This is a genomic window from Lactobacillus jensenii DSM 20557 (assembly GCF_001436455.1).
Taxonomy (GTDB): Bacteria; Bacillota; Bacilli; order Lactobacillales; family Lactobacillaceae; genus Lactobacillus; species Lactobacillus jensenii.
This window is the reverse complement of sequence record NZ_AYYU01000012.1, coordinates 1-49,371: the sequence shown is the minus strand read 5'-3', so window position 1 is coordinate 49,371 and position 49,371 is coordinate 1. Positions and strand designations below refer to the sequence as shown.

General features: G+C 34.6%; 50 protein-coding genes, 1 pseudogene and 1 riboswitch. Of the genes and pseudogenes, 38 read left to right on the top strand and 13 right to left on the bottom strand.

From position 1 onward, the window contains the following. Nucleotides 1–31: 31 nt before the first annotated feature. Nucleotides 32–1,405, bottom strand: a complete 1,374-nt coding sequence (locus tag FC45_RS04615; RefSeq protein WP_006587820.1) for an HD domain-containing protein — start codon at nucleotides 1,403–1,405, stop codon at nucleotides 32–34. A 115-nt stretch (nucleotides 1,406–1,520) separates the two neighbouring features. Here FC45_RS04615 and FC45_RS04610 point away from each other — a divergent pair, with 115 nt between their 5' ends. From FC45_RS04610 to FC45_RS04595, 4 genes are all read left to right on the top strand, one after another. Beyond that, the gene (locus FC45_RS04610; protein ID WP_006587819.1) at nucleotides 1,521–1,928 is read left to right on the top strand and encodes a DUF1934 family protein; all 408 of its coding nucleotides are present in this window, start codon (nucleotides 1,521–1,523) and stop codon (nucleotides 1,926–1,928) included. A 47-nt stretch (nucleotides 1,929–1,975) separates the two neighbouring features. Beyond that, nucleotides 1,976–2,524, top strand: a complete 549-nt coding sequence (gene rpoE, locus FC45_RS04605) for a DNA-directed RNA polymerase subunit delta (RefSeq protein WP_006585258.1) — start codon at nucleotides 1,976–1,978, stop codon at nucleotides 2,522–2,524. A 142-nt stretch (nucleotides 2,525–2,666) separates the two neighbouring features. Further along, entirely contained in the window at nucleotides 2,667–4,286 is a 1,620-nt protein-coding gene (locus FC45_RS04600; RefSeq protein WP_006587818.1) for a CTP synthase, read from the top strand. A 120-nt stretch (nucleotides 4,287–4,406) separates the two neighbouring features. Continuing rightward, nucleotides 4,407–5,672 (top strand): UDP-N-acetylglucosamine 1-carboxyvinyltransferase, encoded by a 1,266-nt coding sequence (locus FC45_RS04595; protein ID WP_006585257.1) that lies wholly within the window; start codon nucleotides 4,407–4,409, stop codon nucleotides 5,670–5,672. A 344-nt stretch (nucleotides 5,673–6,016) separates the two neighbouring features. On the opposite strand, the gene FC45_RS04590 is transcribed toward FC45_RS04595, so the two are convergent. Together FC45_RS04590 and FC45_RS04580 are read right to left on the bottom strand one after the other, a co-directional pair. Continuing rightward, nucleotides 6,017–7,333: a class III lanthionine synthetase LanKC N-terminal domain-containing protein gene (locus tag FC45_RS04590; RefSeq protein ID WP_006585256.1), complete on the bottom strand. Its 1,317-nt coding sequence runs from the start codon at nucleotides 7,331–7,333 to the stop codon at nucleotides 6,017–6,019. A gap of 311 nt (nucleotides 7,334–7,644) precedes the next feature. Then, a complete protein-coding gene (locus FC45_RS04580; protein ID WP_006585254.1) occupies nucleotides 7,645–7,896 on the bottom strand; it encodes a hypothetical protein in 252 nt (83 codons plus the stop codon). A gap of 96 nt (nucleotides 7,897–7,992) precedes the next feature. Here FC45_RS04580 and FC45_RS04575 point away from each other — a divergent pair, with 96 nt between their 5' ends. The 3 genes from FC45_RS04575 to FC45_RS04565 are packed head-to-tail and all read left to right on the top strand — an operon-like array spanning nucleotide 7,993 to nucleotide 10,121. Continuing rightward, a complete protein-coding gene (locus FC45_RS04575; protein WP_006585253.1) occupies nucleotides 7,993–8,694 on the top strand; it encodes a metal ABC transporter ATP-binding protein in 702 nt (233 codons plus the stop codon). Next, on the top strand, nucleotides 8,695–9,495 hold the full coding sequence (locus FC45_RS04570; RefSeq protein ID WP_006585252.1) for an ABC transporter permease: 801 nt from the start codon (nucleotides 8,695–8,697) through the stop codon (nucleotides 9,493–9,495). Between the two features lie 5 nt (nucleotides 9,496–9,500). After that, nucleotides 9,501–10,121, top strand: a complete 621-nt coding sequence (locus tag FC45_RS04565) for an alpha/beta hydrolase (RefSeq protein WP_006588691.1) — start codon at nucleotides 9,501–9,503, stop codon at nucleotides 10,119–10,121. A gap of 116 nt (nucleotides 10,122–10,237) precedes the next feature. Here the strand turns inward: FC45_RS04565 and FC45_RS04560 are convergent, their stop codons facing one another. The 3 genes from FC45_RS04560 to FC45_RS04550 all read right to left on the bottom strand — a co-directional run bounded on the left by FC45_RS04560 (nucleotide 10,238) and on the right by FC45_RS04550 (nucleotide 13,631). Further along, the gene (locus FC45_RS04560) at nucleotides 10,238–11,662 is read right to left on the bottom strand and encodes a C69 family dipeptidase (RefSeq protein ID WP_006588692.1); all 1,425 of its coding nucleotides are present in this window, start codon (nucleotides 11,660–11,662) and stop codon (nucleotides 10,238–10,240) included. A 107-nt stretch (nucleotides 11,663–11,769) separates the two neighbouring features. Beyond that, the gene (locus FC45_RS04555) at nucleotides 11,770–13,053 is read right to left on the bottom strand and encodes a nucleobase:cation symporter-2 family protein (protein ID WP_057706422.1); all 1,284 of its coding nucleotides are present in this window, start codon (nucleotides 13,051–13,053) and stop codon (nucleotides 11,770–11,772) included. Continuing rightward, nucleotides 13,053–13,631, bottom strand: coding sequence for a xanthine phosphoribosyltransferase (locus tag FC45_RS04550; RefSeq protein WP_006587814.1), 579 nt, complete (start codon nucleotides 13,629–13,631; stop codon nucleotides 13,053–13,055). The genes FC45_RS04555 and FC45_RS04550 overlap by 1 nt, the downstream gene beginning before the upstream one ends. 69 nt (nucleotides 13,632–13,700) lie before the next feature. Then, nucleotides 13,701–13,798: riboswitch (purine riboswitch) on the bottom strand. A gap of 180 nt (nucleotides 13,799–13,978) precedes the next feature. Between FC45_RS04550 and guaA the strand changes: the two genes are divergently transcribed. The 4 genes from guaA to FC45_RS04530 all read left to right on the top strand — a co-directional run bounded on the left by guaA (nucleotide 13,979) and on the right by FC45_RS04530 (nucleotide 17,331). Continuing rightward, the gene (gene guaA / locus FC45_RS04545; RefSeq protein ID WP_006585248.1) at nucleotides 13,979–15,529 is read left to right on the top strand and encodes a glutamine-hydrolyzing GMP synthase; all 1,551 of its coding nucleotides are present in this window, start codon (nucleotides 13,979–13,981) and stop codon (nucleotides 15,527–15,529) included. Nucleotides 15,530–15,645: 116 nt separating this feature from the next. Then, nucleotides 15,646–16,401 (top strand): DUF4931 domain-containing protein, encoded by a 756-nt coding sequence (locus FC45_RS04540; protein WP_006585247.1) that lies wholly within the window; start codon nucleotides 15,646–15,648, stop codon nucleotides 16,399–16,401. A 38-nt stretch (nucleotides 16,402–16,439) separates the two neighbouring features. After that, nucleotides 16,440–17,069, top strand: a complete 630-nt coding sequence (locus tag FC45_RS04535) for a L,D-transpeptidase (RefSeq protein WP_006585246.1) — start codon at nucleotides 16,440–16,442, stop codon at nucleotides 17,067–17,069. A 19-nt stretch (nucleotides 17,070–17,088) separates the two neighbouring features. Beyond that, nucleotides 17,089–17,331: a hypothetical protein gene (locus FC45_RS04530; RefSeq protein ID WP_006587812.1), complete on the top strand. Its 243-nt coding sequence runs from the start codon at nucleotides 17,089–17,091 to the stop codon at nucleotides 17,329–17,331. Nucleotides 17,332–17,384: 53 nt separating this feature from the next. Here the strand turns inward: FC45_RS04530 and FC45_RS04525 are convergent, their stop codons facing one another. Next, nucleotides 17,385–17,954 carry a DUF4811 domain-containing protein gene (locus tag FC45_RS04525; RefSeq protein ID WP_006585244.1) on the bottom strand — a complete coding sequence of 190 codons (570 nt, stop codon included), beginning with the start codon at nucleotides 17,952–17,954 and terminating at the stop codon, nucleotides 17,385–17,387. Continuing rightward, nucleotides 17,954–19,429, bottom strand: coding sequence for an MDR family MFS transporter (locus FC45_RS04520; RefSeq protein ID WP_006587811.1), 1,476 nt, complete (start codon nucleotides 19,427–19,429; stop codon nucleotides 17,954–17,956). The genes FC45_RS04525 and FC45_RS04520 overlap by 1 nt, the downstream gene beginning before the upstream one ends. Nucleotides 19,430–19,616: 187 nt before the next feature. Between FC45_RS04520 and FC45_RS04515 the strand changes: the two genes are divergently transcribed. Beyond that, nucleotides 19,617–20,048 carry a MerR family transcriptional regulator gene (locus tag FC45_RS04515; protein ID WP_006587810.1) on the top strand — a complete coding sequence of 144 codons (432 nt, stop codon included), beginning with the start codon at nucleotides 19,617–19,619 and terminating at the stop codon, nucleotides 20,046–20,048. Nucleotides 20,049–20,098: 50 nt separating this feature from the next. Here FC45_RS04515 and FC45_RS04510 read toward each other — a convergent pair whose 3' ends face one another. Next, nucleotides 20,099–21,049, bottom strand: a complete 951-nt coding sequence (locus tag FC45_RS04510; protein WP_006585243.1) for a nucleoside hydrolase — start codon at nucleotides 21,047–21,049, stop codon at nucleotides 20,099–20,101. A 163-nt stretch (nucleotides 21,050–21,212) separates the two neighbouring features. On the opposite strand from FC45_RS04510, the gene FC45_RS07955 reads away from it, so the two are divergent. Together FC45_RS07955 and FC45_RS07830 are read left to right on the top strand one after the other, a co-directional pair. Further along, nucleotides 21,213–21,407 (top strand): LPXTG cell wall anchor domain-containing protein, encoded by a 195-nt coding sequence (locus FC45_RS07955; protein WP_080543094.1) that lies wholly within the window; start codon nucleotides 21,213–21,215, stop codon nucleotides 21,405–21,407. Between the two features lie 87 nt (nucleotides 21,408–21,494). Beyond that, nucleotides 21,495–21,638: a hypothetical protein gene (locus FC45_RS07830; RefSeq protein ID WP_006587809.1), complete on the top strand. Its 144-nt coding sequence runs from the start codon at nucleotides 21,495–21,497 to the stop codon at nucleotides 21,636–21,638. Nucleotides 21,639–22,074: 436 nt separating this feature from the next. Here FC45_RS07830 and FC45_RS04505 read toward each other — a convergent pair whose 3' ends face one another. Continuing rightward, nucleotides 22,075–23,184, bottom strand: a complete 1,110-nt coding sequence (locus FC45_RS04505) for an endonuclease/exonuclease/phosphatase family protein (RefSeq protein WP_021351342.1) — start codon at nucleotides 23,182–23,184, stop codon at nucleotides 22,075–22,077. 147 nt (nucleotides 23,185–23,331) lie between these two features. Here FC45_RS04505 and FC45_RS04500 point away from each other — a divergent pair, with 147 nt between their 5' ends. The 9 genes and pseudogenes from FC45_RS04500 (at nucleotide 23,332) to alr (ending at nucleotide 31,318) form a co-directional block, all read left to right on the top strand. Further along, complete coding sequence (locus tag FC45_RS04500; protein ID WP_006587806.1) at nucleotides 23,332–24,237, top strand: ABC transporter ATP-binding protein; 906 nt, start codon at nucleotides 23,332–23,334, stop codon at nucleotides 24,235–24,237. Beyond that, nucleotides 24,234–25,469 carry an ABC transporter permease gene (locus tag FC45_RS04495; protein WP_006585240.1) on the top strand — a complete coding sequence of 412 codons (1,236 nt, stop codon included), beginning with the start codon at nucleotides 24,234–24,236 and terminating at the stop codon, nucleotides 25,467–25,469. The genes FC45_RS04500 and FC45_RS04495 overlap by 4 nt, the downstream gene beginning before the upstream one ends. A gap of 76 nt (nucleotides 25,470–25,545) precedes the next feature. Continuing rightward, entirely contained in the window at nucleotides 25,546–25,995 is a 450-nt protein-coding gene (locus FC45_RS04490) for an 8-oxo-dGTP diphosphatase (RefSeq protein ID WP_006587805.1), read from the top strand. Beyond that, nucleotides 25,988–26,482, top strand: a complete 495-nt coding sequence (locus FC45_RS04485; protein WP_006585239.1) for a DUF4145 domain-containing protein — start codon at nucleotides 25,988–25,990, stop codon at nucleotides 26,480–26,482. The genes FC45_RS04490 and FC45_RS04485 overlap by 8 nt, the downstream gene beginning before the upstream one ends. Before the next feature lie 100 nt (nucleotides 26,483–26,582). Then, a complete protein-coding gene (locus FC45_RS04480) occupies nucleotides 26,583–26,840 on the top strand; it encodes a type B 50S ribosomal protein L31 (protein ID WP_006585238.1) in 258 nt (85 codons plus the stop codon). Between the two features lie 97 nt (nucleotides 26,841–26,937). After that, the gene (locus FC45_RS04475; RefSeq protein ID WP_006585237.1) at nucleotides 26,938–28,305 is read left to right on the top strand and encodes a UDP-N-acetylmuramoyl-tripeptide--D-alanyl-D-alanine ligase; all 1,368 of its coding nucleotides are present in this window, start codon (nucleotides 26,938–26,940) and stop codon (nucleotides 28,303–28,305) included. A 10-nt stretch (nucleotides 28,306–28,315) separates the two neighbouring features. Further along, the gene (gene cshA / locus FC45_RS04470; protein WP_006585236.1) at nucleotides 28,316–29,770 is read left to right on the top strand and encodes a degradosome RNA helicase CshA; all 1,455 of its coding nucleotides are present in this window, start codon (nucleotides 28,316–28,318) and stop codon (nucleotides 29,768–29,770) included. A gap of 70 nt (nucleotides 29,771–29,840) precedes the next feature. Next, nucleotides 29,841–30,185 (top strand): annotated as a pseudogene (gene acpS, locus FC45_RS04465) (holo-ACP synthase); the annotation flags it as partial. 5 nt (nucleotides 30,186–30,190) lie between these two features. Then, complete coding sequence (gene alr, locus FC45_RS04460; RefSeq protein ID WP_006585234.1) at nucleotides 30,191–31,318, top strand: alanine racemase; 1,128 nt, start codon at nucleotides 30,191–30,193, stop codon at nucleotides 31,316–31,318. A 46-nt stretch (nucleotides 31,319–31,364) separates the two neighbouring features. Here the strand turns inward: alr and cbpA are convergent, their stop codons facing one another. After that, a complete protein-coding gene (gene cbpA, locus FC45_RS04455) occupies nucleotides 31,365–32,051 on the bottom strand; it encodes a cyclic di-AMP binding protein CbpA (RefSeq protein ID WP_006588016.1) in 687 nt (228 codons plus the stop codon). A gap of 169 nt (nucleotides 32,052–32,220) precedes the next feature. Here cbpA and pth point away from each other — a divergent pair, with 169 nt between their 5' ends. From pth to lysS, 10 genes are all read left to right on the top strand, one after another. Then, on the top strand, nucleotides 32,221–32,778 hold the full coding sequence (gene pth / locus FC45_RS04450; protein WP_006585232.1) for an aminoacyl-tRNA hydrolase: 558 nt from the start codon (nucleotides 32,221–32,223) through the stop codon (nucleotides 32,776–32,778). Nucleotides 32,779–32,780: 2 nt separating this feature from the next. After that, nucleotides 32,781–36,266 (top strand): transcription-repair coupling factor, encoded by a 3,486-nt coding sequence (gene mfd / locus FC45_RS04445; RefSeq protein WP_006588698.1) that lies wholly within the window; start codon nucleotides 32,781–32,783, stop codon nucleotides 36,264–36,266. Nucleotides 36,267–36,277: 11 nt separating this feature from the next. Continuing rightward, the gene (locus tag FC45_RS04440) at nucleotides 36,278–36,520 is read left to right on the top strand and encodes an RNA-binding S4 domain-containing protein (RefSeq protein WP_057706420.1); all 243 of its coding nucleotides are present in this window, start codon (nucleotides 36,278–36,280) and stop codon (nucleotides 36,518–36,520) included. 66 nt (nucleotides 36,521–36,586) lie between these two features. Continuing rightward, the gene (locus tag FC45_RS04435) at nucleotides 36,587–36,958 is read left to right on the top strand and encodes an FtsB family cell division protein (RefSeq protein WP_057706418.1); all 372 of its coding nucleotides are present in this window, start codon (nucleotides 36,587–36,589) and stop codon (nucleotides 36,956–36,958) included. Next, a complete protein-coding gene (locus tag FC45_RS04430; RefSeq protein ID WP_006588700.1) occupies nucleotides 36,955–37,305 on the top strand; it encodes a S1 RNA-binding domain-containing protein in 351 nt (116 codons plus the stop codon). The genes FC45_RS04435 and FC45_RS04430 overlap by 4 nt, the downstream gene beginning before the upstream one ends. A gap of 19 nt (nucleotides 37,306–37,324) precedes the next feature. After that, nucleotides 37,325–38,563, top strand: coding sequence for a tRNA lysidine(34) synthetase TilS (tilS, locus tag FC45_RS04425; RefSeq protein ID WP_006588018.1), 1,239 nt, complete (start codon nucleotides 37,325–37,327; stop codon nucleotides 38,561–38,563). Nucleotides 38,564–38,646: 83 nt separating this feature from the next. Continuing rightward, nucleotides 38,647–40,773 carry an ATP-dependent zinc metalloprotease FtsH gene (gene ftsH / locus FC45_RS04420; protein ID WP_057706416.1) on the top strand — a complete coding sequence of 709 codons (2,127 nt, stop codon included), beginning with the start codon at nucleotides 38,647–38,649 and terminating at the stop codon, nucleotides 40,771–40,773. A 40-nt stretch (nucleotides 40,774–40,813) separates the two neighbouring features. Further along, nucleotides 40,814–41,695 carry an Hsp33 family molecular chaperone HslO gene (gene hslO / locus FC45_RS04415; protein ID WP_006585227.1) on the top strand — a complete coding sequence of 294 codons (882 nt, stop codon included), beginning with the start codon at nucleotides 40,814–40,816 and terminating at the stop codon, nucleotides 41,693–41,695. 87 nt (nucleotides 41,696–41,782) lie between these two features. Further along, a complete protein-coding gene (gene dusB / locus FC45_RS04410) occupies nucleotides 41,783–42,811 on the top strand; it encodes a tRNA dihydrouridine synthase DusB (protein ID WP_006585226.1) in 1,029 nt (342 codons plus the stop codon). A gap of 21 nt (nucleotides 42,812–42,832) precedes the next feature. After that, nucleotides 42,833–44,356 carry a lysine--tRNA ligase gene (gene lysS, locus FC45_RS04405; protein WP_006585225.1) on the top strand — a complete coding sequence of 508 codons (1,524 nt, stop codon included), beginning with the start codon at nucleotides 42,833–42,835 and terminating at the stop codon, nucleotides 44,354–44,356. Between the two features lie 26 nt (nucleotides 44,357–44,382). Here the strand turns inward: lysS and FC45_RS04400 are convergent, their stop codons facing one another. Further along, a complete protein-coding gene (locus tag FC45_RS04400) occupies nucleotides 44,383–45,084 on the bottom strand; it encodes a DUF2785 domain-containing protein (protein WP_006585224.1) in 702 nt (233 codons plus the stop codon). Between the two features lie 83 nt (nucleotides 45,085–45,167). Then, nucleotides 45,168–46,031, bottom strand: a complete 864-nt coding sequence (locus tag FC45_RS04395) for a helix-turn-helix domain-containing protein (RefSeq protein WP_006588019.1) — start codon at nucleotides 46,029–46,031, stop codon at nucleotides 45,168–45,170. A gap of 125 nt (nucleotides 46,032–46,156) precedes the next feature. On the opposite strand from FC45_RS04395, the gene FC45_RS04390 reads away from it, so the two are divergent. From FC45_RS04390 to FC45_RS04370, 5 genes are read left to right on the top strand one after another with little or no spacing between them, the layout of a single operon-like run. Further along, on the top strand, nucleotides 46,157–46,573 hold the full coding sequence (locus FC45_RS04390; RefSeq protein WP_006588020.1) for a hypothetical protein: 417 nt from the start codon (nucleotides 46,157–46,159) through the stop codon (nucleotides 46,571–46,573). A 60-nt stretch (nucleotides 46,574–46,633) separates the two neighbouring features. After that, on the top strand, nucleotides 46,634–47,449 hold the full coding sequence (locus tag FC45_RS04385) for a hypothetical protein (protein WP_006585221.1): 816 nt from the start codon (nucleotides 46,634–46,636) through the stop codon (nucleotides 47,447–47,449). Beyond that, entirely contained in the window at nucleotides 47,449–48,048 is a 600-nt protein-coding gene (locus FC45_RS04380; RefSeq protein WP_006588021.1) for a hypothetical protein, read from the top strand. Before FC45_RS04385 ends, FC45_RS04380 begins: the two co-directional genes overlap by 1 nt. Before the next feature lie 12 nt (nucleotides 48,049–48,060). Then, on the top strand, nucleotides 48,061–48,660 hold the full coding sequence (locus FC45_RS04375) for an ABC transporter ATP-binding protein (protein ID WP_057706414.1): 600 nt from the start codon (nucleotides 48,061–48,063) through the stop codon (nucleotides 48,658–48,660). Beyond that, the gene (locus FC45_RS04370) at nucleotides 48,653–49,147 is read left to right on the top strand and encodes a hypothetical protein (RefSeq protein WP_006585218.1); all 495 of its coding nucleotides are present in this window, start codon (nucleotides 48,653–48,655) and stop codon (nucleotides 49,145–49,147) included. Before FC45_RS04375 ends, FC45_RS04370 begins: the two co-directional genes overlap by 8 nt. Nucleotides 49,148–49,371: the final 224 nt, after the last annotated feature.

The following is a 49,371-nucleotide window of genomic DNA, read 5'->3' as shown; positions in this document are numbered from 1 at the left end:
CTCTTTATCAACAGGATTTGACAAAGAGCCTTTAATTATTGGAATTATTCTTTTTAGTTGGTTTTCTCTGATATCGAAGGGCACCATTTTTTACGTATTTTTGAAATTCTTGGTAAAGCGGATCAAAAATTTGCGGTTCATCATTTTGGGATAGCATAACTTTCGGGAAAAAGAAATTTTCGCTTCCCTGGATAGTTCCGTTGAGTGCTTTTACTAATGGACTTAACTCAGATAATTCAATTAACGACCCATCATCTTGCATAATTTCAATTTGACTATTTGCATTTTTGCCAGTTGGCTTATATGCATCATATGGTTCATCAAAAGCACTAGTTAGAGCTGTATAGTAATTAGGATCAAAGCCAGCTTCTTTAATATAATTTTTGAGCTTAGGTACTAAATTGCGAGTTTCTTGATTAACACTACAACTAGCGAAAGGTTTTCTAAATAAATATCTGCTTGCTAAATCTGCTAAAATTTCGTCGCCTGATTCACGCCAAATAGAAAAATTGGTTTCCATTACGCCATCATCAAGATTCAAATAATCTTTTAAAGTCCAACTTCCATCCAAAAATTTTTGTAAACTTGGTGTAACTAATAAAGTGTTTGACTTATAAACATATCTTGCTCTTTCAAGTAATTTGTTTAAGACGACTTCTAATGAGCGATTTATACGATGAAAATATACTTGTTGATACATTTGATAACGACTAACAATGTAATCTTCAACTGCATGCATTCCATTATTAGTAAAGCAAATTCCATCGGAATAAGGGCGAATTACGCGTAATAAGCGTTCAATATCAAAGCTGCCATATGTTACACCTGTAAAGTAGGCGTCCCTTTGTAGATAATCCATTCTATCTGCATCTGCTTGGCTTGAAATCATTTTAACCACTTGTGGATTAGGGTAGGTCTTTGCTATGACGCTGGCAACTGCTTCAGGAAAAGCTGGAGCAACCTTTGATAAAATTTGATTAATTTCAGTAGATTTGTCAGTAATAATTTGTGTGCCTATTTTTTCGTGGTTAGTTCCAAATAGATGCTCAAAAGTATGAGAATATGGACCATGTCCAATGTCATGTAATAATGCGGCACATTCGGCTACTATATTTTCTTTTTCATTCCAAAGGCCATCATTTGGTTTGATAGATGGATATTGTTTGCTAAATATTTCGCAAATTCGTCTAGTTAATTCATAAACACCTAAGTTATGTTCAAACCGTGTATGAGTTGCACCGGGAAAAACATAGCTAGTTGGTCCAAGTTGTTTAATTCGGCGTAAGCGTTGAAATTCTTTAGAATTAATTAAATCTAAAATAACTTTATCTTCGATATGAATGTAACCATGAACAGGATCACGTAATTCTACGGGGTGGGGTAATTTTTCACTTTGAAAAAACATAATTCTTCCCTTCATTTTATTTAATTTTTGAAGAAAAATTCGGTAAAATGTATACAGTTAAAATTATAACAAAGAAAACGTTTAAGATGTGAATTATCATAGATTGAGGGGTATTTTGAAAGAAGTAGATTTAAAATTTAAAAGTACAATTACTCAAGAACAAGATTCAGAAAGCTTTCAAAAGAGTGCAAAAGCACAAGTTGAAGAGCTAGAAGATGGTTGGCGTTTAAAATATTTAGAGGATGACCAAATTCCTGTTAAGATTTTACTAAAAAAACAAAAACAAACGCTTATAATTAATCGAGGAGTAGTTCCAAGTGATTATTCATTAATCAAGTTGGAACTAGGAGAAAAACGTGGCTGCAAGTATGTAGTTAATAACCGCCAAATGGACTTAATTAGTGAAACTAAATTCCTAAAAGTTACTAAATATGGCGGTAGAGTCAAAGTTCAAGTTGAATATGACCTATTTAGTGGGCTATACTTAATAGGTAACTATGCAGTCACATTGATTTTTTCTTAAGAGATGCGTAAAATAGAAAAGATGCTATAAAGAGAGGACGTTTAACTGTGGGTTTAGCTGATTTTGAAGGTAAGAAACGCGAAGAACTTTCATTAATTGAAGTAGCACGTGCTATTTTAGAAGACCACGGCAAGCGCATGGCTTTTGCCGATATTGTAAATGCCGTTCAAGAATACTTAGGTACTAGTGACGAAGAAATTCGTGAACGTTTACCACAATTTTATACTGATATGAATACTGATGGTGAATTTATCTCAATGGGTGATAATGTATGGGCCCTTCGTTCATGGTTCCCATATGAATCTGTTGACGAAGAAGTTAACCACCCTGAAGACGAAGATGATGAACCACGTAAAAAGCATCATAGAAAGGTTAATGCATTTATTGCAAGTAGTGATGATGATGACATTATCGACTACGATTCTGATGATCCAGAAGATGATGATTTGGATACTGATGAAGATGAAAATACAGATGACTTTGATGCTGCAGATGATGACGATTTTGATGATCCAGATGACGATGATGAATTACCAGATGGTATTGAAGGTCAATTATCAGAATTAGATGATGATGAAGACGAAGATGATGAGTAATTAGACTTGACTCTTTGTCAGTAAGTCTATATTATTTTATCTGGGCCCCTTATTGGGCACTTACTAATGATATTTATTAGCCCCCTTCTTTGAAGGGAGCTTTTTTGTTTTTTACTTAAATTTTTATAAGGAGAGCTACTTGATGACTAAATATGTATTCGTAACCGGTGGTGTTGTTTCTTCATTAGGTAAGGGTATTGTCGCTTCGTCTTTAGGACGTCTATTGAAAAATCGTGGCTTGAAAGTCACGATGCAAAAATTTGATCCATATATCAACATTGACCCAGGTACGATGAATCCATATCAACACGGTGAAGTATTTGTAACTGATGATGGTACTGAAGCTGACCTTGACCTAGGTCACTATGAAAGATTTGTTGATGTGCGTACTAGTAAGTATTCTAATGTAACTACTGGTAAGATTTATTCCGAAGTTTTGAAAAAGGAACGTCGTGGAGATTACCAAGGTGCTACTGTTCAAGTAATACCTCACATCACAAACATGATTAAAGAAAAAATTATGCGTGCAGGCCAAACTACTGATTCTGATGTAGTTATTTCAGAAATTGGTGGGACTGTTGGTGATATTGAATCTACTCCATTTATGGAAGCTATTCGTCAAATGAAGCGCGAAGTTGGTGCTGATAATGTGATGTATATTCACGTAACTTTAGTGCCTTACCTTCATGCAGCTCATGAAATGAAGACTAAGCCAACTCAACACTCAGTTGCTACTTTAAGAAGCATTGGAATTCAGCCTAATATGCTTGTTTTACGTGCAGAAAAAGAAGTGGGCCAAGAACTTAAAAATAAGATTGCTAACTTTACTGATGTTCCAGTTGAAGCAATTATGGAATCAATTGATGCTCCTTCATTATTTGAAATTCCTTTGAATTTCCAAAAGCAAGGTATGGATCAATTAGTATGTGATCACTTCAACTTAACTTCTCCTAAGAGTAAAGCTGATATGGAAGAATGGGTTAAGCTAGAAAAGCGTTCTACTAGCCTTAAATACAAGACTAAGATTACTTTGGTTGGTAAATATGTAGAACTAGAAGATGCTTATATTTCAGTTACCGAAGCCTTAAAGCATGCTGGCTATCTTTACAATAGTGAAATTGAGATTAACAAAGTTCAAGCAGAAGATATTACAGAAGATAATATTGCTGACTTTATGAAAGATTCTGATGGCTTAATTGTCCCTGGTGGTTTTGGTTTGCGTGGCCTTGAAGGAATGATAACGGCTATCAAATACGCTCGAGAAAATGATATTCCATTCCTTGGTATTTGTCTTGGTATGCAAATGGCAACAGTAGAATTTGCTCGGGATGTTTTAGGCTATAAAGATGCTAATACAACTGAAGCAGATCCTGAAACCAAGAATAATATTATTGACTTGATGGCTGATCAAGAAGGCCAAGATACAATTGGCGGTACTTTGCGTTTAGGTCTATATCCTGCTCGCCTCAAGAAGGGTACTAAGACTTATAAGGCATATGATGAACAAGAAGTAATTCAAGAACGTCACCGTCACCGTTATGAATTTAATAATAAGTACCGTGAAGAATTTGAAAAGCATGGTATGATTTTTAGTGGAGTTTCTCCAGATAATCATTTAGTTGAAATTGTTGAAATTCCAACTAAAAAGTTCTTCATTGCAGCACAATACCATCCAGAATTTTTATCTCGTCCTCATAAACCAGAGGGCTTGTTTAAGGCATTTATTGGTGCTGCTAGTGGCTTAGAAGAAGATAAGTTTTAATTGTAAAATACAAAATTCTTAAAAAACAAGAGGTTTAGCACATTCCTCTTGTTTTTTAATCTGATTTCTTATAACATTTACAATGACACATTGACAAAAAGAAAAGGATTGTTTTCCCCGATGAAGCAGATGATTATTCATGGCGGAAAACCACTAACTGGTGAAGTTTGGATTGGTGGAGCTAAGAATTCAACTGTAGCCCTCATTCCAGCCGCAATCTTGTCACATACTCCAGTAACTCTAGAATGTGTACCACGCATTGCAGATGTAGATAACTTGATGGATTTGTTGAAAGAAATGGATGTTAAGTGTGATTTCAAAGAGACCACTTTACACATTGATCCAACAGAAATTAAGATGAGTCCACTTCCTGCAGGTAAAATTAAGAGTTTAAGAGCATCATATTACTTTATGGGTGCTTTACTTGGTAGATTTGGCAAGGCCGTAGTAGGTTTTCCAGGTGGCGATGACATTGGTCCACGCCCAATTGATCAACATATTAAAGGCTTTGAAGCTTTAGGTGCTATTGTAAAAAATGAAAATGACCAAATTATCATTAAAGCACCAGAAGAAGGACTTCATGGTAATCAAATAGACTTAGCGATGCCATCAGTGGGCGCTACGATGAATATCATTATGGCCAGTGTAACTGCACAAGGTCAGACTATAATTAATAATGCAGCGAAAGAGCCAGAAATTATTGATTTAGCAACTTTTTTAAATAATATGGGTGCTGTTATTCGTGGTGCAGGTACTGAAACGATTAGAATTGACGGCGTTAGTCGTATTGAAGCTAAGATACCTCATACAATAATTCCAGATAGAATTGAAGCAGGTACTTATATTTCACTAGCTGCATGTATTGGAAATGGCATTCGAATTCATAATATTATTGAAGAACACCTAGATTCATATTTAGCCAAAGTAGAAGAAATGGGTGTAGTCATTGATGCAGATGAGGATTCACTTTACGTATATCCAGCAGGCGATTTAAAGATGATTCAGGTCAAAACTGATCCATATCCTGGTTTTGCCACAGATTTGCAACAACCTATTACGCCCCTTCTTTTGACTGCAAAAACAGGCGAAGGTGTAGTTATAGATAATATTTATCCTAAGAGAACTAGACACATTCCTGAATTGCAGAAGATGGGTGCTAATATCAAGGTTGAAGATAATATTATTTTGGTTCATCCAACTAGTGAATTACATGGAGCATGCGTTCACGCAGATGAGATTCGAGCAGGAGCATCATTAATGATTGCTGGTTTAATGGCTGATGGTGAAACTGTAATTGATAATGCAGATAATATTTTAAGAGGATATGATCGTGTTGAGGAAAAGTTACGTAAGTTAGGCGCTGACGTAACTATTCAAGATGCATAATATTTAGAAAGCTTACCTAGTTTACGGGTAAGCTTTCTTTTATTTGATATAGGGGTATAAGTTTGAAAAAAGATGCAATTAAAGCGGTCTTTATCAATTGAATAATTGGCAATATTCTTCGCTAGAAGTAGTAGTTAAGCTTAGTTTTACTGATTGGGGGATTGTATTTCTTGAAAAGCTTAAACTTGTATTCCTTAATATCAAAAAGATAATAAAAAAACGTTGATAAACCAAAGTTTATAGAACTTTGATTATCAACGTTTTTGTATAACAAGAGTTATTTCTCTTATTTATTAATCTGGCAACTTAAAAAATGAATCTAAACATATAGCAACCCTCCTTTCTTATAAATTAAGCTTATCGATATATTTTCCATGAATTAATTTGGAGTATGTATTCAATAAATCTTTAGGAAGCTTCTTTTTTTGTGCTTTTTTTAAATAAGATACTATTTCTGAATAGCTAGTATCTATATCAATGTTTTTCATAAAAGAAATATAAGTATCAGGATAAACTAAAAAATAAAGAAACTGAGCAAGACTAAATCTATCAGGAAATTCTACAATAGACTGCTCATAAGGATTATAAAAACCATAAGTACCAGCAGGATTAATACTATTTTTGGCAAAACAAGATATACCAGATTTAGATATTGCATAATTAAAATCTATTATTTTGGCCTGTTTATCTTGAGATAAAATAACATTACTAAAGGATAAATCTCTAAAACTAATCTCTAATTTATTTAGTTTATTAATTAAAAATAGTATCTGATTGAATATATTCAACCTTTCTTTCAGAGACAAAGTGCTAAGTTTATTGGACATAGCTAATTCATCAAGTGATTCACCTTCTATAAATTCAGTCACAATTACAACAGAATTATCAAGATAGAAGGTATCAATAATATTTTCAAAGCCGGAATCTTTTAAAATCTCGTTTGTATTTAGAATATTACTGGAACTTAATAACCTATCAGCTTCATCTATGTTACTACTTTCAATATTGAAATATTTGCATGCATAACGAATAATAACTTTTTTCATAAATTTAACATCAAGTCCTAGAAAAACTCCAGAGGGACCAAGATGCTTTAATACTTTTAATATTAAATATCTAGATGGTAATTTATGATAATGTTGTAAATCATAATCTGGTATTTTTTGTGCATCTTTAAAAGGATGCAATGTCTTATCTCTATGATCTATATTTTTTATATCACTAAGTAGGGTACCAAATCGATAGTAAATGTTAGAATTCAACTTGTAGGATTTATCAGAACCTACAGCTATACCTATTTCATTATGAAAGTAATAGTGTAGTATTTCTAAAGTTTCTAATACATTTTGTGGTTTAGGATAAATCGTTATAAATTTACCTACTTGGCTATTACCATAATAACCAAGATTTAATCGTTCTAATTCAGATATTGAAGCAATTATTTTAAAATCCCAGCATTTTTTCCTGTTTAAGTTAAAAAAACGTTGAGCAATATCAATTGCATTTGTTAAAACGGCACTAATATGTATTTTCCAACCATAGTTATTTACTATTTGATGAGGGAAATTGGGATATGCCCAAATATCACTACTATTCAATCTGCAGATATTATTTTGTTTTAGTAACAAGTCGTATTCTTTTGATAAGCTTAATTTTTTCATGGAATAAATCCTTGTTCTTTTTTATTTGAGTGAGCTAAAAGATATAAACCATCAATATATCTAGTTATTAAATAGGAAATAGTCTCATCAGGAATTTTAGCATTGCGAAGTACTTTAGCTAGTTCAGATATACTATATCTTTTTGAGTGTTCCAATTTGTACGACTTTATGATAAAGTCATTAAACAAATCATAAGATTCACTACGAATATGCAATTCACAATTAGATTGAAATTTAGATATAAATATTTTTAATAATTGAACTAACGTTTTATCAACATCTCTGTATAATTCCGTAGCAAACATAATCCTTTATTCAAAAGTCGTTGTTGTTCTATTACTACTGCAACGTTGACTATGTGCACCTGATAGTGCGCCTGCTGCTTGGGTTGTAGTTAATCCTAAATCATTTAATGCTGCAACATCACGAGAAAGAAGGGCAGCTTTTTCTTCTTTTGAAATATCAAGCTTTTCTAAAAATGACCTTGGATTAGCTAGAAAATCGCCAATAAATTTTGGATCACTTTGTAATCGGTCGATTAAAATTTTAAATTCTTTTGACATAATAATGTCCTCCTTTTTTTAATTTGACATAATATTATCACCAGGATACAATTAAATTAATATTAAAATTAATAAAAAATAAAAAGGGAAGATTAAATGATTATTGCAAACAAACTAAGAATCGGCTACAAAACAACTACAGTAGTTAATGATTTAAATTTTAAATTAGAAGAAGGTAAATTTATTGCTTTAATTGGAGCAAATGGTGCCGGAAAATCCACTTTAATTAATACAATGATTGGAATTGTTAAGCCTTTAGCTGGAAGAATTAACTGGCAAGTTGAAACTGACAAAAAGAATCCGTTTAATGCTGTAGGTTTTAGTCCACAAAGTCAATTAATTGATTGGTATACTAATGTTTTTGATAATGTAATTCAGGGACCACTTTTAGCTGGTTATAAGATGAGTGTAGCAAAGAAACAAGCAGAGTTTGCCTTAGAATTACTTGATATTGTTGATTTGAAAGATAAGCCAGTAGACCATATTTCTGGTGGACAACAACAACGGGTACAAATAGCCCGGGAAATAGCCCGTAAACCTAAAATTTATATTTTAGATGAACCAACGACTGGATTAGATGTCGAAACTGGTGAGAAGCTCTTTCGTTATTTACAAACTGAAGTTAAAAATGGTGCCTTAGTTTTAACTTCCTCTCATGATTTAACTTTATTAGAAAGTTATGCAGATCAGGTTTTATTTATTAATGAACATGAACAACAATTCTTTGGTAGTTTAAAGGCCTTTTTAGCTGACGGTACTAGCTTGAGAGATAAATATTTGCAAGAAAGAGGTAACTAAATGAATCCTGCTAATTTTAGAAATATTTCACTGGGACTAAGATCAATTAAAATTGTGGCCAATAATGAATGGCGCGCTTTTGTCCATAATAAAGGCTTGCTTTTATCAATGTTTATGCAACCACTAATTACTTATGGCTTATTGGTAATGGCCTTAAATGAAAATTTGAGTGCAGTGCATTATGCTGGTCTTACTCTTCCATATAAGCAATATGCGCTAACTGGGGTTTTGACTTTCTTTATGACGACGCAAATGTCACAGGCGATGTATCGGGCAACTGTTGATAAAGAGTATGGTTTACTGGCAATTAAATTTACTAATGGGGTACAACCTTGGCATTATCTTGCTGGGATGAGCTTTTTCCCAATTATCGGCTTACTGTTCCAGAGTGCAATTTTAATCGTTTTAGGGCTATTAACTGGGGGTGTTTATAATTTATTGTACTTACTTTTATCACTCCTAGTTTTAATTGTTTCACTTGAATTTTGGTCAACCCTAGGCATTATTTTAAGTACTAGAATCTCATCATATGAGCAACGTGATGTGATAATGACTTTAATTTTTTCACCAATTTCATATGCAGCCCCAACCTTGTATGTTTTCAGTGATAATTCACCACTTATTATTAAAATTTTGTCAGCAATCAATCCATTAACTTATCAATTAAAGGCACTCAGAGCAGTGGCTTTTGGTAGCTTTAATTTGATGGAAATTGTAAGTGCAATTTTAATTTCAATTGCCATGATTGTTTTGGCTCAAGTTATTTTGAAACGGATGCCATTGAGTTTAGCTGAGAGATAAGTATAGTGAGTAGCTCATTGTATTTAAATAATCCGTCCGAATTGAAAATTTATATTTATCTTCATGGAGGTCCATTTTTTATTCTTGAAAATTTAAATGATGATCCATTTACTCACTATTTTAATAAGATGTTGAAAAATATTTTTATCATAAATTATCCTGTAGTAAAAAGACAAGGTGGAGTTATAGATTTTCAATATGTTTATCAAGAAATTGAAAGATTAAGAATTGAAAAAACTAACTATGAACTTTACTTAATAGGAGAGAGTTATGGTGGATATCTAGCAAGCTTATTTTCAAAGTATAATCTTGTTGAAAAAATTATCTGTATAAGTGGATTTGTTAGTATAAAATATCAAGCGTTGTTTTCATCAGAGAGAGTGTGGTTAACATCCTATTTGTCACCTGAAGCATCAGATTTTTATGACATACATAAAAAGAATTTGGTAAGAACAGCGATTACTTTTTTTAATGGGACTAAAGATATGCAAATACCATATCAACAACTTTTACCATTAGCTAGTAATGATAAAATAAAAATTGTATTATTAGATGGCTTTAAACATAGAGAAGCTAATCAAAAGATGGATAATTTGTTAAAAAAGGTGCTTGATTTATTAGATTAAAATATATACAAAAAATGTTGATAATCTTGGTTACATTATTGAAGTTAACCTTGATTATCAACATTTTTTATTGAAATCTATTTTTATTCAATTGTTTTTAGTATTTGCAAGTAATCTTAGTCAAGTAAGTCGTATTTCAAAGTCATTAAACCATGACCTTCATCAACCATTTGACCAAGTAATTCTACTGTATTGCTATAAACAACTTCTGCCATTTTATCATTTGCAGCTTCAAGTTTAGTTTGTAAGTCTTTGCCAGACAAATCTTTAACTGCTGCATCAGTATCGTGTTGAATCTTGTGGCAAGCTGCTAAACTCTTTTGTTCAAAGTCAGCTTCTAATTCACCATATACGCGATAGTTAGTATCACCTAATTGAGCTGCTAACTTATTTACCCAGAAAATCTTGGTTAAATCAAATTGAGAAGTTGTTTGCCAGCTAGCTGGAGTGGTAGTGATGTTGGTGTAGAAAGGTACAAAAGTGTTGAAAGTGTTAGGACCAAATGCCAACCATTGAACACCAGCAATTTCAGCAGGGACATTGTTTCTAATTTGCAAGACGTGAGTTTCAAAATTACGATTAATTCCGATTGGACGGAAAGTCTTCTTTTGTTCTGCTGTTCCTTGTTCGCCATAGGCATCATAAGGGGTGTCTTGGTAGTGAGAGCTTTCAGCCCACTTAATATCTTCTAAGCTAATTTTACGGTTAGCATGGCAGATGAATGGTTGGTCTTGATCGCTAGGCTTACCACCGAATTCAGGGTTAAAGAAGTTGTGAATATACCAAGCACGTGGGTTATTGTAGTGGGCATCTTTAATAGTAGATGAACCAAAAATATGACGTAAATTGTAACCTTCAAAGTCAGGATTTAAGTTATAATTTTCGATTAATTCTTTTAAGTCACTTGAACATACAAAATCTGGATCATCGAACTTGAATTCATCAATGTTCAAACGGTTAGGAGCGATTACATAAGCATCATCAGGGATGCGACGTGCTGCCCAGTGGTGTCCACCAATAGTTTCAAGATACCAAATTTCATCCTTATCAGAAAAGGCCATACCGTTCATTTCATATGTGCCATATTTTTCAAGTAAGTAACCAACCCGCTTAACTCCATCTCTAGCGGAGTGGATGTAAGGCAGGGTTAAAGTAACGAAATCTTCTTCACCTAATCCACCTTCTTCAGTGGTCAAAAGTGGATCAATCCCTTGGATTCTTGAGTTAGTAGTAATTGTTTCAGTAGCAGTCATGGCAATGTTTTCAGAGTTAATACCCGCTGCAGCCCAAATGCCATTTTTGCCAGAAGCATCAGGAGCGCTTGTGTAACGAAGGGGTGTTAATGCTAAATCTTCATCATCTATCACTTGCTTACTAATGACGCTTTGGTAATGCTTAGGTTGTTGCTCTGGGTTAACGACTTTAAAACTTTCTGGAATAATAGTTCTACCACCGTCTTCACTTCGAGCAATCATAGTTGAACCATCAATTGTGGCTTTTTTACCAACTAGAATAGTGGTACATTCAGTTTGTTCTTTCATATGCATTTCCTTCTTCTTTTTAACTTAATTCCATTGTAGGAGAAAAAGCTCTAGGATAAAAGAAAAGCTTGAGTTAAATACTCAAGCTTTTAAAAAATATATAATTACTACTTTGAATTTAATCCTTCTTTACCTTTGAAAATTAGATTCAAAAGAGTTGCACTAAGGCTGGCAACCACGATACCGTTCCCTAAGAATAATTGAACAGTTTGTGGCAAATGTTGGAAAATTTGTGGATAAGAAGTTACCCCTAGACCTAAACCAACAGAAAGTGCAATTACTAAAATGTTGCGGTTATCACTTAAATCAACTTTTAGGAGCATCTTAATTCCTTGAACTGCAATCATAGTGAACATTACTAGCATTGCCCCACCTAAAACAGAGATTGGAATAATAGTTACAATGGCGCCGATTTTAGGTAATAAACCTAAGCCCATTAATAGGCCAGCAGCCCAAAAGATTGGACGTCTAGTTTTAATGCCAGAAAGTTGGAGTAAACCGACATTTTGTGAAAAGGTAGTGTAAGGGAAAGTGTTAAAAATCCCACCGAATATTTGAGCCAATCCTTCAGCACGGTAGCCTCGTTTAAGATCATCTTCGTTAACGTCTTGCTTTAACAAATCACTTGTAGCAAAGAAAACACCAGTTGATTCTACCATTGATACTAAGGCGATGATAATCATCGTTACACTAGATGACCATTCAAATTCAGGCTTACCAAAGTAGAAAAACTGTGGCAAATGAAACCATGAAGCTTGTAAAACAGATGTAAGTGAGACCATTCCTAGAAATGAAGCTAAAACAGTACCAGCAATTAATCCAATTAAAACCGCAATTGATTTTAAAAAGCCTTTAGCCAGTAATTCGATTAAAATAATTACCAAAATTGTCGCAAAAGCAGTGATTAAGTACTTACTGTCACCAAAATTTTTAGCAGTGGCAGTTCCGCCACCCATATTTTGAAAGGCAACCGGAATTAGGGTTAACCCAATTACTGTAATCAAACTACCAGTAACAACTGGTGGAAAAAGTTTTTTGATTTTTGAAAACCAGCCGGCAATACAAAAGACAAAAATCCCAGCAACGATAATGGCACCGTACATAGTATTAATTGAAAATTTTTGCCCGATTAGTTCAAGTGGAGCCACAGCTTGAATTGCACAACCTAAGACAACGGGTAAGTCGATTCCTAAATAACAATTACGGAATAATTGCAATAAGGTTGCTAATCCACACATGAAAATATCAATTGAAACTAAATAAGTCATTTGTGTGGTATTAAATTTTAGGGCTGTTCCAATTAAGAGAGGCACTGCTACGGCACCCGAATACATTGCAAGTAAGTGTTGTAAACCTAAGATAGCTGCTTTTTTGTGAGATACTTCTTTCATTATTCCTCTCCTACGAAGTGAACTTCTCCATTTTCAAAACTAGCAATATTAGCTAAGGCTTCAAAGCGTAAGCCTTGCTTCTTAATCCAGTCGCTACCACCTTGGAAATCTTTAGCAACAACTGCACCGACACCGACAATTTCTGCACCGGCTTGGTTTGCAATTGAAACCATTCCTTTAACAGCTTCACCGTGGGCAACAAAGTCATCAAGAATTAGGACTTTATCGGTTGCACTAAGGAATTTCTTTTCTACGCAAATTTTGTTATTAACTTTTTTAGTGTAGGAAAAGACATCAGCTAGATAAACTGCATCATTTAGAGTTGATGGCTTTTTCTTACGGGCAAAGACCATTGGTACACCTAAGACATAAGCAGCCATTACACTTGGCGCAATTCCAGAAGCTTCACAAGTTAATACTTTAGTGATGCCAGCATCTTTAAATAAACGAGCGAATTCTTTCCCGAGCTCCATCATCAATTCTGGATCGACTTGATGATTTAAGAATGAGTTGATTTTTAAGACGTCCCCATCAAGCACTTGACCATCACGTTTGATTCGCTCTTCTAATAATTTCACTTAGTCTTCCTCCTAAAAACTAAAAACAAAAAAGGCCCCTTCTACCATGACTGTGGAAAAAGAAGCCTTTTAAAAAGCCAAAATATCCATAGTCTGAAATTTAAGGTTTCAGGTAGAAACTGTTGCCCGTATTGCAACGATATACAGATAATAAATCTCATTAATAAAAAGTGTTGTTTGTATTCTAGCAAAGATAATTATAAAATTCAACTATAAAGTAAAAATATTGGCGTAAAAAGCAAATTATATTTTACACTTTTTAAATTAATATTTGCTTTTTAGTTGACCGAATTCCAAAAAATTAGTATAGTCAGGATAAATTTGTTAAGCAGAAAAGGAGAAGTAGGGTGTCTGTAAAAAATATATCTGACTTTGATAAAATCATTGTGCTAGACTTTGGTAGCCAATATAACCAACTGATTACACGCCGTCTACGTGACTTTGGTATTTACTCAGAATTATTACCAAATGATTTTTCAATTGAAAAAATTAAAGAAATGAATCCTAAGGGGATTATTTTTTCAGGTGGACCAAACAGTGTTTATGATGAAGGTAGCTTAAAAGTAAATCCTGAAATTTTTGAATTGGGGATTCCGATTTTAGGCATTTGTTATGGGATGCAGTTAATGGCTCATGATTTGGGTGGTAAGGTTGAAAAAGCTGATCACTCAGAATATGGCCGCGCAGATATTGACGTTACAGACGCTACTAAGTTATTTGAAAAATTGCCTGCAAAGCAAACTGTTTGGATGAGTCATGGTGACTTGGTAACTAGTGTTCCGGACGGTTTTGAAACTTTAGCATCTAGTCCCAACTGCCCAATTAGCGCGATGGCTAATGTTGCTAAGAAATTTTATGGTATTCAGTTCCATGCAGAAGTTCGTAATTCTGAATATGGCTTAGATATTTTGAAGAACTTTGCTTTTAACGTTTGTGGAGCTCGTGCTAACTGGACGATGGACGACTTCATTGACCTAGAAGTAGCTAAAATCCGCAAGCAAGTTGGCGATGGCAAGGTAATCTTAGGCTTGTCTGGTGGGGTAGATTCTAGCGTTACTGCCACTTTACTTCATAAGGCTATTGGCAACCAATTAACTGCAATTTTTGTTGATCATGGTTTACTTAGAAAAGATGAAGCTAAACAAGTTATGGCAGCTTTGAATCGTGATTTAGGGGTTAATATCATTAAAGTCGATGCCAAAAAACGCTTCTTAGATAAGTTAAAGGGTGTTAGTGAACCTGAACAAAAGCGCAAGATTATTGGTAAAGAATTCATCGAAGTCTTCAATGAAGAAGCCAAAAAGCTTAATGGTGTAAAATTCTTAGCTCAAGGTACGCTTTATACTGATGTAATTGAAAGTGGTACTAAGACTGCTCAAACAATCAAGTCCCACCACAATGTAGGGGGTCTTCCTAAGGACTTAGGCTTCGAGTTAGTTGAACCTTTGCGTAAGTTATTCAAGGATGAAGTGCGTGAACTTGGTGAAAAGTTAGGCATTCCACATGAACTTGTTTGGCGTCAGCCATTCCCAGGACCAGGTCTTGGTATTCGGGTAATTGGCGAAATTACCGAAGAAAAGCTTGAAATTGTCCGTGAAACTGATGCAATTTTGCGTGAAGAAATTAAAAAAGCTGGTCTTGAAGAAGAGGTTTGGCAATACTTCACAGTCTTGCCAGGAATTCGCTCAGTCGGAGTAATGGGTGACGGCAGAACATACGACTACACTATTGGTATTCGCGCAGTTAGCTCAATTGATGGGATGACCGCCGACTTTTCAAAGTTGCCATGGGAAGTTTTACAAAAGGTATCAACTAGAATGGTAGATGAAGTTGACCATGTTAACCGCGTAGTCTACGACATTACTTCTAAGCCACCTGCAACTATTGAATGGGAATAAGATACAACTCGTTAGCAAGGCTAACGAGTTTTTTATTTACAATCTCTAAAAATAGGTATATAAAATTAAGAATATACAATTACGTTGTAAATATAAATTAAGGATGCGAAATGTAAGTGACTCCATTAGTCTTTAATACTCAAATAGCCAAAGGCAAGCCCTCTAATAACGATGGCTGTCCTTTTTGTGATATTGAAAAATTAACAGGAATTATTGAAAAGCAGAATCAATTTATTTGGCTGGAGAATAAATATCAGACTCTGCTTGATACTTATTTAACTTTGATTATTGAGTCAAGTGATCATTTAGGAGATATAACCAACTATTCGTATGAGTATAATCGTTCTTTAATTCACTATGCGGTAGATAAGTGGCTTAAATTAGATAATTCTAAGCAATATCGAAGTGTGGCAATGTTTAAAAATTTTGGCCCTTTGTCTGGTGGTAGTTTGCGCCATCCCCATTTACAAATTGTCGGCTTTAAAAAAGCTGATATTTATTCAGAAGTTCATTCAGAAAATTTTACTGGATTATCAATAAAAAAAGGCCCAAACTTTGAAGTAAATATGTCATTACAACCAATTATGGGATATACAGAATTCAATGTAATTATTTCTAATATGGATAAATTAGACTTATTTTCAGATAATATTAAAGACTTAGTTAGTTTTTGTATGAGCGAAGCCTTTTATCAGGGAAGATGTAAGTCATATAATCTATTCTTTTATCGAATTGATGGAAAAGTAATTTGTAAGTTAGTTCCGAGATTTATAACACCACCATATTATATTGGCTATCGCCAATCACAAAGAAATAGCGATATTAATTTAGAAAAGATTAAGACCGACTTTTTTAACTATATTGAAAATTAAAAATACGAGCGAAAAATGTTACAATAATAATGATTTGATTGATTTTTGAGGAGTTGATTGTGATTAAGCTTAATAAAACTTCGATTGCTTCTTTATTGGCAATAGCTTTAGCAATAGTTTTGGCTAATACAGCAATGTTAGATCAAGCAAAAACTAAAGAAGTTGCCTCATCATCATTGAAAGTAACAAAATCTAAAGCAAATAAGGCAAAGGAAATCAAAATTAATTGGCAAAAACCTTCTGAAAATAAGCCGTATCCTAAAGTTGCTGATTATCCCAAGATGTGGGTTAAAGTTTCTAAAGCTAAACAAAGAACTTATTTAATGAATGGATCAAAAATTTTATACACTATGTATTGTTCTACTGGCTCTGGTGGAGATCGAGCAACGCCAGAAGGGACTTTTCATATTCAGGCAGAACGTGGAGACTTTTTCTACAATCAGGAAAGTGGAGAAGGTGCAAAGTACTGGGTTTCTTGGAAGGATCATGGAGTTTACCTATTTCATACCGTACCCACTGATTCTCAGGGACATTTTGTTGAATCTGAAGCTGAAAAATTAGGTAAAAACGCAAATTCACATGGATGTATTAGATTATCAGTTCCTGATGCTAAATGGTTTTATGAAAATATTAAAGAAGGAACAAAAGTTGTAATTACCAATAGCTAATTTTAGTGGGGATAGATTGGTGAAGCTAATAAAATTATTACTTACTAAGCATTATGAATTTGAATCCTGGTTAGATAATTATTTTTGGCTAAGTCATTTGGTTAAGGCAAATCGTTTATATACAGCAGGAATTTTGCTTTACAACTTTATATGTTTATTTTTTACGCAATTACTTTTTGTAGGTTGGCGTGAATTTTTTATTATTTTGGTCTTATTGAATGTAGTTTTATTTGGTGTGCGTTTTTTTGAAATAAAAAAATAAAAGACTAGGAATTTTCCTAGTCTTTTTGTATGGTCCTTTTAAGGGAGTTAACCTTATTTATTTTGCATTTGCGCTTGCATTAGCATTTGTTTTTTCTGCATTGCGATCATTTGCTTCTTTAACTTAGTGACTTGGCTAGTTGAGAGTACTTTCCAAGTGTTTGGCACTTCAAAAGTATTTACACGTTGCTTTAGCTGATTTTCTTTACCTAAAAAGCCAAAGAGTAACTTGTAAAACTTATTTTTGAAGTGATAACGAGTTTCTTGGGTAACAAGCGTAGCAGTAGTGTAGCCAGTTTTTACTTTATTGATAGTTTTGGTATTAACTTGAGTATGCTTCTTTTTACCATTGTAAATATAAACTTTAGGTCCTTTATTGCCGACTTGTTTATAAACTAAGAGGTTTAATTGGCCAACGCTAGCAGTTGGCTTGATTGTAACTTGTTTATTAGTAGTCTTGGCTTCCATCCCAAAATGAGCATTTTCATTGGCCATCATGCCAATCCCGCTAGTTAAGGCGAGTGCTAATCCCAGGTAAGCAAAGAGGTAGTGGAATTTAGTAATTGGAATCACATTGAAAATAAAGTAAATTACTAAGCCAATAATTAATAAAAGAATAGCCATTATCTTGCCTCCTTACCATTAGTGATTTCTTCTTTTTTAGCGATATTACCTTTTCTCAAAAATAGTGCAGCAAAGATTAGTAAAACTGCAAATACAATTGCAACCATGAAGGCAGCTTTGTAGCCTAATATCACAGCGTCAATAGCTTTATCTTTATATGCTAAAGGATTTTGAGTTAATAGACTCTTAGCCGGAGTGTTTGAATTAGCAACATTGGTCAAGACTGAGGTTAAAATTGCAGTTCCAATTGAACCGGCAACTTGACGCACTGTGTTGTTAACAGCAGTACCGTGGGTCATTAAGTTAAGTGGCAAAGCGTTCATTCCGGCAGTTGTGACCGGCATCATCATCATTGCAACCCCAAACATTCTAACTGCGTAAAAGGCCGTGATGTAGATAGTAGGAGTATTAGGACCGATGAATAAGAAGGCACTGGTACCGAAGATTAACATCACTGCCCCAGTGATAACCATGTGTTTAGCACCATATTTATCAAATAAACGACCGGTGATTGGTGACATAACACCCATGGCAATAGCACCTGGAAGTAAGATTAATCCTGATTGTAAGGCACTTTTGCCAAGAACATTTTGAATGTAAAGGGGCAAAATCATTTCTGCAGCTAGCATTCCCATATAGGATAAACTACTGATGATTGTACCTAAAGTATATTGACCAGTTTTAAAAACATTCAAATTCAAAAATGGTTCTTCAAGCTTAAATTGGCGAACTGCAAATAAGGCAACAATTGCTGCACCAATAACTAGGGATGCAATCACAGTGGTATCATCCCAGCCCTTACTACCAACTTCAGCAAAACCATAAAGCATAATTCCAAAACCGGCAATTGAAGTTACAACTGACCAGAAATCAAGCTTCGGACTAGTATTAGGCAAGACATCTTTCATTAAGAAAAAGGCTGCAATAATAACTACTGATATAATTGGAATAATCATGCCGAATAAATCCCGCCAGGTAAAGTGGTCAACAATATAACCTGATAAAGTTGGTCCGATTGCTGGTGCCATTCCGATTGCAAGCCCCATTGTTCCCATGGCAGCACCACGTTTTTCAGGTGGATAGATCATTAAGACAATTGATTGCATTAGCGGCATCGAAACCCCGGCTCCGATAGCTTGAACCAATCTACCTGCAAGTAAAACTTGGAAGTTAGGTGACCAGTAAGCCAGCATAGTTCCTAATAAGTAAATAATTAGGGCGCTAATGTACATAAACTTGGTTGATAATTTGTTAATTAAGTAGGCGCTGACTGGAATCATAATTCCGTTAACTAAGGTAAATCCGGTAGTTAGCCATTGCACAGTGCTTGCATCGATGTTGAAAGTTTTCATCATTGATGGGTAAGCTGTAGCTAATAAAGTAGCCGTTAAAATTGTGACGAATGAACCGGTAATCAGCACGGTCATCAATAAAGTACGGTTGTATTTATTACCATGAATATCAGTTGATACCATTATTTAACCTCTTTCTTTTTTTGCAAAAGATTTAACTTTTTTGTAAAATTATTTAACAATTTAAAATTGTAAAATTAACCGATATATTTGTCAAATGATTTTACAAAAGTACCAAAATAAATTAGAATTAAGTTATAATATTTATCACATATAAGCTGTGCTTAACTTGGAAAGATTGGAGACAATTATGGTAAAAAAACATAAAAACTTTTTAAAATTACTCGATAATATTCAATTAAGCATTGGCGATGTAAGCGATGGAATTGGAGTAAGTCAGCGTCAACTACGTTATTGGGAAGAAAAAGGCTACATAAAACCAATTTCTGATAACGAAAAGGGAGTAAGAAAATATAATTTCTTAATGGCTGGTAGATGTGCACAAATCAAAGAATATTTAGACGAAGGTTATACTTTGAGTAAAGCATATGAAAAAACGATTGAAGTTGAAGAAAAGCGAAAAGTGATTCGTAATTTCTTATTTAAACAGCACGGTAATTTTGAAGTAGAGATAACTGATAGTAAGCAATCATTTGGCGAAATTGACTTGGGAGCAACTGGTGAAGGCAAAGAACTCTATGGCATTGTTAATGCAGATGGAGTTAAATATGAATTACGGTAAAAAATAAGATCAAGATTTCCTGAATTGGAATTTCTTGATCTTTTTTTGTCTTATTTTCTAAATAATTCTTCCAAGCTGTCACAAATGTCGCGGCTAACTTTATCAGCTTCAATATCAATTGCTACCTTAACATTTGGCTTAGCCTTGCGTAAATCTTCTAAGCGGCCAATTGTTCTACCGCGGCTAGGGCCTTCAGTTTCACAGGTTAAATGCATTGACAAGAAAGTGAACCATTCTGGGTGAATTGCTGCACAGACCGCAGCAGGGTCATGAAGACTACCACCATGCAAATATGGTGAATATTTATCATAAATATGGATGTAGTAGTCAACAATATCAGCGTATTTTTCACCAACTGTGGTTTGAGTTTCACGCCACTTTTGCGTATCAGCTAAACCGATTGGCGTTTTCATTGTGACATCAAGGCCAACCATAATTACAGGGGTGCCACTTTCAAATAAAATCTTAGCTGCAAGGGGGTCTTGGTTAATATTAGCTTCAGCATAAGGGCTAACATTACCGCGAACAGTCAAGGCTCCACCCATGATAACAACTTGGCCGATTTCATCTTTAAAAGTAGGATATTTTTGTAAAACTAAGGCTAAGTCAGTCATTGGACCAGTAGCAATAACGAGTAAATCCTTGCCATACTTCTTAGTTGCTTCAATGATGAAGTCAATTCCACTAGTAGTTTCAACTGGACGCCTAGCTGCTGGGATACTTACTTGCCCAATTCCGTTTTCTCCGTGGATATCAGCGCTAACTTCCATTCGGTCGAAGTGATCTTGGTCAATGGCGTGATCATTTCCCAAAAAGACGGGAATGTCTGTTTTACCTAACATTTTCAAAAGAGCTAGGGCATTTTTAGCACCTTGTTCTGTGTAGACATTACCGTAAGTGCCAACAACTCCGATTAAGTCGAGCTCATCTTTTGCGATAGTGTAGGCTAGCGCCATTGCGTCATCAATTCCAGTATCAAGGGATAAAATTACTTTTTTCATGGTGAAGTCCTTTCTAAAAAACATCTACGTTAATCATACTATGTTTGGTATATTTTTGCCGTAGAAGTTAAAGGTACAAATTTAATCTTAAGTTTTGATAAGTGCTACAATATATAATTGTAAAGGCTTGCATATATGGAGGAAAAGCTATGAATAAAAGCAAATAAAGGTAGACCAAAATTCTAAAGTTGCTACTAAGGTAGTTAAACCGGAAAATAAATTATCATTAGCTAAAGTAAGTAGTATTAATAAGCAACATTTACCACAAACAGGCAACCACGTGACTGTTTTAGGTGCTTTAGGAATGCTTTTGGTAAGTTTAGGTTTGTCTTTAGGGTTAAAACGTAAGGATAATTAGTTGTGAATAAAGCGTAGAAACCTTTGAATATTCTATATATAACTACTGTGCTTAGACTCTAAAATAATATTAATAAGGTACATATTCATGGATAATAAAAGAATTTCGAGAAAAGAATACAAAAATAACTTATTTCAAAAGAGAAAACCAAAAAATATATTTTTGAGATATTTACTTATTGGATTTGATGCAATTTTAGAAGCTTTTGGCATTGGAGAAGAGGATAAATAATATTATAGCAGTTATATAAGTTTATTTTTGCTTTATATAATTATTTTGCAATATGAGATACTCAGACTTCTATAGTGTTGGGATATTACTCAATTAATATATGAAAATATGGTGGCTTTGATGACATATTATTCCAAGACGATACTTTATAAGACGTCAAGAAGAGTAGATTATTACAACAAGCAATCAGAACCTCTTCAAACTGGTAGTGTTTCAGCCGATGTATTAGCAAACTTAGGTATAGTTTTTGTTTTTTAAGAAAAGGATAGCTAAATTTGATTAAATTTAGCTGTGGAGAATATCTTTTCAGATAAATAAACAAGACAAGACTTCATAATTAAAGAAATCTTGCCTTTTTTTATGAATCCTTAAAACTGTATATAGTTGGTAACTTTATTTCAATAGAGCAAAAAGAGTTAAAAACAAACAAGCATTTTTATCTTAAACTAAAGCTCAATTTCACCGGATTATGATCCGCATAAGCGAATTGAGTATCGATATTGTAGCTAACAGCTTGGACATTAGGCGAAACCAAGAAACCATCAACGATAGTGGTATAGGTTACGCCTTTTTTGTATGGAATATCGCTACCGCGGCAGGTTGGCACATCATCCGCATTTTGTGCAGTAATCATTCTCATGCCACTACTTGCCAGGTCTTTTTGACTTAAGACAGCTAGCCAGTCGTGCTGCTTTTGTTCTGACTTAAAATGCGCAACATATTTGGTACCAAATGCATGGTTAAAGTCGCCACCGCAGATGACGTAGTTGCCTTTTTGAATTTCAGCTTTCATAACGTGATTGAGCAGGGCAAGTTGCTTTTTCTTAGATAAGCCACCCTTGTCATAAGCGGACATGTGGCTGTTAATTAAGACCAGCTCTTTGTCGTTTTTGACTGGTAGGCGCATGACGTTGAAGCAACGGTCGAGGTCAACGAACTTTTCAATTAAGCTTGAGCTGACAAAGTATTTCCGGCGCTCGCTACTATCAATGTGGTATTTACTTAATGCCAAGATACCACTACGAGCAAAGCCATGGGGATTATTCAGGGGGAAGGCAATATAAGCACTGTGGAAATTCTGTGCAAAACTGCTGCCCATATCATCGAAGGCGTTTTCCGCCATTTTAACCTGGTTAACGCCAAAAGAGCGAGTTGAATTAGTATCTATTTCTTGGAAAAAGGCAAAGTCGGGATTTTGCTTTTTGATTGTGGCAATTGCACCTTTAGTATCAGCTAGTTCACTCGCTTTTGAGACTGCAGTTCCATATTTTCCTCGCGTTTTGGCCCCATTTTTCATTTCACCAGTATCCATGAAGAAACTGTACTTGGGATTATAAGCACCAAAGCCGACATTATAGGTAGTTAGAGTGTAAGTTTTATTTGTAGCTAGAGTTTTAGCTTGGTTGTTCTTGATGTGAATAACTTGGTGGTCAGGGATGCGGTAGTAATTCTCTTGCATGTAAATTGCATAGCCTAGTAAAGTAATAATAACGATTGCTAAAAGTCCTAGTAGACTTCGAATTGTATACTTAATTGCTTTTTTCATAGTATTCTCCTCAATGGAGCTTATTATACCTATAAAGTTTCTTAGAAAAAAGTGTTTGTAGCCATATAATGGATATCATTACCACCTTCAGCTGCATTATTGTTAAACTTAAACTAGAAAGACATATATGGAAAGAAGGGGGAAAATATGGTTAAACAAACACATTTGGTAATTGACCAAGTTAAGAAAAGCTACCGTACTAAGGAAGTTCTTAAAGGTATCAGTTTTGACTGTAAGCCTGGACAAATTACCGGTTTAATCGGGAAGAACGGTTCTGGTAAAACTACCTTGTTTCACTCAATTTTGCATTTCTTAGATTACGAGGGCAAAATTACACTCAATGGTCAGTTTTTTTCTAGTGCAGACTACAATATAGTTGGCTACCTACCAGAAGAGCGAAGCTTGATGCCAAAACTGACAGTTTTAGAGCAAGTTCGCTATTTAGCTAGTCTTAAAGGAATGAGTAATAGTGATATTAAAGCCGCCTTGCCAGCTTGGATGGAGAAACTGCAAGTTGTTGGTAAGATGAGTGATAAGATTAAGTCTTTGTCTAAAGGTAACCAGCAGAAGATTCAAATGATTGCGACGATGATTCATCAACCTCAGATTTTGATTTTAGATGAACCATTTAGTGGACTTGATCCCGTTAATGTCGACTTGATGAAAGATATTATCTTAGACCAGGCTAAGCGTGGAGCTACGGTTATTTTTTCTGACCATAACATGGATAATGTTGAACGGCTCTGCGACAAGGTGGTTATGATTAATCATGGGCAATTGGTTTTAAATGGCACAATTCAAGAAATTAGAGATAGCTATCCAAAAGAATATCTCTATCTTAAAAAAGCTGGTTTAAACCGTGAGCAAGTGGCAAGCTTGCCAGGTTGTGAATCATTTGTGCAGCGCCACGATGGAGTCTGGGCAATTAAGTTAACAGATGAAAAATATGGCCCAGAAATTTTTGACTTGTTATCACACGGTGAATATATTCAAACCTTCAGTCAAGAAGCACCAACTTTAGATCAAATATTTAAGATGGAGGCGGCAAAATGAAAAAGATTTGGTTAGTTACAAAAGAAACTTTTATTAGACAGACCAAAGGAATTACCTTTATTTTGTCAGTTTTAGCTCCAGTGATATTTATGGCGATTATTTTTGGTGTCGTCTTTATTAGTCAAAAGCTAAGTGGCAGTGATAATCAGATTGACAATGCCATCGTTATTAGTAAAAACTATGCCCCTGCTGTTAAAGATTTAAGTAACTTTGAAGTGAAATCTGAAGCTGCAGCTAAAAAAGCATTAGCTGCTGAAGAAATTAAGGGCTATGTTAAAGTTGACGTTGCAAAATCTGGCCAAATCTCCGCTTCCTGGCTTGGAAAGGAAGCTATGGATAGTGGAGATAAGTCTAACTTAATGGCTAGCTTACAAAAGCTGCAACAAAGCCTTAATATCCAAGCTACTGGTTTAACAGCGAAACAATTAAAAACTTTAAATCAAAGTGTAAAAATTAGTGAAAAGATTAGTGGACATAATGGCTTAGCAAAAGAGGCTACTAAGGCAGATTTAACCGCAAAGCAAGCTAAGAGCATTGCTGCTAATGTCTTTATCTGGCTAACTTACTTTATTTTACTTACTTATATTTCTACGATGGCTCAAGAAATCGCCACTGAAAAAGGTTCTAAGATTATGGAAATTATCTTCTCCAGCATGCGTGGTGGGGATTACTTCGTTGGTAAAGTATTAGGTGTATTAGGTGTCTTTTTACTTCATGTTTTAGCCTATATTGCCCTTTTAGGCGTTGCAGTTATTGCCGGGCCGCAAATTAACATGTTTGCTAGTTTTTTCAAGAGTAATCAAGAGTTAATTTCACAAGTGATGAATAACCTTCTTAGCTGGAATTTGGTATTATTGCTACTTTCAGTGATTTTGTCAATTGTCATTGCAGCCTTTTGTGGCGCTTTAGCTAATAGAGTGGAAGATTTACAAAAAGTTCTTGCTCCAATCATGTATCTGGTAATTATTTCTTTAGTTGCAGCGCCAAATTTGAGTAAAGGTGATAGTTTATTTGCTCAAGTAATTAGCTGTCTACCACTATTTTCAGGCTTTATCTTGCCAGGCCGGATTGCAGAAGGTGTGTCTGGTACGCCAGAATTAGTGATTGCTACGATAATTTCAGTAGTGACTTTGATACTTACCAGCTACTTGGTTAGAAAGGCTTATCCAAAGCTAATTTTACAAACTGATGATGGCAGTATTATTAAGAAAATTAAACGCCTAAGAGGATAGGAGAGAAGCTTTAGTGAGTTAATTCACTAAAGCTTTTTTGTTAAACTATATTTATTAAAGATTAGAAGGTGAAAAGATGGATCGCAGTGAAAAAGTTGTCTTAACTAACATGTGCATGGTATACGATGGCAGTAAAATTTTAGTAGAAAACCGTGTCAAAAAAGATTGGCCTGGAGTGACTTTCCCAGGAGGACATGTTGAACATGGTGAATCAATTGTAGATTCGACAGTTCGTGAAGTAAAAGAAGAAACTGGACTAGATATTAAAGATTTAAAAATTTGTGGTGTTAAACAATTTTTTGATGATGATATTAGGACAATTGTTTTTTTGTTTAAAACAAATCATTTTGCTGGTAAATTACAATCTAGTCGTGAAGGCGAAGTTTTCTGGATTGAACGCAAGGATTTAGAAAATTATCAACTAGCTGATGGCTTCGATAGCATGCTAGAAATTTTTGAAAATGATAATTTAAGTGAAAATTGTTGGTACTTAAAAGACAGTCAGTGGACTTATAAAAATGAATAAAGTTAGTTACCCTGAATTCTCAGAACTAATCAACTACTACCAAGCGCTTACTGGAAATGAATTAATTAATAAGCAGAAAAAACAGTTACTTAAAAGCTTACGTTTAGCTAAAAAAGGTGATTATCATCATGCTCTAGCAGATTTGCGAACAGAAGCAGAGAAATTAACTAAGTATTGGCTAGAGCAAAAGTATATTAAACCTGATTTGAACTTTAATCAGAATATTAGTTTATTACGTCATAGTGGTGTAAGCCAGAATGTAATTAATACTTTATTTGAAATTAAAGCAGCAGGTAATAAAGCGGTTCATGAGCTAGAGGCGAATGAAGAAGTTACTAAAAAGTGCTTCTATGACTATTTTAAAGTTTTGAATACTTGTTCACGGCAATTTGTGAATCAAGAGAGTTGGGTTATAGAAAAAGCCTTTTTAATTGTTGTAGTTATTATTTTAGGCCTATTTTTACTAAAATTAGGTCAACCAAATTAAAGAGAAACAATTGCATTTATCCACAATTGATGGTACTATAACTTAGTCGTATATAATCTATGGTCTGCAAGATTGACTATGGCAAAGGAGAATAGAGAACATGAAACAAGGAATTCATCCAGATTATCAACAAGTTGTTTTCATGGATTCAGCAACTGGTGCTAAGTTCTTAGCAGGTTCTACTTTGAATCCATCAGAAACAATTGAATTTGAAGGTAAGACTTATCCATTAGTACGTGTTGAAATTTCATCAGATTCACACCCATTCTACACTGGTAAGCAAAAGTTTGCTCAAGCAGATGGCCGAATCGAAAAATTCAACAAGAAGTACGGTCTTTCATCAAAGGAAAACAAATAATTGTATCCTTGCAATTAAGCAGTCCTTACCGGACTGCTTTTTTCTTGCAAATTCACTTTATTAAGAAATTATATTTATAAATTTAGAGGTTTTTAGTATGAAAATGCAGCTTGCGGAAATCGCCAAGGCGCTTGATACAACAATTGAAGGTAATAGTGATCCTGTTATTAGCTCAGTTGCTTTTGATTCTCGAAAATTAAATGAAAATTCATTGTTTGTCCCTTTAAAAGGGGAACGTGATGGGCATGATTTTATCAATTCAGCTATTGCTAATGGTGCAGTAGCTACACTTTGGGAAAAAGGACACCCTAATAAACCAGGCAACTTTCCATTGATTGAAGTGGATGATACTTTAGCTGCTATGCAAGAATTAGCTAAGTATTATCTCAATAAAGTAAATCCAGCTGTTGTTGGTATTACAGGTTCAAATGGTAAGACAACAACTAAAGATATGGTTGCTGCAGTCTTGTCTAAACGTTTTAATGTACATAAAACTCAGGCTAATTTTAATAATGAAATTGGTGTTCCAATGACAATTTTAGAAATGAAGCCAACTACTGAGATTTTAGTACTTGAAATGGGAATGGATCGTGCTGGTCAGTTGCATCATCTTAGCTCATTGGTTAAGCCGGATGTGTGTGTTATTACTATGATTGGTGAAGCACATATTGAGTTCTTTGGTTCACGTGATAAAATTGCCGATGCTAAGATGGAAATCACTGATTTCTTAAAAGAAGATGGTGAATTTATCTACAATGGTGATGAGCCACTATTAAGACAAAGAGCAGAAAAAATAACTCAAGTTAAATCTACTTTTGGATTTAGTGATCAAGATACAATTCATGCTTTAGAATTTAAGAGTTATATGCATCATGCATCTTTTGTGACTAATTCCTCAGAGCAGAAATTTTCAATTCCAATGATTGGTAAGCATAATGTATCAAATGCAATGGCCGCAATCTGCGTTGGACATCATTTTGGTGAATCAGATGATGAAATTGCTGCTAGTTTGTCTGACTTTACCCCAACTGCTAATAGAATGCAGTGGCGTAAAGGGGATGTTGGAGAAGACATTATGGATGATATCTACAATTCTAATCCAACTGCAGCTAAGGCCGTTTTAACAAGTTTTGGCCAAGTAGAAGTTCCTGAAGGTGGGAGAAGAATAGCTGTTTTAGGTGATATGCTTGAATTGGGTGCTGCTTCTGCTGAACTTCATGCTTCACTTGCTGACAAACTTGATCCATTGGTAATCAATGAAGTTTACCTCTATGGACCAGAAATGAAGAATTTGGAAGAAGCAATTAAGGGTAAGTATGTACCAGATACACTACATTATTACCCTCAAGATAAAATGGAACGAATGATTGATGACCTTAAAAATGATATTCATTCCAATGATATTGTCATGCTCAAAGCTTCTCACGGCATGCATTTAGATAAAGTTTTAGAAAGATTACTTTAGGAGAGTTTTAGTGAAATTTACAGAATTAGGCTTAAATGATGCTTTATTAAAAGCAATTAAACGTAGCGGCTTTGAAGAGGCAACTCCGATTCAAGAAAAAACCATTCCTCTAGCTTTAGCTGGCAAGGACGTAATCGGACAAGCTCAAACAGGAACTGGTAAGACTGCTGCTTTTGGTTTGCCAATTTTGCAAAAAATCGACAATAAAGAACATTTTATTCAAGCTTTGGTTATTGAACCAACTAGAGAATTAGCAATTCAAACTCAAGAAGAGTTATATCGCTTAGGACGCGATGAAAAGGCAAAAGTTCAAGTTGTTTATGGTGGTGCTGATATTAGTCGCCAAATTCGTGCCTTGAAACAAACTCCAGCTATTTTAGTAGGAACACCAGGACGAATTTTAGATCATTTAAAGAGAAAAACAGTTAAATTAGACAAGATTAAAACAGTTGTTTTGGATGAAGCTGATGAAATGCTAGACATGGGTTTTATTCAAGATATTGAGAGTATTTTGGATTTTGCCAAGAATCGTGAGCATACTCTTTTGTTTAGTGCAACAATGCCTAAGCCAATTCTAAGAATTGGTGAAAAGTTTATGAAAGAACCAGAGATTGTACAAATTAAGTCTAAAGAATTGACTGCAGATTTGATTGATCAATACTTCGTACGCGCAAAAGAAGCAGAAAAATTTGATATTATGTGTCGGTTAATCGACGTTCAAGCTCCAGATTTGGCTGTTGTCTTTGGTAGAACAAAAAGAAGAGTAGACGAGTTAACTCGTGGTTTAGTTGCTCGTGGCTATAATGCAGCTGGTATTCATGGTGATTTATCACAAGCTAAGAGAATGAGCGTCTTAAAGAGATTTAAGAATGGAAAATTGGATATTTTAGTTGCAACTGACGTTGCAGCTCGTGGACTTGACATTTCAGGGGTAACACACGTTTATAACTATGATATTCCACAAGATCCTGATTCTTATGTTCACCGAATTGGTAGAACTGGACGTGCAGGTAAGAATGGAATTTCAGTTACCTTTGTAACCCCAAATGAAATTGGTTATATGAGAACCATTGAAAACTTGACCAAGAAGAAGATGTCACCACTTCGTCCACCAACAGATGACCAAGCACTTCAAGGTCAATTGGCAATTGCTCATAAGCAAATCGAGGATTTGCTTAAGGCAGATTTAACTAAATATACTGAAGAAGCAAGTGAATTGTTGGATAATTATTCAGCAGTAGATTTAGTAGCGGCCTTTTTGAAGAATTTATCCAAAGATGCAGACGAAATTAAAGTTAAGATTACTCCTGAAAAGCCATTGCCATATAAGGGGCATGGTCGTCGTCGTGGCCACCGTAATAATTTTAAGCATGGTGGCGATCGAAATGAAAGACGGCATCGCAAGAGTAATGTGCGCCGCGGTAAGCATGATTTTGTAATTAAAAACAAGAAAAATCATAAATAGTTAAAATTTTGGCTCAAATTGTAATATTTGGGTCATTTTTTGTATAATAAACCACAAAGAAGGTGGCAAAATGTTTCATAGTATTGGGTCAGATATTACCCACTTGAGTCGCTTTGAAAAAATGACTAAGCGAGATTTATTCGCAAAGAAAGTTTTAACACCAAAGGAATTACAAGTTTATCATGCTTTAAAAGGAAGAAGGCAACTAGAGTTTTTAGCTGGCCGTTTTTCTGTTAAGGAATCTTTTTCTAAGGCTTGGGGTACAGGTCTAGGAGAAGTAAGTTTTCAAGATGTTGAAACCCTAAATGCATCCAATGGAAGGCCCATTACTACAAGCACTTTGTATAATGGTCGAATATTGGTTACTATTAGCCATGATTTAGATACATGTATCACTTTCGTAGAATTGGAGGATTATAAATGGTACCAGCAATTCATCGGCCGGCTGAAGTCGAAGTTGACTTACTTGCGATTAAAAAGAACTTACAAGAAGAAAAAGCACATTTAAAACCAGGGCAAAAGTTATTTGCTGTTGTGAAGGCTAATGCGTATGGTCATGGTGCTGTAAAAGTTGCCAAGATGGCAGCGAGAAATGGTGCGGAAGGCTTTTGTGTTGCTGTATTAGATGAAGCCTTTGAATTACGTGATTCAAGTATTGTGGATCCGATTTTAGTTCTAGGTGTTACTCCTGCTAATGAAGCATGTATTGCTGCAGCTCACAATATTTCTCTAACAGCACCTAGTTTAGAGTGGCTTGAAGCAGCCGATAAGGCACTAGCTAAAAAAGATATGGTTTTAAAAATTCATTTAGCAATTGATTCTGGTATGGGAAGAATTGGCTTTAGTGAAGATCAAGAATTTATTGCTGCAAATGAATTTTTGCGCAATAGTACTCATTTTATTGTTGAAGGAATGTTTACTCACTTTGCTAGTGCTGATAGTAGAGATAGTCACTATTTTGATTATCAGGTTAAGCGATTTAATCACTTAAAGAATATATTATCAATTAAGCCTAAATGGATTCATGTAGCTAACACAGCTTCGAGTATTTTTGACAAGAATATTCATTCAGATATTGTTCGATTTGGGATAGGATTATATGGCTTAAATCCTTCATCTAATCCAGCTAGTCCTGATTTGGAAAGTGAAATTAATTTGAAGCCAGCATTATCATTGGTTAGTGAATTATCATTTGTAAAAAAGGTTCATTCTGGTTATGGAATAGGTTATGGTTCAACTTATGTAGCAGATAGTGACCAATGGATAGGAACTGTTCCTGTAGGATATGCTGATGGAGTTATTCGTAAACTCAGTGGCTTTAAAATCAAAGTAGGGGCTCATTATTGCCCAATCGTGGGAAGAATTTGTATGGATCAATTGATGGTCTTATTACCTGAAAAAATGCCAGTAGGTACCAAGGTGGTTATATATTCTAATAATCCAGAAGATCCTAATTTTATTAAGAAAGCAGCCGATTATGTTGATACAATTCATTATGAATTGGCATGCCTTTTAAGTGATCGCTTACCTAGAATTTATCATGAATAAAACAAAAAATTAGCTATCGATATCGATAGCTAATTTTTTGTTTTATTTAAAGAGTAAATTGATCAGGGTCTTCATCTTTTCTGACTGTTGATCCTGTTTGTAAATCTTCTATTTCTGCAACAACATAGCCCTTTTTTTCTAATTTTTGAACAATTGTCTTAAGGGTCTCTTCTGATACACCAGCTGGTAGAGTGAATAAAGTTCTACGTACATAATCGCTTACGCCCAAATTACCATCTAAAGTAATGACACTTGCTAAATTAGTGTATTTAGAAATGATTTTTGACATTTTGATTAAGTTACCACGTTCATTATCAGATAAGACTGTTAACACAAATGAACTAGATTTAAGATTCCAAGCATCTGATAACATGCTCAATAAGCGGTTGTGAGTTAGAATACCATAAAACTTGTTGTCTTCATCTAAGACAGCAATGTATGGCAAGTCTTTAATGTTGAAGAAAACCTTGAAAAAGGGTGAATCAACTTTAATTGTTTTAGTTGCATTTTTTAATAAGTGAGTAACTGGTAAAGACATATCTCCGCCTTGTGATTTGTGACGATAAATATGCATTTTATAAATGTTACCGCGGAAAATGGTGCCACTGTCATCTAAAATAGGCACACAACGATAACCTGAATCTTCAAGAACTTTAAGAGCTTCTTCTAAAGTTGCCTTCTCATTAACAGTGGTTAAGTAATCTTTTTTGTAAACTAAAGATTTAATGAGCATGTAGCTGCCTCCATCTATTGAAAGTTATATAGAGTAATTGTATCATATCCTATTGTAAAATTAAATAAAAATTAGATAGTTAAAATAGAAAATATGCAAGACTTTGGGAATAAATTCGTCTTTATGCTAAAATTAATAAGAATTAACTAGAGGAGTTATTAGGAAAATTATGAAAATAATTGCTGGATTAGGTAATCCTGGAAAAAAGTACGATAGAACTAAGCATAATACTGGTTTTATGTGTTTAGATAACTATATGGCTAAGAATGGTCTTAGTCTGAATCAAAATAAGTTTGAAGGCCTTTTTACTAAAGAAAAAATTGCAGGGGAAGATGTTATTTTACTTGAACCACAAACTTATATGAATGAATCTGGGCGCTCAATTAGTCAAGTAGCTAACTTCTTCAAAATAGATCCAAGTGATATTTTAATTATCCAAGATGACATGGATATGCCAATTGGTAAAATTAGAATTCGTGCCAACGGCAAAAGTGGCGGACACAATGGAATTAAATCAATCATCCGTGATTTGGGGACTGAAAAATTTAATCGTCTAAAAATAGGCATCCGCCATCCTGAAAACACTACTGTTGTTTCCTGGGTTTTGACTCCATTTAATAATGAACAACAAAAATTAATGGATACAGCGTTTTCTACTAGTGAAGATATTTTAGCTGATTTTATTAGCGGAAAAGACGCTGGTTATTTGATGAATAAGTATAACTAATAATGAAATTAACTGAGATTGTCGCCCAAGATAAAGAACTGGGCGCTTTTTTGATAAATACACAAAAAAATAAAAAATCACTTTTAACAGGTATAAATGAACGTAACTTACCACTTATTTTACTTGAACTACTAAAGCAAAATAATGTGCTTATAATTATTGAAGAAAATGAAAATAAGGCGCAAAGATTAGTTGATAATTTAGCGCCTATTTTGCCTGAAGAAAAAGTTCAATATTTTGCAGTGGATAGTACTTTAGCTACTCAAAGAGCCACAGCTTCGCCTGATGAATTAGCCCAGAGAATTAAAGCCCTTCACTTGTTATTGAGTGGAGATAGTGGCATTGTTGTGACAACGGCACAAGGGCTAGAATATCAACTAAATCCTAAAGATAGTTATATAAGAGGCAACAAATTAATAAAAGTTGGGCAAGAATATGATTTAAAAGAACTGAACAAGTGGCTTGTAGCAAGCGGTTACCGTAAAGAAGCCTTAGTTGCTAAGCCTGGAGAGTTTGCAGTTCGTGGAGATATTTTAGATATTTATCCATTAGACCAAGTCTCTCCTATTAGAATAGAATTTTTTGGTGATGAAGTTGATACCATTAAAAGTTTTGATGTCAATACGCAAAAAAGTATTCTAGAAAAAGAAGAAATTGTTGTTTTACCAGCTTGTGACCGAATTTTTGAAACTGATAATCTGAAAAAAGCTTATAACTTAATCAAGGATGAGATTAAAGAAAGTCCAAATTCTGAGTCTGCTGAACAAAATTTTTTAGAGGTACTTGATGAGTTAGCTCAAGGCAATTTGCCAGACAATTATGCTTTTTTGGTTGATTATTTACTACCAAAAAGTTGCAGTCTGCTATCATACTTGCCTGAAAATGGGTTGGTAGTTTTTAATGATTGGCAAGCAATAAAAAAAGCAGATAGCGAAATAACTGACCAAAACGCTGATTTTATTAGTGATGAAATCAAAGCCGGATTAATGTTAAATAGTCAAAAGTTAAGAATGAATTTGACTACTGTTTTGCGTCAGAGTAAACATCATCGCTTATACTTGTCGTTATTTCAAAAAGGAATGGGGCAGTTAAGGTTTGATAGTTTGTTTAATTGGCCAAACAGAGAACCGGAACAGTTTTTTAGTCAAATGCCTCTAATTAAGTCCGAGTTAAATAAGTATAAAAAACAAGGCTATACAGTAATTTTACAAGCAGATAATGAGAGAAGAAGTAAGCAAATTCAAAGTAATTTAATAGATTTTGATTTAAATTTGCCGATTGTTACAAAGGAAAACTTAGTTGAACACAAACTTCAAATCACAGTAGGGCAATTTAGTCAGGGCTTTTCTTTACCTCAAATTCAACTAGTCTATTTAACAGAGCGGGAATTATTTAATACGCAAGTCCATAAGAAGCGTAAAATTCTCAATTTAGAAAATGCGCAACGTTTGCGCAATTATAATGATTTAAAGCCAGGCGACTATGTTGTTCATGTAAATCATGGGATTGGTCGCTTTGAAGGAATTAAAACTTTAGATGTTGATGGTCAAAAGCGTGACTATATAACTATTACTTATCAAGGCCATGATCAGTTATTTGTACCTGCTGATCAGTTATCTCTGGTTCAAAAATATGTAGGATCAGAAGGCCATCGACCAAAGGTCAATAAGTTAGGTGGTTCTCAATGGGCAAAAACTAAACGCTCTGTTCAAAGCAAGGTTGAGGATATTGCGGATGATTTGATTAAATTATATGCTGCTAGAGAAAGTGAAAAAGGCTTTGCCTTTTCAAAAGATAATGATTTGCAAAAAGCCTTTGAAGATGCATTTCCTTATGTTGAAACACCAGACCAATTGCGATCAAGTAATGAAATAAAGGCAGATATGGAAAAGCCAAAAGCTATGGATCGATTGCTGGTTGGAGATGTCGGCTTTGGTAAAACAGAAGTAGCTATTAGGGCTGCATTTAAAGCAATCCAAGACAATAAGCAAGTGGCATTTTTAGTGCCAACAACAATTTTGGCTCAGCAACATTTTGATAATATTTCAGATCGATTTAAAGATTTTCCGGTGAACGTTGCTCTTTTATCTCGTTTCCAAAGTAATGCGGAAGTTAAAGAAATTTTGGAAGGCTTAAAAGTCGGTAAAATTGATTTGGTAGTTGGAACTCATAGAATTTTATCTAAAGATGTTGAATTTAAAGATTTGGGCTTGTTGATAATTGATGAGGAGCAGCGTTTTGGTGTAAAGCATAAAGAGCGTCTTAAAGAATTGAAAAATAATGTAGATGTATTAACATTAACAGCTACGCCAATTCCTAGAACACTTCATATGTCTATGGTAGGTGTTCGAGATTTATCCGTAATGGAAACGCCACCTGTCAATCGTTATCCAATTCAAACTTATGTAATGGAACAGTTACCTAGTGTTATTCGAGAAGCCTGTTTGCGTGAAATGGCGCGTGATGGGCAAATCTTTTATTTACATAATCGAATTGGAGATATAGATGAAACGGTTGAACATTTGCATCAGCTTGTACCAGAAGCAAAAATTGAAGCAATTCATGGCCGGATGAGTGAAAATCAAATGGCAGATATCTTATATCGCTTTTTACATAAGCAATTTGATATTTTGGTGACGACTACAATTATTGAAACGGGAATTGATATGCCGAATGTCAATACTTTAATTATTGAAGATGCCGATCATTATGGATTAAGTCAGCTTTATCAACTTCGAGGAAGAATTGGAAGAAGTGCTCGTTTAGCCTATGCTTATTTCTTATATCAACCAAATAAAGTTTTGACTGAAGTTGGAGAAAAGCGGCTTGAAGCAATTCGTGATTTCACTGAGTTAGGAAGTGGCTTCAAAATTGCTATGCGAGATCTTTCGATTCGCGGAGCTGGTAATATGCTAGGACAGCAGCAACATGGCTTCATAGACAGTGTGGGTTATGATTTGTATGCTCAAATGCTCGATGATGCGATTAAGGCTAGAAAAGGTGGCCATAAATTAATAAAGACTAATTCTGAAATTGATTTAGGAATTGAAGCTTATATTCCAGATAGCTATATTAGCGATCAACAGCAAAAAATTGAGTTTTATAAGAAAATTAAAGTTATTAGTTCTGAAGAAGAATTAAATAGTATTGAAGATGAGCTTTTAGACCGTTTTGGCGATTATCCAGTTGCTACTGAAAATTTATTGGCTATAGCTAAAATAAAGTATTTAGCTGATTTAGCTGGAGTTTTAGAAATTCGGTATATCAAAGATAAGTTAAAAGTCGAATTCAATTTGGAAAGCAGTAAACATTTACAAGGGCCTAATATTTTTAAAGCTTTAGAGCATGTTAATATGAAAGCATCAGTAGCCTTAACTGAGCAGCAACACCTGACGGTTTTATTAACTAAAGGGGTTATGAAACGAAGAGTTTTATTCAATGAATTAGAAACATTTCTAACTGATGCTGGAGAATTGGTAGATAAATAAAAGGAGAAAAAATGAGACTTGATAAATATTTAAAAGTTTCACGTTTAGTGAAAAGAAGAACTGTGGCAAAGGAAATGGCTGATCAAGGTAGAATTGAAGTTAATGGTCGTGTTGTTAAATCAAGCTACGATGTTAAACTTGATGATGTCATTAGTATCGGATATGGTAGTCGATTGGTAAAAGCGCGTGTGTTGAATATCCGTGAAACTACCAAAAAAGATGAGGCTAGCGAATTATACGAATTGGTTGATTAATGACTTTTATTCGGGTTCTTGTTATACTTAGCGTAGAATAGTAGTTTTGTGGATAGAGGTTAAAATATGCGGGGACCAAGAATTTCTGACGCTTCTGATAAAGAGTTAGCTCGGCTTAGGCAAAAAGGTAAAAAAGCAACTGAAGAAGTTCATCGTAAGCGACGAGTAAGATATTTAACAGTCTTTGGCTTAATTTTCTTAATTTTAGGAGCTCAGTTGATTCTTAATATTACAACCACTCATCGAATTAAGTCAGAGATTCAAACCAATAAAACAAGCTTAGTACAACAAAAAGAAAGAAATCGGAGATTAAAGATTAAGCGTAATAACTTAAAAGATCCAGATTACTTGGCAAAATACATTCGTTATAAATTCTATTACTCTAAAAAAGGTGAAAGAATTTATAACATTCCGGAAAATTCAAAGGATAATCAATGAGATTTGAAGTAGGACAGCGAATTATAGGAAAGATTAATAATATTACCGACTATGGTATATTTGTTAGCTTCAAAAATAAAAGTGGGTTAATATACAAAGATGATTTCAAGGATGGTTGGGAAAGGGAGAAGTTAAGATTCCAGCCAGGCCAAGAAATTAAAGTTGTAATTACTCAAATAAAAGATAAGAAAATCGCTTTATCACTTAAGCGAGTTAATGATCCTGACTTAGTTGATCCAAATAATCAATTTAAAGATTTAAGTAAGGAAGCTTTTGCTAGTACTTTAACGGAGTTAGCTGGACAGGCAAAAAAGACAATTAAAGATTTACGGGATGGCTTGAATTAGGCCATCTTTTTTATAAGATATGGATAAATTAAAGCAGTTTTTGATAGATTATAATCTCGATTTTACTAATAAAACAGTTATTGTAGCTTGTAGTGCTGGACCAGATTCTCTGGCCCTAGTTGATATGCTAAAAGATTGGCCATTAAAGTTGATAGTAGCCCATTTTGATCATCAAATCCGCGAGGACAGCTATTTAGAGACTAAGCTTCTGCAGCAATATTGTCAGAAAAACAAGTTGATGTTATGTGTTGAAAAGTGGTCAAAACATGTAAATAAAACAGAAGCTGCAGCAAGAGAAGCCAGATACAATTTTTTATTAGAATTGGCTAAAAGTTGGCATGCAGATTACTTGTTGACGGCTCATCATGGGGATGATTATTTAGAAAACATCCTTTTAAAATTAATTCGGTCAGGGGATCCAGCTGAAATGAGTTCGCTTCAAGCAGTTGGACAAATGGCGGGAGTTAAACTGGCTAGACCACTTCTTTACTACTCTAAAGCTGAATTAACTAAGTATTTATTAGATAAGCATTTGGCATTTATTACTGATGAAACGAATTTAACAAATGAGAACTTAAGAAATCGAATAAGACATCAGGTAGTACCTTTACTAAAAAAAGAAAATCCGGCGATTTTAAAGAATGGCCGAGTATTTGGACAGAAAATGTTAGCTTATCAAGGAGTTGCACAAAAAGCTTTTTCTGATTTGGAACTAGAACCAGTTGCTGGAAGCTTGCGAATAAAAAAGAAACTATTAGCTAACTACACTGATGCAGAAAAGAATTTATTTTGGGAAGGAAAAATTTGGAAATATTATAATGAACGAGTTCATCTAGATAATTGGCAAAGTGGAATTTATCGGGTCCTTGAATACCAAGACTATTTTTATTTATTTAAAGGGCAGCCTAAGTTTGTAGATAAAAGTTCAATAAAATTAGACCAACCTTTTACTTTTCATGGAAGAAAATATTTAATAACGACTCAGTTAAATCCGCAAGCCAAATTAGTTGGAACATTTTGGTCAAAGAAAGCAGGCTTTGAAGTGGGATCGGCCATTTCTGGTAGTAAGTTGCAATTAAAAAATGGACATCATGCGAAAAGTAAAAAGTTTTTTGCTCAAGCAGCTATTCCAAATATTCTTAGGCCAGCTATTCTTTGTCTATATCAAAATAAAGCAATTGTTTTTATTGAAAATGTATACAAAAACCAAAAATGTGCTAATGATTTTATTAAGTATTACGTTTTCTTGGTAAATTAGTGCCAAGTAAAGTAAAATATTAGAGAGAGTCTAGTATTTGTGTTACACTTGCTAGGTAATTCTAGAATTTCGTGGAGGTATTCATGAAAAATAAGCGGAATCGGCTTTTTACTAATGGCCTTTTCTATATTGTTATTTTCTTGTTGATGCTTTGGGGAATAAACTGGATGATTGGTGGCGGTCAATCTGCTTCATCAAGTGAAAATGTTAGTTACAGCCAGTTTGTAAAGAACTTAAAGAACGGGAAAATCAAAGACTTTAGTATTCAGCCTGCAAATGGTGTTTATAGCATTTCTGGTTCTTATAAAAAGGCCAAAGTGCAAAAGAAAAAGACAACTAGTTATGATTTTCTAACTGGTGCATCAAATAGTGCAAAGATTACCAAGTTTTCAACAACTATGTTGCAAAATGATCCAACAGTTAAAACTGTAGAAAATCTTGCACAAAAACATGGTGCTAAGATTACTACACAAGGAGAATCACAATCTGGATCATGGCTTAGTGCAATTATTACAATTGTGCCAACTATTTTCTTTATGGTCATGCTTTGGATGATGATGAACCAATCTGCTGGTGGTAGTCGCGGCGGTGGTGGTGTTCTTAACTTTGGTAAATCAAGAGTTAAGCCAGAAGATCCTACTAAGAACCGTGTACGCTTCTCTGATGTAGCTGGTGAAGAAGAAGAAAAACAAGAATTAGTTGAAGTTGTTGAATTTTTGAAAGACCCATCACGTTACTTAAAGTTAGGTGCTAGAATTCCATCTGGTGTCTTGCTTGAAGGACCTCCGGGTACTGGTAAAACTTTACTTGCACGAGCAGTAGCGGGTGAAGCTGGCGTACCATTTTATTCAATATCAGGTTCTGACTTTGTTGAAATGTTCGTTGGTGTTGGTGCTTCTCGTGTTCGTGACTTGTTTGAAAATGCTAAGAAAACTTCACCAAGTATTATCTTTATCGACGAAATTGATGCAATTGGTCGTCGTCGTGGTAATGGTATTGGTGGCGGTAACGATGAACGTGAACAAACCTTAAACCAACTTTTGGTTGAAATGGATGGTTTCCAAGGTGATGAAGGCGTTATTGTTATGGCAGCCACTAACCGTTCAGATGTACTTGATCCTGCTTTAATGAGACCAGGTCGTTTTGACCGTAAAGTATTAGTTGGTCGTCCTGATGTGAAGGGCCGTGAAGCTATTTTACGTGTTCATGCTAAGAATAAGCCACTTGCCAGTGATGTTGACTTGAAGGAAGTTGCTCGTCAAACGCCTGGTTTTGTTGGGGCTGATCTTGAAAATGTTTTAAACGAAGCTGCTTTGGTTGCTGCTAGAAGAAATAAAACTGAAATTACAGCTGCTGATATTGATGAAGCAGAAGATCGTGTAATTGCTGGACCAGCTAAGAAGGATAGAATGATTTCTGATGAAGAAAGAAAGCGTGTTGCCTTCCACGAAGCTGGTCACTCAATCTGTGGTTTGGTTTTAAGTGATTCAAGAACTGTTCGAAAGGTCACAATTGTTCCTCGTGGCCGCGCAGGTGGTTACAACATTATGCTTCCTAAAGATGATCAATTTATTTTGACTAAGAAACAATTAATGGAACAAATTGTTGGTCTTATGGGTGGTAGAGCTGGTGAAGAAGTTGTAATTGGCGATCGTTCAACTGGTGCTTCAAACGACTTTGAACAAGCTACTGCTATTGCTCATAGTATGGTAGTCCACTACGGTATGACAGACGAACTTGGCATGGTTCAACTTGAAAAAGAAGGCCAAGCAGAGTATGGTGTTAAGCCATATAGTGAAGCCACAACTGCTAAGATTGATGAAGCAGTTAAGAAGATCTTGGACGAAGCCCATAAACAAGCTATTCAAATCGTTGAAGATAATCGTGAAAAGCATAGGTTAATTGCTGAAGCTTTACTTAAGTATGAAACTTTGAACGAAAAGCAAATTATGGCTTTATATAAGACCGGTGAAATGCCAGAGGCAGATCAAGAAGAATTTCCAAGTGAATCTAAGGCTTCTACTTATGAAGAAGCTAAGGCTGCAATGGAAAAGAAGGAACATCAAAAGGATTCCAATGATTCTTCAGATAACAAAGAAGTTGATGATAAATCAGAAAATAAAACTACTGAAGAAAATTCATCAGTTGATGCTAATGAAGAAAAGAAGCCAGAAAAGCCAAGCGATAACGAAAACGAAGACGAAGACTAATAAATAGGGCCGGAAGGCTCTATTTTTATGGAGAAAACCGATGAATGATTATTTAATTAAGGCAATTGATAAAACTAAGAATTTACGCTTGCTAGCTGTCACAAGTAAGGATTTAGTTAGTGAAGCGCAAAAGCGGCATGATACTTGGTCAGCTTCAAGTGCTGTTTTGGGAAGAACTTTAACAGGCGGTCTGTTACTAGCAGCTGCTGGTTTGGTTGATAAACAAGAATTGACGGTCCGCTTAATGGGGAATGGGCCAGTAGGTGCATGTGTAGTAACAGCTAAGAGTGACTTTACTGTGAAGGGCTATATATCAAATCCACATATAGCATTACCACCAAGAAACGATGGTCATATTGATGTGAAAAAAGCTGTGGGTGAAGGTTGGCTTCAAGTAACCAAAGATCAAGGCTTGAATGAGCCTTATACTGGTGAAGTGCCAATTGTTAGTGGAGAAATTGCGGAAGATTTTACTTATTATTTAGCAAAATCTGAACAAATTCCTTCTGCTGTTGGTTTATCTGTGTTTGTTCAGGCCAATAATACGATTGGAGCAGCGGGCGGCTTTATGTTGCAAGCTTTACCAGGTGCAAGTGATGAGCTTTTAAGTACAGTTGAGCAGAGAATTAAGGCATTACCAAATATTTCCAGTTTATTTTTAGAGGGTATTACACCTGAACAATTGGCTAAAAAGATTTTGGGAGAGGATTGCAAAATCTTAGAAACAGATGACGTAGCTTATGCGTGTGATTGCTCTAAAGAAAAGTTTAGTCATTTGCTAGCAACTTTGAAAAAAGCTGATTTACAAGAAATGATTAATAAAGATCATGGTGCAGAACTTACTTGCCAATTTTGCAAAGAAAAATACCATTTTAGCGAAAAAGAGTTGAAAGCAATTCTAGCTGAACAACTTGAAAAATAACTTTAATGATTTTGTAAAGGCTTGAAAGTTTTACCTTCAGGTCTTTTTTGTTATGATATTAGAGTAATTTGAAAGGAAAGAAGAAAAGTGACTAATACAAATAGCTGGAAAATTCGTGATATCACAATTCCCAACCGGGTCGTAGTTGCTCCTATGGCTGGTGTTTCCAACTCTGCTTTCCGGGTTGTTTGTAAAGAATTTGGTGCTGGACTTGTAGTATGCGAAATGATTTCTGATCATGGAATCATTTATCGTAATAAAAAGACTCTAGATATGCTTCAAGTAGCTCCAAATGAACACCCAATGAGTATCCAAATCTTTGGGGGAACTGAAGATACTTTGCTTGAAGCTGCACAATATATTGATCAAAATACAGCTGCCGATATTATCGATATTAATATGGGCTGTCCTGTTCCTAAGGTAACTAAGACTGATGCTGGATCTAAGTGGCTGCTTGATGCTAATAAGATTTATCAAATGGTCCATAAGGTTGTTCAAAATGTTGAAAAGCCAGTCAGTGTTAAGATGCGCCTGGGCTGGGATCGCAAGCATATTTTTGCAGTAGAAAATGCCTTAGCTGCTCAAGAAGCAGGAGCTAGCATGTTGGCTATGCATGGGCGGACTAGAAAACAAATGTATCAAGGTGAAGCAGACTGGGAGACCTTACATGAAGTAGCTAATGCCTTAACAATTCCATTTGTTGGTAATGGGGACATTACTAGTCCAGAACTAGCAAAGAAAATGATTGATGAAGTTGGAGCAACAGCGGTTATGATTGGCCGAGCAGCTTTAGGCAATCCATGGGAAATTAAGGACATGGTGCATTACCTTGAAACCGGGGAAAAGTTGCGCCCACAAACAGTTCGTGAAAAAATAGAAACTGCTAAGCATCAACTTAATGGTCTGGTAGAATTAAAAGGTGAAAAGGTTGCTGTTCCAGAATTTCGTCAGCAAGCAGCTTATTATTTGAAGGGAATTCCCCGTTCAGCCAGAACTCGTGCTAAAATAAATGAAGTCTGGACTCGTCAAGAAGTTTATGACTTACTTGATGGTTTTGTAGAAGAATATGAAAAGCGCGAAGCTGCTAAAAAGGCACGGCAAGCTATGAAAGACTAATTGTTATGGAGGATTTATAAATTGGCAAAGAATGAACTAAATGACCAATTAATCGTTCGTCGCGAAAAACTTGAAGAATTACGCGAAAGCGGTCTTGAACCATTTGGTAGAAAATATGAAAGAACAGATTTGGCTCGTACTTTAGATGAAAAGTACAAGGGCGAAGATAAAGATGAATTAAATGCAGACATGCCACAAACCAAGATTGCTGGTCGTATGATGGCTAAGCGTGGTAAGGGTAAGGTTGGTTTTGCTGATATTTATGACCGGACTGGCAAGATTCAAATTTACGTACGTAAAGATATTGTTGGTGAAGAAAATTATCAAATTTTCAAAAAGTCTGACTTAGGTGACTTCTTGGGAATTGAAGGTGAAGTTATGAAGACCGATACTGGTGAGCTTACTGTTCGTGCTCACCACGTAACTTTCTTATCAAAGGCACTTCGTCCACTTCCTGATAAGTACCACGGTTTACAAAACGTTGAACAAATTTACCGTCAACGTTACTTAGACTTGATGACTAACCATGAATCATACATGCGTTTTGTTCACAGAACTAAGATTATTCAAGCCATCAGAGATTATTTGAATAATAGAGACTTCTTGGAAGTTGAAACACCAGTACTTCACAATATTCCAGGTGGTGCAGAAGCTCGTCCATTTATTACCCACCACAATGCTTTGGATATTGATTTATACCTTAGAATTGCCTTGGAATTACCACTTAAGCGTTTGATTGTTGGTGGTATGGAACGTGTTTACGAAATTGGTCGTGTGTTCCGTAATGAAGGTGTTGACACTCGTCACAACCCTGAATTTACTGAACTTGAAACTTACTGTGCTTACTGGGACTTCCATGATGTTATGGACGAAGCAGAAGGTATTATTAAGGCAGCTGCCAAAGTAGTTACTGATGATGGCAAGGTAAATTACCAAGGTACTGAAATCGACTTAGGTAAGCCATTTAGACGTGTTCACATGGTTGACTTAATCAAGGAACAAACAGGTGTTGACTTCTGGAAGCCAATGACACTTGATGAAGCTAAGAAGGTTGCTGAAGAACACGGCATTCACGTTGAACCATTCTGGAAGGTAGGCCACATTATCAACGCCTTCTTTGAAGAATTCGGTGAAAAGTCAATTGTTAACCCAACCTTCGTATATGGTCACCCTGTTGAAATCTCACCACTTGCTAAGAAGAATGCAGATGATCCTAGATTTACTGATCGTTTTGAAATTTTCATTATGGGTATGGAATATGGTAATGCCTTCAGTGAATTGAACGACCCAATTGATCAAAGAGAACGTTTTGAAGCTCAAATGGCAGAACGTGATGCAGGTAACGATGAAGCCGATGTTATTGATGAAGACTTCGTACGTGCGCTTGAATACGGTATGCCACCTACAGGTGGTTTGGGAATTGGTATTGACCGTTTGGTAATGCTTTTGACTGATGCACCAGCTATTCGTGATGTATTGCTCTTCCCAACTATGCGTCCTGAAAGAATTCATGACGAAGAAAAAGACATTGATTTAGATAAATAAAGATAATAAAAATGACTAGCATTGAGCTAGTCATTTTTTGTTAGGTGAGAATTTTCATCTTTTAAATTTGTAAGTTTTGTATTCCACAAACTAAGCTGATGCTTAGTAATTTTCTTATTCTTAAAGCCGTTGATAAAAATAGTAGCTAAGCGAGAAAGTTCATCATAATCTAAATTTCTATCTATATTCTTTAAGAGCTCGTCAGTTGCCTGAAATAAATCTTCAACTAACTGGGAAGAAAAGTTCTTTTGTTTAATTGCTTCACTTAAGGCATCACAACAATGCGGAAGTGCATCTATCCAGCCATATTCTGGAGTCGATGCAGTAAAGTCATGTTCTGTTTTTAAATATTTGATTAACAGGTTATAAAGCTGCACTTCTTCTTGAGAAGTTAACAAGCGGTAATAACTAGAATGTGAATCGTTACTAGTGTGAATTATCAAATAGTATAAGAGACAGGTGAATGAGCGAGTTAGAGTAGCTGAGCCAGTTTCTCCAAAGCGATAAAAGAGCAAATTTTGCTTAATTGCAGTTTCATAACAAAATCTAGCTTGCTCAAAGGCGAATTCATTATTAAGGAAGGCCTTACCGAAAATGGAGCAAACAAGGTCATCACGTATTTCACTATTTGGATTACCAATATTGTTCATTAAAAAGTTCAGTTCATCTGTTTTATATGAAGCTTTAGGATGATTGAGCTTTTGCTTGAGGGTGGTCAGAGTGTTCATAATAAATTGTTCTTGTAAAGTTGCGTAAAACGCAATTCTAGTAGGATGAATATTTTGTACTTGGTATTATTTTATCGAAAAACTTAAGAAATTTGTTGTATTTGTGAAATTAAGTCTTCAAATTCTAAGGCCGCGTCTTTTTTATTGATTGATTTACAAAAGTGAACAATATTTTGTGCCAACTTAATGAATTTTGGATTTTTAGTTTGTTGGTAATTAAGTAAGTTTTTAACAATGGAAAGATATAAGCTTGAATAGTAATCAAATTGATGGATTTCAAGTTGACAGATTTTATGCAATAATTTTTTTGCTAAATTTGGATTTTTAAAGATTAGTGCTACATTTGCATTTAATAAAGCAATGAAGGCAAAGATATGATTTTCCATTCCGCAATCTTTAATATGCGGGAAACTATTGATTAGTTTTACAGCAATTTTGTAAAGCAGTTCATCGGGAAGTAGATGAGTCACATTGCCAAAAGTAGTAATGTGGTAGTAATTCCAAAGGGATGTTGAAGTTAGAACTTTAGTGATTTTTTCTTTTAAACTCATTGGAAAAATATCTATTTTAGTCTTTTGGTAATAAAAATTGCATGTAAGAGCGCATAGAAAAAGCTCTGTATTATCTTGGATATGATTATATTTCTTTAGTTGATTTAATGCTAACATGTGCAGTTCTTCAATATTGTTTGCTATAAAAGCATCTTGTACTTGAAGTGACAGATGATTTACATATCTTTGACCGACTAAATGAGCGAATTCATTAGGCAAGACATGAATGTTTTCAAGTAATTGATCTAATTTATTTAAAGGTATGTTACTCTCATCATTTTCCCAATGCGATAAGCGTGAGGGGGATAATTGTTCAATGTTGTGGACAGCTGCTTTGAGGGTGATGTTTTGCGATACACGTAATTTCTTAAATGTTTTTCCAATAGAGTTATTCAACAAGGGGGTCCTTTCGTATGATTTTTAATTTTTTTAGGATATTTATATTCTTTCCTGTATTACCAACTAAATACTGAATGTATCTAAAAAATAAATAGATTTCAAGAAAAATGAGGAGAAAAATAATGAAATTGCTTAAAAAGAATAATGTTACAGCTATGATTGTTGCTATGGGATTAGTTACTGGATTAACGGGAACTGCTTTAGCAAGTGCTTCAGGCTATTGGACTATTACTCAAGAGACTGTAGGTGCATATGGTGCATGGAGCTCATTTGGCTCTCCAAATTTAAAACAGTCTAGCGATAATGTTGCTTCATTTAATGGAGATGCAATGCCAGCTTGGTGGGGTTACAATGTTCGATTAATTAATGGTAATGGTGCAAGTCGGTCTAATTGGACAAGGTTAAAAAAGGATCAAACGACATATAGCTACAATAACTCAGGTCTAAAAGGTTATTACTATTATGCTGATATCAGATCTCAAACATATGAGCCAAATGTTACGACTGTAAAAGCACACTTTAGTGCAGATAGAAAATAATATAGCTCTTGAAAAAAGGATTCTAGTTAGAATCTTTTTTATATTATAGAAAGGGAAAATATGCTTTCTAAGAGAACAAATAAAATAATAGTCTTGGCCTTGCTAGCATATCTAATTTTAATTACTTATACTATTTTATCTGCTATTAAAGCAGAAATGAGACCTGGAATTACCATAGATGCTGAAAGCTTTATTTATATGTTTGAACTGGTTCAGCCATTTGGGGTCTATGATGGTTTCTTGTTAACGGGAACTTTATTAATTCTTCCAATAATTGGTTCATTTGTTCCAATCTTTGTCAAAAATAATAATGAACTTAATAATGTGGTTCAGCGAATTGGGTATGGAAACTTTTTGAAAAAATCTGTTTGTCAGACATTTATTGTTGGACTGGGCTTTTCATTCATAAGTCAAATCTATGAAATTATTTTGATTAACTGGAATTATGCCCCAATAGCATTTTCTAATGATAGTTTTTATTTAGCGCAACGCTTTAATACATTCTCCAATAATAGTTTTATACAGTTGCTTACTTATATAGTTACGTCTTCAATCGGTTGGGGGATTTTTTCGGTATTTATTTTTGCTTGTGGACTTTATATTAAGAAAAATCCGCTCTTCATAGTTTCAGGGGCAGTATTAGGTTTAATTTTGCTTCTTTTACCGACTTTATATGGAATGATGAATTATTTCTTGTATGCTGTGGCTAATGTAACTGAGATTAGTACTTTAATTGCACCAGGAATGATCGATTTTGCAAGTCAAAAAGCACCAGGTGGAATTATGATTATCTGGATAATTAGTGCGATATTATATGCTTTAATAGCGTGGATTTTGATGATGACTTGGCAGAAAAAACAATTGCGAGGTAAATAATGCCGACAAAAACAAACAAATATATCAGATACTCTTTAATTGGTGTTTTGGCACTAAGTTTTTTTGCATATTGGCTTTTGATTGCTGGTATGAAACCGAAGTATGACATCATATTTGCAGTAAGTTTTCAGCACGGATTATCTATTTATTTGCAAAATCTGCTTTATATATTAGTGTTTTTCCAAGTGTTGATTGCTAGAAAAGTAAGCAATGCAATTGCTGTAAGAAAGCAAACAAAAAAGGTTATTTCCAAGTTAGCTGGCTTAATAGTGGTGGAATGGTTACTTTTTTGGATTTCTTTTTTAGGAAGTTACTATTTATTTAAGAGTCATAATTTCTTTAAAATGGGAGACTTTAAATTTGGGCTGTGGATACTTCTTGCTCATATGTTATTAATGCTCTTTTTGATGTTGAGCTTACTATTAGCTTATAGACTACCATTTCCTTATTTTATTATTATTTTAGTAATAGCTATTACTTGGTCATATCACTTATGTTTTGAATTTACATTAATCCTTCCAAAATATAGTAAAATATTCGATCCCCTTTATCGTGCTACCCACTATATTTATTTAGGAATTTGTCATATCTTTTTATAGAAAGGTCGAAAAATGTTAAAGATTGATAATATCAGCAAGCAATTTGGTAAAAAACAAGTATTAAAAGATGTCAGCTTAGAACTAAATCCTGGAGAAAGAATTCATATTATTGGAAAAAATGGCTCTGGTAAATCAACGATTTTTAAAATTATAACTAATATTTTGAAAGCTGATGCTGGCCAAGTAGAGTTAGCTGAAAATGATTATGTTGGGGCTTTAATTGAAAATCCAGGCTTCTTAGAATATGAAAGTGGATTAGAGAATTTAAAGTTTTTAGGTAATTTAAATCATAATTATGATGAACAAGTAGCTATGAAGTTAATGGAAAAATTTGATTTAGATCCTAATGACCTTCAAGCTGTAAGCAAATATTCAATTGGGATGCGCCAAAAGTTGGGCATTATTCAAGCAGTTATGGAAAACCAAAATATTGTTTTGCTTGATGAGCCTACTAGAGGAATTGATAAAGAGGGTGTCGCAACATTTGTTAAACTCTTGGATGAGCTGAAACAAGAAAAAAGCGCTGTAATTATTGCTAGTCATGATGAAATTCCAGGGTTGAAGTATGACAGAGAGTTACTATTAAAGAATGGAGAACTAGCAAGTGTCTAAGAGTGTTAAAGTATGGAGTTATACTCTTATTACAATTCTTATTTTAGGATTAGCACGTGTTTACTTTAAGGAATTAGTGGGTTCACAATTATGGTTGGTTAATTTTGCAATAACAACTAAAACTCTTAAATTGTTTTCCCTAGGAGCTGCACTTTACTTTTTTGATGTGGTTATGGCTTTAAGTGCAGTTAGTGAATTTGAAGAGATAGCTACTTTTCTCTGGGTTAGGGAGCTTAGTTTAATTAGATTATGGCGAGCTTTTGCTAGTCGTTATATTAAATATTTTGGTAGTTTGTTGTTAGTTCACTTGCCTTTAATTAGTTGGCAAAATATGAGCTTTTCTTTGTTAAGTTTATTGGGAGAAGCTATTGTCTGGGGAGTAGCAGTAAGTATCGGATTTTCTAAAAGTAATAGTATAAGCCAAAAGATTTCAATTCCTTTATTGTTTGGTGTATTGAGAATTTTGGGAATGTTAATTGTTAGCTGATTTTAGTAAATGAAAAAGGCAGGAAAAGTGATGAAGTTAGCTTCATATGATTTCTGCCTTTTTCATTTTTTTGTTTGCATATTACGCAATTATTCTGCATTGAGGTGATTGCGCAAAACTTTTTTGTTGTTTTAACGAAAGCGCTTAAATAGTAAAATGAATATGGATAAATCGGTACTATATAGCTGATATATTAGTGCAGATAGAAAATAATATAACTCTTA

What these genes read in the sequence shown, in the direction of transcription:
- tilS (WP_006588018.1), top strand. Translation starts at nt 37,325, where the DNA reads ATGGATAAATTAAAGCAGTTTTTGATAGATTATAATCTCGATTTTACT.
- FC45_RS04475 (WP_006585237.1), top strand. Translation starts at nt 26,938, where the DNA reads ATGAAAATGCAGCTTGCGGAAATCGCCAAGGCGCTTGATACAACAATT.
- FC45_RS04515 (WP_006587810.1), top strand. Translation starts at nt 19,617, where the DNA reads ATGGTAAAAAAACATAAAAACTTTTTAAAATTACTCGATAATATTCAA.
- FC45_RS04590 (WP_006585256.1), bottom strand. Translation starts at nt 7,333, where the DNA reads ATGAAAAAATTAAGCTTATCAAAAGAATACGACTTGTTACTAAAACAA.
- FC45_RS04375 (WP_057706414.1), top strand. Translation starts at nt 48,061, where the DNA reads ATGTTAAAGATTGATAATATCAGCAAGCAATTTGGTAAAAAACAAGTA.
- FC45_RS04525 (WP_006585244.1), bottom strand. Translation starts at nt 17,954, where the DNA reads ATGGCTATTCTTTTATTAATTATTGGCTTAGTAATTTACTTTATTTTC.
- FC45_RS04400 (WP_006585224.1), bottom strand. Translation starts at nt 45,084, where the DNA reads ATGAACACTCTGACCACCCTCAAGCAAAAGCTCAATCATCCTAAAGCT.
- FC45_RS04440 (WP_057706420.1), top strand. Translation starts at nt 36,278, where the DNA reads ATGAGACTTGATAAATATTTAAAAGTTTCACGTTTAGTGAAAAGAAGA.
- FC45_RS04485 (WP_006585239.1), top strand. Translation starts at nt 25,988, where the DNA reads ATGAATAAAGTTAGTTACCCTGAATTCTCAGAACTAATCAACTACTAC.
- FC45_RS04520 (WP_006587811.1), bottom strand. Translation starts at nt 19,429, where the DNA reads ATGGTATCAACTGATATTCATGGTAATAAATACAACCGTACTTTATTG.
- FC45_RS04575 (WP_006585253.1), top strand. Translation starts at nt 7,993, where the DNA reads ATGATTATTGCAAACAAACTAAGAATCGGCTACAAAACAACTACAGTA.
- FC45_RS04380 (WP_006588021.1), top strand. Translation starts at nt 47,449, where the DNA reads ATGCCGACAAAAACAAACAAATATATCAGATACTCTTTAATTGGTGTT.
- FC45_RS04390 (WP_006588020.1), top strand. Translation starts at nt 46,157, where the DNA reads ATGAAATTGCTTAAAAAGAATAATGTTACAGCTATGATTGTTGCTATG.
- FC45_RS04505 (WP_021351342.1), bottom strand. Translation starts at nt 23,184, where the DNA reads ATGAAAAAAGCAATTAAGTATACAATTCGAAGTCTACTAGGACTTTTA.
- FC45_RS04595 (WP_006585257.1), top strand. Translation starts at nt 4,407, where the DNA reads ATGAAGCAGATGATTATTCATGGCGGAAAACCACTAACTGGTGAAGTT.
- FC45_RS04430 (WP_006588700.1), top strand. Translation starts at nt 36,955, where the DNA reads ATGAGATTTGAAGTAGGACAGCGAATTATAGGAAAGATTAATAATATT.
- FC45_RS04600 (WP_006587818.1), top strand. Translation starts at nt 2,667, where the DNA reads ATGACTAAATATGTATTCGTAACCGGTGGTGTTGTTTCTTCATTAGGT.
- FC45_RS04510 (WP_006585243.1), bottom strand. Translation starts at nt 21,049, where the DNA reads ATGAAAAAAGTAATTTTATCCCTTGATACTGGAATTGATGACGCAATG.
- hslO (WP_006585227.1), top strand. Translation starts at nt 40,814, where the DNA reads ATGAATGATTATTTAATTAAGGCAATTGATAAAACTAAGAATTTACGC.
- ftsH (WP_057706416.1), top strand. Translation starts at nt 38,647, where the DNA reads ATGAAAAATAAGCGGAATCGGCTTTTTACTAATGGCCTTTTCTATATT.
- cbpA (WP_006588016.1), bottom strand. Translation starts at nt 32,051, where the DNA reads ATGCTCATTAAATCTTTAGTTTACAAAAAAGATTACTTAACCACTGTT.
- FC45_RS04385 (WP_006585221.1), top strand. Translation starts at nt 46,634, where the DNA reads ATGCTTTCTAAGAGAACAAATAAAATAATAGTCTTGGCCTTGCTAGCA.
- FC45_RS07830 (WP_006587809.1), top strand. Translation starts at nt 21,495, where the DNA reads ATGGATAATAAAAGAATTTCGAGAAAAGAATACAAAAATAACTTATTT.
- FC45_RS04580 (WP_006585254.1), bottom strand. Translation starts at nt 7,896, where the DNA reads ATGTCAAAAGAATTTAAAATTTTAATCGACCGATTACAAAGTGATCCA.
- FC45_RS04560 (WP_006588692.1), bottom strand. Translation starts at nt 11,662, where the DNA reads ATGAAAGAACAAACTGAATGTACCACTATTCTAGTTGGTAAAAAAGCC.
- FC45_RS04500 (WP_006587806.1), top strand. Translation starts at nt 23,332, where the DNA reads ATGGTTAAACAAACACATTTGGTAATTGACCAAGTTAAGAAAAGCTAC.
- FC45_RS04615 (WP_006587820.1), bottom strand. Translation starts at nt 1,405, where the DNA reads ATGTTTTTTCAAAGTGAAAAATTACCCCACCCCGTAGAATTACGTGAT.
- FC45_RS04480 (WP_006585238.1), top strand. Translation starts at nt 26,583, where the DNA reads ATGAAACAAGGAATTCATCCAGATTATCAACAAGTTGTTTTCATGGAT.
- alr (WP_006585234.1), top strand. Translation starts at nt 30,191, where the DNA reads ATGGTACCAGCAATTCATCGGCCGGCTGAAGTCGAAGTTGACTTACTT.
- FC45_RS04555 (WP_057706422.1), bottom strand. Translation starts at nt 13,053, where the DNA reads ATGAAAGAAGTATCTCACAAAAAAGCAGCTATCTTAGGTTTACAACAC.
- FC45_RS04435 (WP_057706418.1), top strand. Translation starts at nt 36,587, where the DNA reads ATGCGGGGACCAAGAATTTCTGACGCTTCTGATAAAGAGTTAGCTCGG.
- FC45_RS04570 (WP_006585252.1), top strand. Translation starts at nt 8,695, where the DNA reads ATGAATCCTGCTAATTTTAGAAATATTTCACTGGGACTAAGATCAATT.
- mfd (WP_006588698.1), top strand. Translation starts at nt 32,781, where the DNA reads ATGAAATTAACTGAGATTGTCGCCCAAGATAAAGAACTGGGCGCTTTT.
- pth (WP_006585232.1), top strand. Translation starts at nt 32,221, where the DNA reads ATGAAAATAATTGCTGGATTAGGTAATCCTGGAAAAAAGTACGATAGA.
- FC45_RS04490 (WP_006587805.1), top strand. Translation starts at nt 25,546, where the DNA reads ATGGATCGCAGTGAAAAAGTTGTCTTAACTAACATGTGCATGGTATAC.
- FC45_RS04495 (WP_006585240.1), top strand. Translation starts at nt 24,234, where the DNA reads ATGAAAAAGATTTGGTTAGTTACAAAAGAAACTTTTATTAGACAGACC.